We start from the raw sequence: 57,671 nt of genomic DNA, 5'->3' as shown, positions 1-57,671 counted from the left end.
CAGAGTCACAACCGATATCCGAATCCGATATTCAAGGAGACTGAGTAATGGCAGAACAATTAGTAGAAATGAACCAACAATTGGAAAATACTAACGAAGCAATCGCTCTTTTTGGAGTCAATGATGCTCATTTAAAAGTAATGGAACGAGAACTTAATGTATCTATCGTAACTAGAGGTGAAACAGTTCATGTGTCTGGGGCAGATGAAAATGTGACACTCGTAGAAAAAATCTTACAGCAATTACTTGTTGTTATTCGTAAAAGTGTATCCATTACAGAAAGAGATGTTGCGTATGCAATTCAGCTCGCACAACAAGGGAAAATTGCTCAATTTGAAGAGTTATATGAAGAAGAAATTTTTAAAACGGCAAAGGGTAAATCTATTCGTGTAAAAACAATGGGACAAAGACGATATATTCATGCGATGAAGAAGAATGATATTGTATTTGGGATAGGACCTGCTGGAACTGGAAAAACGTACTTAGCTGTAGTAATGGCTGTAAGAGCGTTAAAACAAGGGTATGTAAAGAAAATTATTCTAACAAGGCCTGCTGTAGAAGCTGGAGAGAGTTTAGGTTTTTTACCAGGGGATTTAAAAGAGAAGGTAGATCCATATTTACGTCCATTGTATGATGCACTGCACGATATTCTTGGACAAGAATATACGCAGCGTATGATGGAGCGAGGTGTAATTGAAATCGCGCCTCTTGCTTATATGAGAGGGCGTACGCTTGATGATTCATTTGTTATTTTAGATGAAGCGCAAAATACAACTGGTGTCCAAATAAAAATGTTTTTAACAAGATTAGGTTTTAGTTCTAAAATGGTTATAACAGGGGATCCTTCGCAGGTAGATTTGCCAAAAGGGGCAAAATCAGGTCTTTCTATTGCTACAAATGTTTTATCTGGTGTATCAGGACTTTCGTTCATTACATTAGAGCAAAGCGACGTTGTGAGACATCCGTTAGTGCAACGTATTATTGAGGCGTATGATAAAATGGAATGATCCTATTTGTCAGGATCATTTCTTTTTGTATGATAAGGTTGGCGAATAGCAATTTTTTTACTATCATGAAAGAAGAGTATAAGCGATAAATGACGTATGATTCTAAAAGTGTCGCTTGTTAGAAGAAACGAAAGCTATAAATAGTTTCACTTTATTTCTGGAGAGGAGAAGGTATTGAAATCATGTCAAGATCTCAAGAAATTTCTAAGTGGTTTCGTAATTTACAACATTCGAAAAAACTAAGTTGGATTTCTTACGTTTTATTAGGAGCAGTGCTGTTTTTTGCACTTATGAATAATGTAAAACCAGAGCAATTAGATGTTACAACATATTCTATTGCGAAAAAAACAATCCATTCTCCTATTAAAATTGAAGATAAAGTTACAACGGACAAAAAGAAAAAAGAAGCCGCTACAAAAGTTGAAGATCAATATACATATAAAAGTGAGTATAAACAAAATAAAGTGGATATTGTGAATGACGTCTTTGCTAAAGTAGATGAAGTGATACAAGAGATTAAAGCGGTTGGGCCGGATGAGCAAAAAAAGATTACTGATGCTGAAAAAGTGGACAAGTTGAAAAAAAAATTGCCTACTGATTTAACGAAAGAATTATCTGATTTAAACTTACTAAACTTAATTAATGCAGATTCGAACCAATTAGTATTAGCAAAAGATGCAGCAGTTACAGCTATTAATAGTATCATGACTGAGCATATTAAAATGGACGAATTGAAGGATGCGAAGGAACGATATGTAAGTGAGATGAATAGTGTTAATGTTGATAATGGTTTAAAGGAATCTATTAAGGCGTTAGGGAAATATGCGATTTCTGCAAACTATTTTTATGATCCGACCTTAACAAAAGAGAAGAGAAAAGCGGAAGAAGATTTAGTTCCACCTGTTTATATTCTTCAAGGGCAAGTCCTTGTTAGAGAAGGTGAAACGATTTCAAGTGATATGTACAATCAGTTGAAATTAGTTGGTCTGTTAGAAAAAGGGAACAGTTTTCAACCCTATGTTGGATTAGCGGTACTCATTGGTGTGCTATTGTACTTTATGCATAAGCAGTTTGAAGTATTTTTACAACGGAAAAGGGAAGATAGACCGTATATTTTAGCGTACATTACCATTTTGTCGATCACGATCGTTTTAATGAAAATCATTAGTTTGTTCCAAAAGCTTGAATATGCAGGGATCGCGTATGTCGTTCCAGTTGCAATGGGAACAATACTTGTAAAACTAATGATTGGTGATCGATTTGTTTTTTTAACAAGCATGATTTTTTCTGTATGCGGAAGCATTATGTTTAATGAAGGAGTAACGAGCACCCTGAATTATAGTGTGGGGATCTATGTGTTACTAAGTTCACTATCAGTTAGTATTTTCTTGAGAGAAAAAAATCGTCGTACGATGATTTTACAAGCGGGTATACTCGTTTCTGTGTTAAATGTGGTCGTATTGGCAGCGTTATTATTGTTGCGTAATGGGAATTTTTCGCCTCTTGAAATTGGTACACAATTATTGATGGCTTCTGTTTCAGGGATTATCTCTTCGGTGTTAGCTATGGGGATTTTACCATATTTAGAGAGTGGACTTGGCATTGTATCAAGTATGAAGCTTATGGAACTATCAAGTCCAAATCATCCGCTTTTGCGTAAGATTTTGCTAGAAGCGCCAGGGACATATCACCATAGTGTAATGGTAGCGAATCTTTCTGAAGCTGCTTGTGAAGCAGTCGGGGCAAATGGTGTATTAGCCCGTGTAGGGGCGTATTATCATGATGTAGGAAAAACGGTACAACCACAGTTCTTTATTGAAAATCAGATGGGGATTGAAAACCCACATGATAAACTCGCCCCTGTAACGAGTAAAGATATTATTATCGCTCATGTAACGGACGGGGTGAGGATGCTAGAAGAGTACCATATTCCGCAAGAAATTATTGATATTGCTGGACAACATCATGGTACAACGTTACTTAAATATTTTTACTATAAGGCGATTAAAGAAGATAAAGAAAAATATACAGAAGAGATGTTCCGTTATCCAGGATCCAAAGCAACTTCTAAAGAGTCGGCGATTGTTGGTATTGCTGATAGTGTAGAGGCCGCGGTGCGTTCTATGAATCATCCAACGCCAGATCAAATTAATAATTTAGTGCAAAGTATTATTAAAGATCGTTTGCAAGATGGACAATTTAGTGAATGTGATTTGACATTTAAAGAGCTACAAATCGTTGGAAAAACGTTATGCGAGACGTTAAATGGTATTTTCCATTCGCGTATTACATATCCGGAACTACCGGAAGAGAAGGAGAAAGAATGAGTTTATTAATTGATTTTATTGATGAAACAGAAGAAGTGAAAGACGATTATATAAGTTTGATTCGAGAGCTGGTAGAGAAAGCGGCTCAAATGGAAAACATAGAAGAAGGGGCAGAATTATCGGTTACGTTTGTAGATAATGAACGTATTCGTGAAATAAACCGTGATTACCGAGATAAGGATCAGCCTACGGATGTTATTTCTTTCGCTATGGAAGAAATGGGAGAAGGTGAAATGGAAATTGTCGGTGCGGAGATGCCGCGTATGTTAGGAGATCTTATTATTTCTATTCCAAGAGCGAAAGAGCAAGCTGAAGAATATGGACACTCTTTTGATAGGGAACTTGGGTTTTTAGCGTTACATGGCTTTTTACATTTGCTTGGTTATGATCACATGACAGAAGAAGATGAAAAAGAAATGTTTGGAAGACAAAAAGAAATTTTAGAAGCATTTGGATTAGGACGATGAAAAAAGGAAAACTTTTAGATAGTTTTGGATATGCTATAGCTGGTATATTCTTTTGTCTTCGTCATGAAAGAAATATGAGAATTCATTATTTAGCCGCAGTCATTGTTATATGCTGCGGCTTTTATTTCCATATTACGAAAATAGAGTGGGTGGTATTACTTATTGTGATAGGGATTGTAATGGGTTTAGAGATGGTAAATACGGCTGTGGAAAAAACAGTAGACTTAGTGACTGCTGATATACATCCATTTGCGAAAATTGCAAAGGATGTCGCAGCAGGAGCGGTTTTACTCTTTGCAGTTATAGCCGTTATAATTGGTGCTATTATCTTTGTACCGTATGTGGTATAGTTGCATTCCGAAGCTTTTATTAAGCCTTGGAAGTGCTATAAAGGCCTTTAGTGAGAGAGTGTATCTATTCACAGCTGTGAACAGGAAGGATGCGGGATATGAATAGTAAACAATTAATTCAAGAAGCAATCGAAGCGCGTAAACAAGCGTACGTACCATATTCAAAATTTCAAGTAGGTGCAGCATTATTAACGCACGATGGAAAAGTATATCGTGGCTGTAATGTTGAGAATGCATCATATGGCTTATGCAACTGTGCAGAAAGAACTGCTTTATTTAAGGCAGTTTCTGAAGGGGATAAAGAGTTTGTAGCTATTGCGGTTGTAGCAGATACAAAACGCCCAGTACCTCCTTGTGGAGCATGTCGACAAGTTATGGTAGAATTATGTAAACAGGATACGAAAGTATACCTATCAAATTTACATGGTGACGTTCAAGAGACGACAGTCGGAGAATTGTTACCAGGAGCATTTTTAGCGGAGGATTTACATGAATAGAAAAGGTTATAAATCAGGTTTTGTCTCTATTATTGGCAGACCGAATGTTGGGAAATCTACATTTTTAAATCGTATTATCGGCCAAAAAATTGCCATTATGAGTGACAAGCCACAAACGACTCGTAATAAAATTCAAGGCGTATATACAGAAAATGATTCACAAGTAATTTTCATTGATACACCAGGAATACATAAACCGAAACATAAACTAGGTGACTTCATGGTGAAGATGGCTCAAACGACATTGAAAGAAGTTGATATTGTGCTGTTTATGGTCAATGCAACTGAAGGATTTGGTCGTGGTGAGGAATTCATTATTGAGAAATTACAAGAAACGAAACAACCGGTATTTTTGGTAATTAATAAAATTGACCAAGTTCATCCAGAGCAATTATTAGAGTTAATTGATCAATATCGTAAACTACATGAGTTTGCAGAAATTGTACCAATTTCTGCATTAGACGGTAATAATGTAGAAGCGTTAATTGGAGCAATTAAAAAATATTTACCAGAAGGACCGCAATACTACCCAGATAATCAAGTAACGGATCATCCGGAGCGATTTATTATTGCAGAGCTTATTCGTGAAAAAGTACTACATTTAACACGTGAAGAAGTGCCACATTCTGTAGCGGTTGTTATTGATGCAATTCAGAAGCGTGAGGGCGGTGCAGTTTATATAAATGCAACGATTGTTGTTGAACGTGCGTCACAAAAAGGAATTATTATTGGGAAACAAGGGAAGATGTTAAAAGAAGTCGGGAAACGAGCTCGTTTTGATATTGAAGCACTTCTTGGTTCTAAAGTATTTTTAGAGGTATGGGTAAAAGTACAAAAAGATTGGCGCAATAAGATGTCTCAGCTTCGTGATCTTGGTTTCCGCGAAGACGAGTACTAAAATAAAGTAAGGCTGTAATCAGTGGATGTTTGCTCATCCGCTGATTATTGGTTTTTGTAAACTTTAATAAATTAGGAAAAATTTTTCTCACATGAAAATGGACAAAATGGGTCAATTTAATAACAAAGGAAATTGGTTTATAGGCTACGCTTATTGAGAAAGGTGGATTCTTATGCTAGATTTTACCTGGAAGTTTTTCTCCAAAACAGGAAGCATTGAAACGTATTTGCTTTTAAAAGAGATGGAAAAAGACGTAAACGATGAGATGGATCAACATGATGAGGAGCTAGCGCATCTAGACTCTCCAATTTCTTGACCCGTTTTGTTCAAACCTTGGATGGTGACGAACATGTTTCAAAAAGTTGAGGGCATCGTTATCCGTACGACAGATTACGGAGAAACGAATAAGATTGTTACAATATTCTCAAGAGAATTCGGTAAGATAAGTGCAATGGCAAGAGGAGCGAAAAAACCGAAAAGTCGGTTAGCATCTGTTTCGCAACTTATGACACATGGGCATTTTCTTATTCAAGTGGGATCTGGGCTTGGAACTTTGCAACAAGGCGAGATTATTTCAACTATGAAAGAAATTCGCGAGGATATATTTTTAACTGCTTATGCATCATTTGTTGTTGAGTTAACTGATAAAGCAACAGAAGATAAAAAACATAATCCGTACTTATTTGAAATGTTATATCAAACGTTGCATTATATGTGTGAGGGTGTTGATCCAGAAGTATTATCATTAATTTATCAAACGAAAATGCTTCCGGTATTAGGGATGCGCCCGTATTTTGATACATGTGCGATTTGTCATCAAGAAACAGATTTTGTCGCCTTCTCTGTCAGGGAAGGCGGTTTTCTGTGCTCACGTCATGCGGAGCAAGATCCGTATCGTATACCGGTGGGAGAAGCTGTACATAAATTGTTACGTCTTTTCTTCCATTTCGATTTACATAGGCTCGGCAATGTATCAGTGAAGGATAGCACAAAAAAACAAATGCGCTTAGTATTGAATACATATTATGATGAATATTGCGGAATTTATTTGAAATCAAGACGTTTCCTAGAGCAACTTGATAAGTTTCAAATATAATTTGGGGCCGTATACGGTCCTTTTTACATACTTTCTTTTTCGAATAGCATATTTAGTATATAATATTTAAAAGATAGTATAACTTTTTTCGTTGTGCATTAAAGGTGGTGATTATCATAGAGCTGAATAAACGGCAAGAACATATCATTCAGATTGTAAAAGATCACGGTCCTATTACAGGGGAGTCAATTGCTGCGCAATTGGGTTTAACACGTGCAACGCTAAGACCAGACTTAGCAATTTTAACGATGGCTGGTTATTTAGAAGCGCGTCCACGCGTAGGTTATTTTTATACGGGGAAAACTGGGGGGCAGCTATTATCTGAAGCTGTTAAGAAAATTAAAGTGCAAGATTATCAATCTAGACCGGCTGTAATTGATAAAAATGTATCAGTATACGATGCAATTTGTACGATGTTTTTAGAGGATGTTGGTACATTGTTTGTTGTAGATCAATCTACACTATTAGTTGGTGTTGTGTCTCGAAAAGATCTATTAAGAGCTAGCTTAGGGAAGCAGGATTTAACCTCTCTTCCGGTTAATATTATCATGACAAGGATGCCAAACATTGCCATGTGTCGTAGAGAAGATTCTTTATATGATATTGCGATGGAATTAATAGAAAGACAGATTGATGCGATGCCGGTTGTGAAAGATACGAAGCAAGGTTTAGAAGTAATTGGACGAATTACAAAAACAAATATTACACGTGCGTTTGTAAACCTAGTAAATAACGAATAAGTGTAATTTGTTTAAAGTGAGGTAATGTAATGGATAATAAAATCGTATATGTCGTATCTGACTCTGTAGGAGAAACGGCTGATTTAGTTGTTCGAGCAGCAATGGGGCAATTCCCATTTGCTCCTGATATTAGACGTGTACCGTATGTAGAAGATACAGGGACATTAAAAGAAGTGATTTCGATTGCTAAGAGTAATCAAGCGCTTATTTGTTTTACGTTAGTAAAGCCGGAAATGCGCCAGTATTTAGTGAAAGAGGCTGCAAAAGAAGGGGTAGAGGCATACGATATTATCGGACCTCTTATCGATCAAATTGAAGAAATTACAGGGCAAGTGCCGAGATATGAGCCGGGTGTTGTTCGTAGATTAGATGAAGAGTACTTTAAAAAGATTGAAGCAATTGAGTTTGCTGTAAAGTACGATGATGGTAGAGATGCACGAGGTATTTTAAAAGCGGATATCGTGTTAATTGGAATTTCACGTACATCAAAAACACCACTTTCTCAATACTTAGCTCATAACAAACGGTTGAAAGTTGCCAATGTGCCGCTTGTACCAGAAGTGGATCCACCTGAGGAATTATATCAAGTGGCAAAAGAGAAATGTTTCGGTTTGAAAATTACACCGGATAAGTTAAATCATATTCGAAAAGAACGATTAAAATCACTTGGATTAAGTGACGGCGCAACATATGCCAATATTAATCGTATTCAAGAAGAGATTGATCACTTTGAAGCAGTAATTAGTAAAATAAATTGTCAAGTAATTGATGTATCGAATAAAGCGATTGAAGAAACAGCAAATATTATTGTGAATGCAGTGCAAAACCAAAAAATGTTTTAGCACATTTACCGAAGGTGAATGTGCTTTTTTCGCTCATATGAAATACGATACTTGTTGGATTAGTAATAGATTATAGCGGAGTGGTTATACTTATATTCTTCTGTTTTTTTATTATGTGAAAAGCATGGTTTAGTTATCCTAAAGTAGAAGATGAAAAAATAAAGGGATATGTAGCGTAGTTGAAGAAAATATATTATAATAAAAAATTGTGATAAAAACCTATATTTTACGTTTAGACTTTAATTTTTCAGAATAAACTAGGGATAGGATTTACAAAAAAGACATGTAATTACATTAAATCGACAAAATCTATACAAGAAAACGCACATTATGGAAGGATTCACAGAAGGGATGTAGAATACAGAAATATGCAAAACATCAATAACGTATTAGTTGATGCAGATGCATATCCCGTGAAGGATGAGATTGTGCAAGTTGGAACTGAATTTCATGTCGAAATTGTGTTTGTCGCATCGTATACTCATCGTTCAAGAAAACAGCAAGGCAATTGGATTTATGTAGATTCTGGACAAGATGAAGTTGATTTATATCTATCAACTTGCAAAGGTAACAGATCTCATGATCATACAGTATATGAGGCTTGCTAGTCTTCTTGTAAAAAAGGTGTATATGTATTGTCTTCAAGAGGTGCATTTGTAATAGATGAGCATATGAATACAATTTTATATAGTAGTATGTATCTGCGAAGTTACGCAGACAAAGGGCCTATATAAGAGGTCCAAAGTCGTTTACACAATGTGATCGACAATACTTTCTAACAAGTTTAGAAAAAATATTGTCGAATTATAAAGGAATTTTTTAATTTATATCGAATACAAAATACGACACGGAGATGGAGTTATGGGCAACAGAATTCCCGAAGAAGTTGTTGAACAGATTCGGACGTCATCCGATATTGTAGAAGTGATTGGTGAATACGTTCAACTTAGAAAGCAGGGACGTAACTATTTCGGCCTTTGTCCATTTCATGGTGAGAATTCTCCTTCATTCTCTGTTTCATCTGATAAGCAAATTTTTCATTGCTTCGGATGTGGAGAAGGTGGAAATGTATTTTCCTTTCTAATGAAAATGGAAGGACTTGCTTTTACCGAGGCTGTTCAAAAGTTAGGTGAAAGAAATGGAATTGCGGTTGCAGAGTATACATCAGGGCAAGTACAACAAGAAGACATATCTGATGACACTGTCATCATGCAACAGGCTCACGAACTTTTGAAAAAGTATTATCATCATTTATTAGTAAATACGGAAGAGGGAAATGAAGCACTTTCATATTTATTAAACCGTGGTATTACGAAAGAGATGATTGAGAAGTTTGAAATTGGTTATGCATCACTTGCTTGGGATGCTGCAACGAAAATTTTACAAAAAAGAGGTTTATCGCTGTCTAGTATGGAACAAGCCGGTCTTCTAATAAGAAGTGAGAAGGATGGTAGTCATTATGATCGCTTCCGTGGAAGAGTTATGTTTCCAATCCATACGTTACAAGGTAAGGTGATAGCGTTTAGTGGAAGGGCTTTAGGAGATGACACTCCGAAATATTTAAATAGCCCTGAAACACCGATTTTTCACAAAAGTAAATTGTTGTATAACTTCCACCAAGCAAGGCCGTTTATTAGAAAGCGTGGGCAAGTAGTCCTTTTTGAAGGGTATGCCGATGTACTAGCTGCGGTAAAGAGTGGTGTGGAAGAAGCTGTTGCGACAATGGGAACAGCTTTAACTGAAGAACAAGCAAAACTTCTGCGACGTAACGTTGAAACTGTTGTTCTTTGCTATGATGGTGATAAAGCAGGACGAGAAGCGACGATGAAAGCAGGGCAATTACTGTTAAAAGTTGGTTGCCAAGTGAAAGTCACATCCTTGCCAGATAAGCTTGATCCTGATGAATATGTGCAACAATATGGGACAACCGCTTTTGAAAATCTTGTGAAATCAAGTATAAGTTTTGTTGGTTTTAAAATAAATTATTTGCGTTTAGGGAAAAATTTGCAAGATGAGTCTGGCAAAGAAGAATATGTGAAAAGTGTTTTAAAAGAGTTGTCGTTGTTACAAGACGCGATGCAGGCAGAATCATATTTGAAGTCGTTATCGCAAGAGTTTTCTTATTCAATGGAAACACTTTTGAATCAATTGCACCAATATCGCAAAGAACAAAAGGTACAGCAAAAACAAATAAAGCAGGTTTCTAAGCCGTCTCAAGTTGTTCAAACAAAACCGAAGTTAACAGGTTTTGAAAGGGCAGAAAGAGAAATTATTTATCATATGTTGCAAAGTGCAGAAGTAGCCGTTCGCATGGAATCCCATATAGAAGATTTTCATACAGAAGAACATAAAGGGATTTTATATGAACTATACGCATATTATGAAAAGGGAAATGAACCTTCAGTCGGAACATTTTTAAGTTGGCTCTCTGATGAAAAGTTGAAAAACATTATCACTGATATTTCGACGGATGAATTTATTAATCCAGAATACACAGAAGAAGTGTTACAAGGCCATTTAGAGACGCTTAGACGTCATAAGGAAAAACTTGTAAAGATGGAAATCATCTTTAAAGTAAAACAGATGGAAAAAACAGATCCTGTAGAGGCTGCTAAATATTATGTAGCATATTTACAAAATCAAAAAGCGAGAAAATAGCTTTTTTGGTAAAGATTTAGTATAATGAATGTTTGTATCTCGCGTAAGGAGGGGAACAGATGGCTGACAAACCAGCTCGTTCTAAACAAATTGAAACTGAAATGACCCTTGAGCAAGTGAAAGAACAACTCACTGAGGTCGGAAAAAAACGTGGCGTTCTTACATATGAAGAGATCGCAGAACGCATGAATGGATTTGAAATTGAATCCGATCAAATGGATGAATACTATGAATATTTAGGTGAACAAGGGATTGACTTAGTTGGCGATAACGACAACGAAGAAGGTCCTAATAATCGCCAAATTACAAAAACGGAAGAAGAATTCGACCTTAATGATTTAAGTGTGCCACCAGGTGTGAAAATCAATGATCCTGTTCGTATGTACTTAAAAGAAATTGGTCGCGTTGACTTACTATCCGCTGAAGAAGAAATTCGACTTGCGACGCGTATTGAAGAAGGCGATGAAGAAGCAAAACGCCGTCTTGCGGAAGCGAACTTACGTCTTGTAGTAAGTATTGCAAAGCGTTACGTGGGCCGTGGTATGCTTTTCTTAGACTTAATCCAAGAAGGAAATATGGGTCTAATTAAAGCGGTTGAAAAGTTCGATTATCGTAAAGGTTTCAAATTTAGTACGTATGCAACTTGGTGGATTCGCCAAGCAATTACACGTGCGATTGCAGACCAAGCGCGAACAATTCGTATTCCAGTTCATATGGTTGAAACGATTAATAAGTTAATTCGTGTACAACGTCAATTGTTACAAGATTTAGGACGCGAACCATCTCCTGAAGAGATTGGTGAAGAAATGGATCTTGCGCCAGAAAAAGTACGCGAAATCTTAAAAATTGCACAGGAGCCAGTTTCTCTTGAAACACCAATTGGTGAAGAAGACGACTCCCATTTAGGTGACTTTATTGAAGACCAAGAAGCAACATCGCCTGCGGACCATGCAGCGTATGAATTGCTAAAAGAACAATTAGAAGATGTGTTAGATACACTAACAGATCGTGAAGAAAATGTTCTACGTCTTCGTTTCGGTTTAGATGATGGACGAACTCGTACGCTTGAAGAAGTTGGGAAAGTATTCGGCGTAACGAGAGAACGTATCCGTCAAATTGAAGCGAAAGCACTTCGCAAATTAAGACATCCAAGTCGTAGTAAGCGTCTTAAGGATTTCTTAGAATAGGCTAACTTTAAGTTTACTTCACTTTTGTGAAGTAAACTTTTTTATTTTGTTAATTTTTGTTAAAATTTAGCTATCGGCAACGATTACAATTTCTTGTAATTTATTTTACAGAATTGTCTTTTGATTTGCAAATGCTCATTTTTCGATTTTTCGATTAATTTTGTTTATTCTATACAAAAAAATATGTAGAAAAGCGAAAAATATGATGAGAAACGTTAATAATTATCGAAATAATAAGCGATATAACAATAAAAAACAATAAACTGAATTTATGGAATATTTTCAACAAGTGATAGTTTACTCTTTTCGGATAGAGCGTTTTCAAGTACAATGGAAATGACTGAATCATCTAACTATTTAGGGGTATAGAGGGGGGAGAAGAGATATGAAACGTAATCCGCTGATTCCGTTCGCTCTTATTGCAGCATTAGGTATTATCGTTATGTTTGTATTTTCATTTCAGGGGCTAAATAAATCTAAAGAGTTAGCTGATACAAAAAATGGCGGGAAGCCAGCGCAAACAGCATCAAAGCCAGAGGATATTGTGAAGCAAAGCTGTACGAGCTGCCATGGCGATCAGTTACAAGGGGCGGTAGGGCCTAATTTACAAAAAATTGGTGGAAAACTTTCAAAGGATGAAATTAAAGAAATTCTTTCGAAAGGAAAAGGAAATATGCCGCCAAATTTAGTTCCAGCTGATCAAGCGGCTAAAGTAGCTGATTGGCTATCTAAGAAAAAATAAGGTTCCATAAAACAAGCCTTTTGCTTTTGCAAAAGGCTTGTTTTTCTATACTTTCTAAAATACGATGAGTAATAGAGAATGGATTTGTTGTTATGGGCTTGCAACAACTACTATAAATTCATTATCATGGAGACAGACTGACAAGAGAAGGAGTAATGGAAATACATGAATGAAGTAAAGCTTTCAAAACGATTAGAAGAAGTTGTGCGCGAGATTCCAGTAGGATCTACAGTAGCTGATATTGGATCGGATCATGCGTATTTACCGTGTTATACAATTATAAATAATATTGCTACAAAAGCAGTTGCAGGAGAAGTTGTAGATGGGCCGTTTCGTTCTGCGCAAGCAACTGTAGCTGAAAGTGGCTTACAAGATAAAGTAGATGTTCGTAAAGGGAATGGATTAGAAGTAATTACACCAGGGGAAGTAGATGTAATTACAGTTGCTGGTATGGGTGGAGCACTAATTCGTGACATTTTAGAAAGTGGTAAAGAAAAGTTAGAAGGTGTAACACGTTTAATTTTACAGCCGAACATTGCAGCACATCACATTCGTGAATGGTTTATTGAAAATGGCTGGGAGCTTATCCGTGAGAAAATCGTAAAAGAAGACGGGAAAATTTACGAAATTTTAGTTGGGGAACGAGGAAATATTGCAGCACCTTACTCGGATAATAAACAAGCTGAATTATTTATGGGTCCATTTTTAATAAAAGAAAAAGGTGAGGCTTTTGTTGAAAAGTGGGAAGGAGAATTGAAAAACTTCCAAAATATCTTAAAACAATTAGAACGTGCAGCAGATTCTGAAGAAACAAAAGCGAAACGTGTAGAAGTAGAAGCGAAAATGAAAATGATAGGGGAGATTTTATCATGAGTAAAATTCCAAATGGCCATGAGGTTATTTCTTTATTTGAAAGTATGTACCCGAAGCATTTAGCGATGGAAGGGGATAAGATTGGCCTGCAGATTGGGGCGCTTAATAAACCTGTGCAGCACGTATTGATCGCTTTAGATGTAACGGAGGAGGTTGTAGATGAAGCAATTCAATTAGGTGCGAATGTCATTATTGCGCATCACCCTTTAATTTTTAATCCGTTAAAAGCGATTCATACAGAGAAAGCGTATGGGAAAATTATTGAAAAGTGTATTAAGAATGATATTGCCATTTATGCCGCTCATACAAATGTAGACGTCGCTAAAGGTGGAGTAAACGATTTACTCGCTGATGCGTTAGGATTACAAAATACAGAAGTATTAGCTCCAACATACGCAGAAGAAATGAAAAAAATTGTTGTGTTTGTGCCAGTAACTCATGCAGAAGAGGTTCGTAAAGCATTAGGAGACGCAGGTGCGGGTCATATCGGCAATTATAGCCACTGTACGTTCAGTAGTGAGGGAGCAGGCACGTTTGTACCTCAGGAGGGAACAAATCCTTATATCGGGGAAACTGGGCGGTTAGAACGTGTGGAAGAGGTACGTATCGAAACGATAATTCCAGCTTCACTACAAAGAAAAGTTATGAAAGAGATGTTGGCAGCTCATCCATACGAAGAAGTGGCATATGATGTATATCCTCTTGATAATAAAGGTGAAACGTTAGGGCTTGGAAAAATAGGCTATTTACAAGAAGAAATGACACTTGGACAGTTTGCTGAACATGTGAAACAATCCTTAGACGTGAAGGGCGCAAGAGTTGTCGGCAAGTTAGGTGATAAAGTGCGTAAAGTTGCTGTACTTGGTGGGGACGGTAATAAATATATAAACCAAGCGAAATTTAAAGGGGCAGATGTATATGTAACAGGTGACATGTATTATCATGTCGCTCATGATGCGATGATGCTCGGTTTAAATATAGTTGATCCAGGACATAACGTTGAAAAGGTAATGAAGCAAGGTGTGCAAAAGCAACTGCAAGAAAAAGTAGATGCGAAAAAATTCAATGTACAAATTCATGCTTCGCAGTTACATACAGATCCATTCACATTTGTATAAGAAAAATAAAAACCGTTGCTCATGTAGGCAACGGTTTTTATTATTGTTCTTTTTTCACTTTTACACGAGGTAAGATTTTTTGAAGTGGTACTTTTCGAATTCTTTCCCACGTAGCCGGATTCATTGGGTCATATTGATCTAAGAAAGCGATAACCTCTTTTGTAATTGGTGTTGGAGTAGAAGCACCTGCTGTAACAGCTACGTTTTCTACACCTTGTAGCCATTCTAATTGAATTTCACTTACATCCGCAACACGGTAAGCTTTCGTACCAGCAATTTCTTGTGATACTTGCGCTAAGCGATTCGAATTGTTACTTTTTGGATCACCAACAACGATTGTTAAATCTGCAACATCCGCTTGTTTAGCTACAGCTTCTTGACGAACTTGAGTTGCTAAACAAATTTCCTTATGGAATTCTGCTGTTGGAAATTTTTTCTGAATGTCCTCCATTAAATGTTGAACATCCCATTGACTCATCGTTGTTTGATTCGTAACTAAAATTTTATCCGTTGGGATTTCTAATGTTTCTAAATCATCCGCTCTTTCGATAAGGTGAACGATATCAGGTGCAATACCAACCGCGCCTTCTGGTTCTGGATGGTTTTTTTTGCCGATATAAATGACATGATATCCTTCAGCTTTTTTTGCTTCAATAAGGTCATGTGTTTTTGTAACATCTGGACAAGTTGCATCGATTGTCGTTAAACCTTTTTCTTTTGCACGTTGTTTAACTTCAGGAGAAACACCGTGAGCAGTAAATATAACAGTACCAGAATCGATTTGATCTAAAATATCTAAGCGACTTGGTCCGTCTAACGTAATGATTCCATCTTCTTCAAAAGCGTCTGTAACATGTTTATTGTGAACAATCATACCTAAAATATAAATAGGTCTCGGTAATGATTTATCTAATGCAGCGTTACGTGCAATTACCATTGCATCGACAACACCGTAGCAATAACCACGAGGGGAAATTTTAACAATTTTCATATGAGTAATCCTCTCCTTCTAAACAAGGGATACTTTTGTGCATAGTCCTTTACATTATAAAGGAGGAGAGGATAGAAAACAAAGGATTGTTACACATATAGTTTGGGTTTTGTTGCTATTTTTTGAACAGGCTCCTCTCGTACTTCTGTTTCTATGGCTGGCTCAATCACTATTTTTTTTCTTTTTCTTTTTTTTTGTGGAGGAGGGGGAGTTGCTACCTCAACCTTTTCTGTTAGATCTTCTTCCGTACTTTTTCCAGAGGTGAGGATTTTAACAATGCTTGGTAGGTTACGCATAATGGGACCGTACTGTTCGACGACAGGGCTTACAGATTGAACGACTTGTGATACTTTTTCGATATTGTTTATCATATTAGTTGGATTCGAAATTAAATTCGAAAAAAAACTGCCGATGCCGCTGCTAGATGCTGCTGTAGTGGCTGCACCGCCGCGCGTTTCGTTTGATTCATACATTTGAGGGGGAATCATTTGCTCTGGATACTGCTGCATGTATGGTTGATATTGCTGTGAGTATTGATGCGGGTATTGTTGTTGGTATTGTTGTTGGTATTGTTGTTGGTATTGCTGTTGATATTGGGGTGGCTGTTGTTGGTGCATCATTGGCGGCTGTCCTTCTATTTGTCGATAAGGCGGAACCATTTGCATGAAAGGTTCGGTTGGATCGTGTTTTTTAAAGAGTTTAGCAAGGAACCCTTTCTTTTTTTGTGCCATCGGTGGTAGTTGTGGAATGGGGTATGGTGTATAAGGTTGTTGGCCTGGATTCGGATACATTTGCCTTACGGGAGATTTTGGAAACATGCGAGAAATCCTCCTTTCTTCAGTTAGGTATATACACATACAATATGCAATAAGAGTGAAGAAGGTTAGTTTTTGAAGTAAAAACCTAAACTAAAGATGGATTTTACTTGTAGATTTCGATATAATGTAGACTTGACTGATTTGTGCGCGCAGTAGAAATTTAGAAAGAAGGTGTAACTTATGACACAACAAACTTTTACACAGTATGATTTTAAACCATTTTTAATAGATGCAATTCGTGAACTACGCTTTACAGAGCCGACAGGAATTCAACAGAAAATTTTCCCGGTCGTGAAAAAAGGTGTAAGTGTAATTGGACAATCCCAAACAGGTTCTGGGAAAACACATGCATACTTACTTCCTACATTAAACAGAATTAATCCAAGTCGTGAAGAAGTACAGCTTGTTATTACAGCTCCTACTCGTGAGTTAGCACAACAAATTTACGAAGAAATCGTGAAATTAACAAAGTTCTGTGCAGAAGATCAAATGATTACAGCACGTTGTTTAATTGGTGGAACTGATAAACAACGATCGATTGAAAAGTTGAAAAAACAACCACATATTGTAGTTGGAACACCAGGACGTATTAAAGACTTAGTAGAAGAAAAGGCGCTATTTGTTTATAAAGCGGATACTATTATTGTCGATGAAGCGGATTTAATGCTTGATATGGGATTCATTCAAGATGTAGATAAAATTGCAGCACGTATGCCTAAAAACTTGCAAATGCTAGTTTTCTCTGCAACAATTCCTCAAAAATTAAAACCATTTTTGAAGAAATATATGGAGAATCCAGAACATATTCATATTAATCCGAAACAAGTTGCAGCAGGAAATATTGAGCATTACCTTGTGCCTTCAAGACACCGTAATAAAATTGAATTAGTGAAAAATATGCTACTTCAATTTAAACCGTACTTAGCAATTGTGTTTACAAACACGAAGAAGAAGGCTGATGAAGTAGCCGATGGATTAGCTGAACGTGGGTTAAAAGTAGGGCGTATACACGGTGATTTATCACCACGTGATCGTAAAAAAATGATGAAACAAGTTCGTGATTTAGAGTTCCAATACATTGTCGCAACAGATTTAGCGGCACGCGGTATTGATATTGAAGGAATTAGCCATGTTATTAACTATGAACTTCCATCAGATTTAGATTTCTTCGTTCACCGCGTTGGAAGAACTGCACGTGCGGGTCATTCAGGGATTGCAGTGACAATTTATGATCCAGCAAATGAAGAAGCGTTAGATAGTTTGGAAAAACAACGTCATATCGAATTTAAGCATGTAGATTTACGCGGAGATGAGTGGGCGGATTTAGGTGACCGTCGTCGTCGTAAGAGTCGTAAAAAACCAAATGATGGACTAGATGTTATGGCAACAAAAGTTGTTAAAAAGCCGAAAAAAGTAAAACCAAACTATAAGCGAAAACTTGCAACAGAACGTGACAAAGTGAAGAAAAAATATAGCAATAAAAAAAGATAAGGGATTTCCCTTATCTTTTTTTTATCCAGCTATTTGTGAGAGTCGTAATCAATATGGGTAGAAAAATATGGATTAAAGCTTCACTTAATCCAGTTCATTTAAATGAAGAGTATAGTCTGTTTAAATAGTCATATAAATTTGTGTAGTGCGTTTTTTGTGAACAAACAATTCACTACATATTTCTACAAATTATGCTATCATTATAACTATTGTATATTGAAGAGGTGATTGTATGTTAAAGATTGGATCTCATGTCTCAATGAGTGGTAAGAAAATGTTATTAGCAGCAAGTGAAGAGGCTGTTTCATACGGTGCAACGACGTTTATGATTTATACAGGTGCACCGCAAAATACACGAAGAAAACCAATTGAAGAATTGAACATAGAAGCAGGACGTAAACATATGGAACTGAATGGTATTGAGGAAATTATCGTCCATGCACCATATATTATTAACGTTGGTAATACGACGAAGCCAGAAACATTCCAATTAGGTGTAGACTTCCTGCGCATGGAAATTGAAAGAACAGCGGCATTAGGTGTTGCGAAACAAATTGTTCTTCACCCAGGAGCGCACGTTGGTGCTGGAGCAGATGCAGGTATTCAACAAATTATTAAAGGGCTTAATGAAGTAATAACGCCTGAACAGACGGTTAACATTGCGCTAGAGACGATGGCTGGAAAAGGAACAGAGTGTGGTCGTAGCTTTGAGGAAATTGCAAAGATTATTGATGGTGTAAAATATAATGAAAAGCTATCTGTATGTTTTGATACGTGTCATACGCATGATGCGGGTTATGATATTGTAAATGATTTTGACGGTGTATTGAACGAATTTGACAAGATTGTTGGTGTAGATCGATTACAAGTGCTTCATATTAATGATAGTAAAAATGTGCGTGGGGCCGGAAAGGACCGTCACGAAAATATCGGTTTTGGTCATATCGGTTATAAAGCATTGCATCATATTGTACATCATCCGCAGTTAATGAACGTGCCAAAAATTCTTGAAACACCATATGTAGGTGAAGATAAAAAAGATAAGAAGCCACCATATAAATTAGAAATCGAAATGCTGAAAAACGGTACTTTTGATGAGGGGATTCTTGAAAAAATTAAAGCGCAATAAGGAGGGGGGGTATCCCCTCCTTATTTTAGTAGTTGCTGAAATAAAGTGTTTACTTGTTGCGCAGTAGCAGGGGAAGTTACTTTTGCGATTTGTTTTAAGAGTTCTAGTCGCTCATTATTATCATAAATGTTAATATTCTTTCCTTTCATAAGTAAAACAATTTGATCAGCTTGTGCAGTTGTAATTGAAACTTCATATTCTTTACTATATTTCAATAACTCTTTTGTAGAAATATGATTTAATTTTTTATTCACAATTTGTTTAATGAGATTCATCGAGTTATCCTCCTTCATACGTTCTTCTATCGAAATATATGAGTGCGTAGCTTGTACATATTCTTATAGAGTTTCTTTTTTCATGAGGAAAAGAAGCGTATGTTATAATGTAAGGACAAAACTACAGAAAAAGAATATAAGGAGGACTTATGGAACAAAAGCAACATCGAAAAGAAAGTGTTATCCATCTCATTTATCGTTTAGTAATGATTATTTTTGGGGCAGCGTGCGCGGCGGTAGCGATTGAATTATTCTTAATGCCAAATAAAATTATTGATGGTGGAATTATTGGTATTTCTCTTATATTAGATTATCTTACTCCTAATATTTGGTGGTTAAGTTTTTCTACTTTAGTTGTTATCCTCAACATTCCGTTTATGTACTCTGGGTATAAGCAAATCGGAAAAACATTTATGTTATCCTCAGCATTTGGGATTGTAGCTTTAGCATTTATTGAATCGACATTACATGCTGTTCCACCATTTACAACTGAGCCCATTTTAGCAACAGTTTTTGGTGGCCTTATTTTGGGGCTTGGTGTAGGACTTGTTATTCGTCATGGCGGATCAATGGACGGAACAGAAATTATGGGGATTTTATTAACGAAGAAATTACCGTTTTCTGTTGGTGAATTCGTAATGTTTGTGAACTTATTTGTTTTTGCATGGGCAGCATTTGTATTTGGTGTCGAACAAGCTATGTATTCTGTTATGACGTACTATATTGCATTCAAAACAATTGATACGGTAATTCAAGGTTTAGATGAAACGAAAGCAGTTTTAATTGTATCAGATCAGTATGAGGAAGTATCAAATGCCATTTTGCATCGTCTCGGTCGTGGAACTACAAAGCTTGTAGCCAAAGGTGGTTACACGGATAAAGAAAAAGAAGTTATTTATGCAGTTGTAACGCGTTTGGAAGTGACGAAGTTAAAATCAATTGTGCATGAAATTGATGAAAATGCGTTTGTTACGATTATGAGTACACAAGAAACAAATGGTGGTAAGTTTAAATCAGCTATCCACTAAAAAGTTACTTGGAATATTTTTCGAAAGCAGAGAATTTTTCTCTGCTTTTTGTTATAATAGTAAGGTTTCTTGAAAAAATAGATATAATTTAGGCAGATTGGTTTACAACTATAATAAGCTGTACTATAATTCAAATAGATATAAATCGGAATCATTCTGAATTAAAATAGGTGAGATGCTATGAATAATATATTGGAAATAGAAGGATTAACGTTTCGATATGAAGATCGAAATGTGTTAGAAAATATTAATTTGCAAGTTCCGAAGGGAGCTTTTTTAGGTTTAGTTGGGCCAAATGGTTCTGGGAAATCCACTTTACTAAAATGTTTATTAGGCGTTTTAAAGCCTAAACAAGGGAGTATTCGCTTGTTTGGTGTTGATAGCAAGAAGTTTAAAGAATGGAACAAACTTGGCTATGTATCCCAAAAGGCAAATAGTTTCAACTCTGGTTTTCCAGCAACTGTTTTTGAAGTTGTGTCAATGGGGCTCGTTTCGAAAAAAGGTCTTTTTCGCTTTTTCACGAAAGACGACAAGGCGAAGGTAGAAAAGGCGATTGCTGATGTAGGGATGAGTGAATTTCAAGGTCGCAATATTGGAGAGCTTTCTGGTGGACAACAACAACGTGTATTTATTGCTCGTGCGCTCGTTAGTGATCCTGAATTACTTATTTTGGACGAGCCTACTGTTGGGATTGATGTGAAAAATGTGGAAAGTTTTTATGAGATATTAGAGGATTTAAACAAAAGGCTTGGGATTACATTGATTCTTGTTACTCATGATATGGGGGCTGTTACCGAGAAAGTAACACATGTTGCATGTCTAAACCAACATTTACATTTTCATGGGAATGTAAAGGAGTTCCGAGAGTTAGAAGATGCAGAAATGTCCGTCTTATATGGACATCATGTCCATCGTTTAAAACACGAGCATGAGCATCACGGGAGGATATAATGATACAAGATTTTTTACAATATGACTTTTTACGTAATTCTTTATATGCAGGTATTTTAATTGGACTTGTTGCACCGCTTATCGGTGTGTTTGTTGTTATTCGTCGTTTATCTCTTATTGCAGATGCATTAAGTCACGTGACGTTATCAGGTATTGCAGCAAGTTTACTACTTGAAAAAACAATTTTTACAGGTGGCTTTTTAAATCCCCTATATATGGGGATGATTTTCTCGATTGGGGGAGCGTTACTAATTGAAAAGTTACGAACTGTATATAAGCATTATCAAGAATTAGCAATTCCGATTATTCTTTCAGCAGGAATGGGAATTGGAGTTATTTTCATTTCACTTGCAAATGGATTTAACACAGACTTATTTAGTTATTTATTTGGTAGTGTAAGTGCTGTAACGAGTACGGATTTAATTATTATTGGGATTGTAGCAATTGTTGTTATTGCGACAATTATTTTATTATATAAAGAGCTGTTTTTATTATCATTTGATGAGGAATACGCAGTATCAACTGGTCTAAGGGCAAAGTGGATTCACTTTATCTTTATTATATTAGTTGCTCTTGTCATTGCAGTATCAATGCGTGTAGTAGGTGTTCTTCTCGTATCCTCATTAATGACGTTACCAGTTGCAGCAAGTATTCGTATTGCTAAAGGATTTAAACAAACAATTTTCTTTTCCATTTTATTTGGTGAAATTGCAGTAATTGGTGGAATGTTTGCTTCGTATCAACTTGATCTAGCACCAGGTGGTACAATTGTTATGATAGCAGTTCTTATTTTAATCGGTGCGATTTTATGGAAGAAGAAAAAAACTGCATAAAGTAGGGATAGGTATGAATCTAACAGAAGCTTTACGCCTAATGAAAGAAAAAGGATACAAACATACTGGGAAAAGGGAAGAGATGCTCAGATTATTTGCAGCTCACAATCGTTATTTAACAGCAAAAGATGTTTTAGAGCATATGAAGGATGATTATCCAGGTCTTAGTTTTGATACGATTTATCGTAACTTAACGGTTTTTGCTGAGATCGGCGTTTTAGAACAAACAGAATTAAATGGTGAAAAACATTTTCGTTTTACATGTTCCATTATGGAACATCATCATCATTTTATTTGTTTAGATTGCGGGGGAACGAAAGAGATTACTTCCTGTCCAATGGATTTTATGAATAAAGATTTTAACGGTTATGAAGTAACAGGGCATAAATTTGAAATATACGGCCGTTGTCCAAAATGTGCAAAATAAAAACTCGTCGGTTATATAACTGACGAGCTTTTTTGCATAAAAAAGAAGGTTGCTCACAAATATTGTGGGCAACCTTCTTTTTATTGTTCTTGTGTTTCTTTTTCTTTATCTCTTTCAGCAGCCATTTCAGCAGCAATTACATCGATTTCTTTTTTCAGTTCTTCTACCATTGTTTCTTCTGGTACTTTACGAACAACTTGCCCTTTACGGAATAATAATCCTTCTCCACGTGCACCGGCAATACCGATATCAGCTTCACGAGCTTCACCAGGGCCGTTTACAGCGCAACCAAGTACTGCAACTTTAATTGGTACTTGCAGTGTAGAAATATATTCTTCCACTTCGTTAGCGATGCTAATTAAATCAATTTCAATACGACCGCAAGTTGGACAAGAGATAAGTGTTGCTGCATTAGATGCAAGACCGAATGACTTTAATAGTTCACGTGCAACTTTTACTTCTTCAACTGGATCAGCACTTAATGAAATACGAAGTGTGTTTCCGATGCCTTTACTTAAAATTGCTCCAAGACCAGCGGCACTTTTTACAGTTCCAGCAAACAATGTGCCAGATTCTGTAATACCTAAATGTAATGGATAATCAAAAGCGCGAGCAGCTTTTTCATATGCTTCAATTGCTAAATTAACATCAGAGGCTTTCATAGATACGATAATATCGTGGAAATCTAAGTCCTCTAAAATTTTAATGTGATGTAGTGCGCTCTCAACCATGCCATCTGCAGTTGGGTATCCGTACTTTTCTAAAATGTGACGCTCTAATGAACCAGCGTTTACACCGATACGGATTGGAATGCCGCGCTCTTTTGCTGCATTTACAACAGCTTCTACTTTATGGCGACGACCAATGTTACCTGGATTGATACGTACTTTATCAATGCCACCTTCAATTGCTTTTAAAGCAAGGCGATAATCAAAATGAATATCAGCAACAAGTGGAATGTTGATTTGTTTTTTAATATCAGCAATAGCATTTGCTGCGCGTTCATCTGGAACGGCAACACGAACAACCTGACAACCAGCTTCTTCTAAACGTTTAATTTCAGCAACTGTTGCTTCAACATCATGTGTTTTTGTTGTTGTCATACTTTGTATAATTAATTCATTATTACCGCCAATTGTTAAATTACCGACTTTAACTGGACGTGTTTTTGTACGATGAGTCATTTCATTCACGAATAGATCGCTCTCCTTATAAAAGAAGTTTCTTATTTAGTCCCTCATATCAATGATAGTATACGTGATATAGGGCTATAGAAACCGAAGTGCTCGGTTTCACTTTTACTATTGTATCAGCGCCTTTATGTAATTGACAAGGATTAAGTGATCGCTTATTGATATAACGGGAATTTATAAGTCTTTCCAATTTGAATTTTTGTAGCAGATGTACTTTTATTTAATTGTTTAAAGTCATCAATTACCTTTTCAATAGAAGGGATTTTTTTCTTATTAATTTGTTCTGTAATCGAAAGAACGGTCTCACCAGTTTTTACTTCAATTGCTTTATAAGTAACATCTGTTTCTTCCTTTTTGCTTTGTTTTGTAGTTGTTTCTTCTTTTTTTATAGTTTGAGCAGCTGTTGTTTTTTTGTATGAACTTAACATCGGTAAAGTACCGATTTTTATATCGTAATAAAATATATAACCGAGAACAAGCACGAATAAGAATATACCTAATCTCTTCATATTCTTCACTCCTTTGCTAGGAATATATGCTTGTCCAAAAAAAAAATGCCTATTTAGGCATTTTTTATCGTTCTTATTTTTCTTTCGGTTGTGGAACTTCTTTAAGTGTTAAGTATAGAACAATTAAAACAACTGCGATATAAATGAATGTTGAACCAGGTACGACGATTTTAAATAAATCCATAATCATAAAGAAGATTGTTGGAATTGTGTAACTGTAAGCAGTTAATGTCCAAACTTGTTTGTAGGATAATTTACGTTGTCCGCTCATAGCAGAACCGATGAACGCAAGTAAAGTCACGCCTACAAAAGTAATGAATAATTGGAATAGGTACACTAAAAATCCGATAACAAATAATAAAATTGGATAGATACTATCGAATAGAGAAATAAAGTCTTGTAAATCTTTTTTCTCAAGAGATGCACCTAATAAGTCGTTATAGGAATACGTTTGTGTTTGACCATTTCCCATGGAGACTACTTTATCTTTTAAAACAAATAAACCCGTTTTATTTTGATATTTTTCTAAGTCTGTTGAATTTGGATCAAATACGAAAAGGGCATTGCCATCTTCTTTTTCGATAGGTTGATCAATATCTGCTGTTAGTTCGCCATTTTCAATTTTAAAATCAGGTAAATCTTTTTCGATTACTTTATTTACCATATTAACACCGTCTTGAATAACGCTACCGTACAAGAAAGTTCTTGGAATAGTAGTGATTAAGCAAAGAAGCATAATATACAAAATGGTTTTACCGATTTTTTGAAAACGGAAAAGCGCAATATCTTTAGGCGAATATACGCTTTTTGCTAGCTGTTTAAAAATGGACATAGATTCACTTCCTTTATGTATGTATAAAGTCATTGTAACGTAGGAATCTAGAGAATCTCAAGATATATTATATTTACATATAGTGGAGATAACTAAATTTCTTTTTAATAATTTTCTTCTTTTAAATGAGAAAAATACAATTGACACTTTTCTTTTTTATATGGTAAATTTATCTTACATTTCTTAAAGGATATATCCGATAGGAATTCAATTGTTTAATATGTTATTACATACATAATTATGGACCCTTAGCTCAGCTGGTTAGAGCAGACGGCTCATAACCGTCCGGTCGTAGGTTCGAGTCCTACAGGGTCCATACCCATTTCACATGTTTATTATGTCAGCAGGAAGCTTCCTTGTAGAAGGAAGCTTTTTTTACGGAATATATGAGCATTTTAATTGAAAAGAAGTGGGAATTTTGCTACTTTAATGATAGCAAGACAATGTGATTTATTTGTTTGCACCCTATGGCAATTAGGGTAGAATGAAGTTGTATGTCACACATATGGTGGCAATACATAAACTGGGAGGAATATAACAATGGCAAAACACGAATTACCAAACTTACCTTATGCGTATGATGCTTTAGAGCCTCACTTTGACAAAGAAACAATGAACATCCATCATACAAAACATCACAACACGTACATTACAAACTTAAACGCTGCTTTAGAAGGTCATGCAGAACTAGCTGACAAAAGCGTTGAAGAATTAGTTGCAAACTTAAACGAAGTACCAGAAGCAATCCGTACAGCAGTACGTAACAATGGTGGTGGACATGCTAACCATACATTCTTCTGGACAATTCTTTCTCCAAACGGCGGGGGACAACCAGTAGGCGAACTTGCAACTGCGATTGAAGCGAAATTCGGTAGCTTCGATGCATTCAAAGAAGAATTCGCAAAAGCTGGCGCAACTCGCTTCGGTTCTGGTTGGGCTTGGTTAGTAGTAAACAATGGTGAGTTAGAAGTAACAAGCACGCCAAACCAAGATTCTCCTCTAACTGAAGGTAAAACTCCAGTTATCGGTTTAGATGTTTGGGAGCATGCTTACTACTTAAATTACCAAAACCGTCGTCCAGACTACATCGGTGCATTCTGGAACGTTGTAGATTGGAACGCTGCTGAAAAACGTTACCAAGAAGCAAAATAATTATAATAATTATAGAAAAAAGCTAGGAGAATGCTCCTAGCTTTTTTCTATGCTTTCCTTTTACATAATTGGGCTTGTCTTTGGAAGACTAGAACATGAAGTAAAGGAGAGTTGTGTATGAAGTGGAAACATATAATTGGTGACGTTGAAGTGAATCGGGATTTAGTGTTATTGCTCCTTATTGGAGGTTTATACACGCTCGCAATTTCTTTATCGAATACGTTTGTTAATATTTATTTATGGAAACAAACACAAAATTATGTGAATCTTGGCTTGTATAATTTGGCCAGCGTTGTATTGCAGCCTCTCACATTTCTTATAGGTGGGAAATTAGCGAAACGTATTGACCGCTCAATCTTGTTACGAATAGGCGTAGGCACGTTAGCAATTTTTTTTATCGTTGTTTTAGTAGCGGGAAAAAGCGCTTCTCACTATATTTTATTAATGGGGGCTCTTTTAGGAGTCGGATATGGTTTTTATTGGCTCGCGTTTAACTTATTGACATTTGAGATTACAGAACCAGAAACAAGAGATTTCTTTAATGGGTTTCTTGGACTTCTTACATCCTTCTCTGGAATGATTGGACCGATAGCGGCAGGATACACAATTTCACGTATGGCAAAATGGAGTGGTTATACTGTCATATTCTTTCTTTCATTAGTGCTATTTGCAATTGCTGTCGTTTTAAGCTTTTTTTTATCTAAGAGAGAATGTGAAGGGCGTTATGAAATTACAAAAGTATTGAAAGAGCGACGGATTGATAAAAATTGGGGGAGAATTACACGTGCTCATTTTTTCCAAGGGTTGAGAGAGGGAACATTTATTTTTGTTATTTCAGTATATGTGTACTTAGCAACCGATAGTGAGCTCGCATTAGGGAAATATAGCTTAGTCAACTCCGCTGTATCATTTGTATGTTACTACTTAGTTGCTCGTATGTTAAAGAAAGAGTGGCGAAAAAAAGCGATTTTGCTTGGAGGCATTATTTTATATGCGGTCGTATTTTTAGTTATATTCAATGTTACATACACAAAATTACTTATTTATGCAGCATGTATCGCGATCGCATACCCTATTTTACTCGTTCCGTACGGGTCAATGACATATGACGTAATTGGTAGAGCGAAAAATGCGAGAGAGTGGCGTGTAGAGTATGTAGTTGTCCGGGAATTATGGTTAAATGCTGGAAGGATTTGTTCGGTTTTAAGTTTTTTATGTGCTGTGTTATTCTTTCCGCCTGAAAAAAGTTTACCTTTCTTACTATGTATTTTAGGTGCTGGACATTTTCTTATTTATTTTGCAGTTAAAAATGTCAAATATGATGAGGGAAATGTGGGGAAAACCAGCGTTGTAGCGCAAGAAACTACTCAGAATCAAACTGAACCAGAAGGTTAACTTATCGTTTGTTTTATGCTAAAATAGAAAAAGATGTAAGACAGCAGTGAGGACACCTGTATGAAGGTGTCCCTTTCACATTACATAGCTGTTGGTAGAGGGGGTTTGTATGAGCAAGAAGCAGAAACAACAAAAGAAAAAAACTCACGTTCCTTTTCGATTAAACGTGCTGTTTTTTTGCGTATTTTTAATGTTCTCCGCGGTTATTGTAAGGCTCGGATATGTACAAATTGTTCGTGGTGAGGAATATAAGAATGAAGTAGAGAAGAAAGAGAATTCAACGATAAGTAATCCTGTACCGCGCGGGAAAATCTTTGACCGCTATGGGCGACCTGTAGTAGATAATACAGCTGTTCGTACTATTACATTTACAAAAATGAAAGGATCAACTGCAGAAGATCGCTTAGAAACAGCGAAAAAATTAGCAGAGTTGATTGAAGTACCGACAGATAAATTAACAGATCGAGATAAAAAAGATTATTGGATTGCGATGCATAAAGAGGAAGCGAAAACAAAAATTACGAGTAAAGATCGTCAAGAATTGAAAGATAACAAAATTGACGATAAAGAATTAGACGAGCGTCAACGAAGTCGTGTGACAGAAGAAGAGATTAATCAATTATCCGCAAAAGATTTAGAAATACTAGCGATTAAAAGTAAGATGGACGGCGGATATGCAATGACACCTCAAGTTATTAAAAAAGATGCTACAGAAAAAGAATATGCGATTATTAGCGAGAGCCTAGCAACATTACCAGGTGTAGATACGAATGTTGATTGGGATCGAAAATATACGTATGATGATTTATTCCGAAGTGTTCTTGGTGGGGTGTCGACGGCGGATGAAGGTTTACCGAGAGAAAGACTAGATTACTATCTTGTTCGTGATTATAATCGAAATGACCGAGTAGGGAAAAGTTATCTTGAACAGCAATATGAAGATAGCCTGCACGGTACGAAAGCAGAAGTGAAAAATATTACAGATAAAAATGGTAATATTTTAGAAACGATTAATGTATCGCAAGGACAAAGCGGTAATGACCTGAACTTAACAATTGATATGGAATTACAAAAGCGTGTGGAAGATATTCTTGCGAAAAACTTAATGAGATTTAAAGGAGCGGAACCTCTTTTAGATCGTGCTTTCGTTGTTATGACGAATCCGAAAAACGGTGAAGTGTTATCTATGGCTGGAAAACAGCTTGTTACGAATGATGAAGGAAAAACTGATGTGAAAGATTTCGCTTTAGGTACGATGACAAGCTCGTATCCTGTAGGTTCAACAGTAAAAGGTGCAACGATTCTGACAGGGTATCAAACAGGTGCAATTCAACCAGGATCGGTACAGTTAGATGAACCAATCAAATTAAAAGGTACACCGACGAAATCATCTTGGAAAACAATGGGATATATTAATGATCTTACAGCGTTAAAAATGTCTTCTAACGTATATATGTTTAAAACAGCGATGAATATTGCTAATGTTCCATATGTGAGAGGTGGTACGTTAGATATAAAACAAAAATCATTTGATACGATGCGTTACTATTTCGGGCAGTTTGGATTAGGTGTAAAAACAGGAATTGATTTACCGAATGAATCTGCTGGTCAGATGGGTAGAACAGACAATATCCCAGGGTTTTTACTTGATTATGCAATCGGTCAATATGATACGTATACACCACTTCAATTAGCTCAGTATATTTCAACAATTGCCAATGGTGGATATCGTATGCAGCCGCAAGTTGTGAAAGAGATTCGTCAACCGGCAGTGAAACCGGAGGAAGTTGGAAAAGTTGTTCATTCGATGGAACCGAAAGTGCTAAATCGTATTGATATGCCTGAATCACAAATTAAACGTGTTCAAGAAGGATTTAGACAAGTATTTAACGATTCGGGTGGTACAGCTACAAAATACTTTACAGGTGCAAAATATAAAGCTGCAGGGAAAACCGGTACAGCCCAAACTGTGTATGGCGGAGATAAAGAGATTGGTAGAAATGCAAAAGGTGAGCGTGTTCAAGTTTATAACTTAACATTAGTAGGTTATGCGCCACTTGAAGACCCTGAAGTAGCATTTTCTGTTGTTGTTCCGTGGGTACATGATGATAAGACTGGTATTAATGGATATATTAGTCGTGAAATTATGGATGCTTACTTTGATTTGAAAAACCAAGAAATAAATGGTGAAGCTCCAAAAGATGCAAAAGATAATAAAAATGAAAAAGAAGATCAAGATGAGGAATAAAAAAGTTGTAAAAAAAGCACACTATCTGAAAAGATAGTGTGCTTTTTTTTATGGTTTATGCATATCGTGTAATAAATGTGGACAAGTATAAAATATTGGAAAAAGCACGCGGTCTCACAAATGATAATTTTATATTGTGTATAGGGGGATAACTGTCTTATGGACTAATTAATTATCAGTGGAAATGAATAGCGGCTACTGATTAAAGTTTTATCTTATGTTGATTCCTGTGGAACTTTACAAAACTTTTACAAACAATTAAAACCGAATTAATAGTTTAGCAGTATTCTTATATCTGTAATCCTGTTATTTCCGGTTACTTCTAGGAGGAAGAACACGTGAAATGGATGAGTGCATCGATTAAAGTTTTTATATTATCGACATGGTTCCTTTGTTTTGGCATATCTACTGCATTTGCTGTGAACGAAATGGGAGAAGTGAGAGTTGATGGATCCTCAACGGTTTTTCCTATTATAGAAGCAGTAGCGGAGGAATATACAAAGGAGCATCCAAACGTGAAAATTTCTATTAGTGTTTCTGGAACTGGAGGAGGATTTAATCGTTTCAGTAAAGGAGAAGTGGATATAAATAATGCTTCGAGAGTAATGAAACAAATGGAAGAAAATGAAATGAAGAATAACTCCATTCAGTTTACACCCTTTGAGGTTGCTTATGATGGTCTTACGATTGTTGTAAATCGTCACAATACTTGGGTAGACAATATGACAGTAGACGAGTTACGTCTCTTATGGAGTGAAGATGGAAGAGAGAAGCGATGGTCGCAAGTTCATTCAACATGGCCACGTGCACAAGTGAAGTTTTATGCACCAGGTGTAGACTCTGGTACTTATGATTATTTTCAAAATGTCATCTTACAAAATCGTCGCATTGTAAAAAAAGTCTCTTTGTCTGAAGATGATCAAGTTATTATGCAAGGAGTAATGCATGATAAAAATGCCATTGCTTTTGTAGGATATGCTTATTATATGGCCAATCGAGATAGGGTGAAAGCGATAAAAGTGAACGGTGTATTTCCGACGAAAGAGACTATTCAATCAGGTGATTATAAGCCGTTATCTAGATCGTTATTTACTTATGTGAATGATGCATCTATCCGACAAAAAATAAATGTAGCAAATTATGTTGAGTTTATGATCAAACATGTTGGTAACCTCGCTGAAGAGGTTGGATATGTAAAATTACGAAAAGAAAAATATAATGAACAGCTGCGAATGTTAACAGAAATCAAAAGGTAATGTCAGGGTGGAAAGGGGTTTTCATCTTTGGCTCATAATGACAAAAGTCAAATTACATTTTCTGTACAACATTTGATTGAAAGAAATACAAAACAAAGAAAAAAAACGCAGCGAATCAATCAAATAGTTCCATTATTATTAAAAATAATTGCTAGTGTGTCTATTGTGACGACAATTGGAATTATTTTTACGTTGGCAAATGAAACAATGATGTTTTTTCAAAAAATATCATTATACTCCTTTTTGACGGAGAAAGAATGGTTACCGTTTTTTGAAGATCCTAAATTCGGTATATTACCACTTATATGTGGAACAGTCCTTGTAACAGCAATCGCCATGTTTGTAGCAATTCCTATCGGTTTAGCGTGTGCTGTATTTTTGAGCGAATACGCTTCAAATGGTGCGCGAAAAATATTAAAGCCGATGTTAGAACTATTAGCAGGTATCCCGACAATTGTATATGGTTTTTTTGCATTAACAGTTGTCACGCCACTTTTACAACGAATGATACCGGATTTACAGTTTTTTAATGCAATTAGTCCAGGAATCGTGATTGGATTTATGATGATACCTACAGTTGCATCTTTATCTGAAGACTCGATGAGAGCTGTGGCGAAAGGAACGAAAGAAGCCTCGTTAGCGCTCGGTGCGACTCGGTTTGAGATGGTAAAACAAGTAGTGTTTCCCGCAGCTTTTACAGGAATTATGGCAGCGATTATATTAGCGGCTTCTAGGGCAATCGGTGAAACAATGATAGTTGTAATTGCAGCGGGATCCACACCGAATGTATCGCTGGATCCGACGCACTCTATTCAAACGTTAACAGCCTATATTGTGCAAGTGAGTTTAGGCGATGCTCCGCATGGAACGATTGCTTATTACAGTATGTATGCCGTAGGCGCAACGTTATTCTTGTTTACTTTTATAATGAACATCATTTCGCAGTATATTGTGCGCCGTTTTAGGAGGGTGACATAATATGCGAATGTTGAATCATAAAAAAATACAAGAAAATATGGCATCACGTTTTTTTAAAGATCGAATTTACAAATTGTTATTTTATATAGCAATTTTGTTTTCAATCGTAATTTTGCTTATTTTGCTTTTTCAAATTTTTGAAAAAGGGTTAAGCTATCTTTCAATAGATTTCTTTACAAACTTCGCTTCACGTAATCCGAAAGAAGCCGGGATTGCTGCAGCTTTGTCGGGGACAATATTATTTATGAGTATTGTTATACCGGTCTCGTTTATATTTGGAGTCGGGACTGCCCTTTATTTAGAGCAATATGCGAAGGAATCTATATTTAAAAAGGTAATAGAAATTAATAATCAAACGTTAGCAGGAGTACCTTCCGTTGTATTTGGATTACTTGGCTTAACTATTTTTGTATATGCTCTTCATTTAGGCGAGAGTATTGTTGCAGCGGCGCTGACGATGAGTTTGCTCGTCTTACCGACAGTTGTTGTAGCTAGTCAAGAAGCGATACGATCTGTACCAAGTTCATTATTAGAGGCTTCTTACGGATTAGGTGCTACGAAGTGGCAAACGATGTATCAAATTGTATTGCCAGTAGCTTTCCCAGGAATTATAACGGGTTGTACGTTAGCGGTATCAAGAGCAATTGGAGAAGCGGCACCGTTGTTAGTAATCGGAGCATTAGCGTTTGCAAATTATGTTCCATTTAGTATGTTTGATAGATTTACAGTTTTACCAATTCAAATTTTTAATTGGATGAGTAGACCACAAGAAGAATTTCAGTATGTAGCAGCAGCTGGGATGATTGTTTTGCTAGGTCTGTTACTCTTTATCAATATATTTGTCTTATGGTTACGGAATCGAAAATAAGTTGGAAGTGGATGAAAGGGGAATTCAAATGGTAGCAACAGTAGTAAATGTACAGGTGAAAAACGAAGAGAAAATCCAGACTGCTCCAAAAAAAGTAGTATTTGATACGAAAAACCTAAATTTATGGTATGGAGAAGACCATGCTTTAAAGGATATTAACTTAAGTATTCATGAGAATGAAGTTACAGCAATTATTGGACCAAGTGGTTGCGGTAAATCAACGTACTTAAAAACATTAAATCGTATGGTAGAGTTAGTACCGATCGTTCGAACTACAGGCGTGATTGAATATAGAGAACGTAATATATTTGATAAATCGTATCCAGTTGAAGAATTACGCACACATGTAGGAATGGTGTTCCAAAAGCCAAATCCATTTCCAAAATCTATTTATGAAAATGTAGCATATGGACCGAAAATCCACGGTGTTCGTGATAAAAAAACGTTGGACGAAATTGTTGAAAAAAGTTTACGCGGGGCAGCAATTTGGGATGAATTAAAAGATCGTTTGCATGATAACGCATACGGTTTATCTGGTGGACAGCAACAACGCTTATGTATTGCACGTTGCTTAGCGATTGAACCAGACGTTATTTTAATGGATGAACCAACATCGGCGTTAGATCCAATTTCGACGTTAAAAGTAGAAGAATTAATTCAAGAGTTAAAGAAAGACTTTAGTATTGTAATTGTAACGCATAACATGCAACAAGCAGCGCGTATTTCAGATAAAACAGCTTTCTTCTTAAGTGGGGAAGTTGTGGAGTATACAGAGACAAATAAATTATTCACAACCCCTTCAGATAAGCGTACAGAAGACTATATCACAGGACGATTCGGTTGATATCGCTAGCAAGGCTAAGAGAAAATGCCCTCTTAACAGAGGGCATTTCTTATTTTTACCTCATTTTAATAGAGAATTAAAACTTCTCCTATCTTACTGCTTATGGCAAGTATAAGAGGTTAAATAGGAGATTTATATAAAATGGCACATAATATTGAGGGGGAAGAAACGATGGTAAGAGAACAGTTTCAGTGTGATTTAAAAACGTTACAGCAAAAGGTAATTGAGCTTGGTGAATTAGCAAAGGAAGCTTTATTAATTGCTATGGAAGGTCTGCATACAAGAGATGTAGAGAAAGCGTTAGAGGTCATTGATGGTGATTACCGCATGGATAATTTAGAAGAGGAAATAAACGATCTTGCTCTTATGCTTATTACGAAGCAACAGCCTGTAGCAAGTGATTTAAGAAGAATTTTTATTTCAATTAAAACAGCGACAGATTTAGAGCGTATTGCAGACCATGCTGTTAATATTGCGAAATCCACAATTCGTCTTGGAGAAAAAGAAGTAACAGTTAGTTTGCAAAATCTTGATGAAATGTTTGCGATTGCTCATAAGATGCTAAATTTAGCATTGGAAGCATACGAACAAGAAAATTTAACTTTTGCTAAACAAATTGCTGAGATGGATGATTCAGTTGATGAAATATATGGGAAGGCAATTCGTGAATTTATATCCTCGATCCCTGAACAACCAGAGGCTATTACACAAATTACACAATTATCCTTTGTTGCAAGATATATTGAGCGTGTAGCAGATCATGTTACAAATATTGCTGAGAATGTATTTTATTTAGTAAAAGGAAAGCATTATTTATTGAATGAATAGGAAGGAAAGTAGGTGATGAGAAATCACCTGCTTTTTTTAGTCAAAACATGACAAAAAAAGCTCATTGTTTCCTTTAGTTTATGATGATAAGATGTATCATAATATAATGGGAAAATTAGTATTATTGGTTTTTATTCAGTGCTTTTTTACTAAGTTAATAGTAAGCGCTTTCTTTGTTGTTTGAGGGTGATAAAAATAACCCTTCTTATTAAAGTTTCATTTTATATGGAAGAAGATTATAAGAAGAGATTTTCCATAGCACAATGATTTGTTGAAACAATCAAGCTTATATTGCTAGTTCATGTGGGATAGAGAATATACATATGGTGTATGGATTTATTGAACATTATATAAGTGGAGGCTGAAGTATATGAAGGGGGTTATTTTAGCTGGAGGAAAAGGAAGACGCCTTAGACCATTAACATGTAATACTCCAAAGCCGATGTTGCCATTATTAGAAAAACCAGTTTTGGAATACAATATTGAATTGTTACGTCAGCATGGTATTCGTGAAATTGCAATTACAGTTCAATATATGAGTGCGGCCATTAAGCAATATTTTGGCGATGGTAGTAAATGGGGAGTTAACTTGTACTATTTTGAAGACTCCCCTCCACTTGGAACGGCAGGAAGTATTAAACAAGCGGAAAACTTTTTAGATGAAACATTTGTTGTTATAAGTGGAGATGCATTAACTGATTTTCAATTATCAGAAGGAATTGCGTTTCATGAACAAAAGAAAAGAATGGTAACTATGTTTGTAAAGGAAGTAGAAAACCCACTCTCATTCGGTTTGGTTGTAATGAACAAAGAGCAAGAGGTTACACGATATATAGAAAAACCGAGCTGGAATGAGGTAATCTCCAATATTGTGAATACAGGGATTTATATTATGGAGCCAGAAATCTTTTCTTACATACCACCCCGAGAATTTTTTGATTTCAGTCAAGATGTGTTTCCATTATTAGCAAATAAGAACGCGTTATTTGCATATTTGTCAGAAGGTTATTGGTTAGATATCGGTACATTTGATCAATATCGACAAGCACAATTTGATTTGTTAACGAAAAAATTGCAAGTACCTATTCCTTATACGGAAGTGTTACCGATGGTATGGATGGGAGAAGGTGTGACGATTGGAAAAGGGACGAAAATTCATGGCCCATCTTTTATTGGAGAAGGAGCAAAGATTGGTGCGGGGGCTGTAATTGAGCCGTACTCTATTATCGGGAAAAATAGTATTGTTTCAAGTTACTCTCATCTTCAAAAAAGTATTGTTTTTGCAAATGCTCACATTGGGGAGTATTGTGAGCTATTAGAAACGACAATAGGAGAGCATACAATGGTTGAAGATGACGTTACGTTGTTTCAAAAAAGTATTGTAGCGGATCATTGTCATATAGGGAAGAGTACGGTCATTAAGCAAAAAGGAAAATTATGGCCTTATAAGGCCATTGATAGTCATTCGATAGTAGGATCGGCTGGTGTTCAAGAAAGTGAAAAAAGCGCTGGCTGGTTACAAAAAAGCCGTATTGTAGGGAGAGGGAATGTTGAGATTACTCCGCAATTTATTGTAAAAGTGGCGATGGCGTATGGATCTCTTTTCGGAAAAGGGGAAAGCATACTAATTGGGAGTCAAGAACATATAGAAACAACTTCTTATAAAAATTTATTTTTACATGCTATTCATGGTATCGGGATTCATACGATGGAATGTAAAGAGATGAACGAGTCACTTTTTCAGTATAGCATTCATAATTTGCAATGTGCAGGTGGGGTTTTCGTTCAAGTGGAAAATGAAAAAGAAGTTGTTATAAAGCTGTATGGTAAGGATGGGATGCTGTTAACGTATAAGCAGCAAAAAGCAATAGAACAAGTATATATGTCCGAGTCGTTTTATTACGTATGTGAGAAAGAAATGGGACAAAATACGCCAGTCCACGTTTCTTTAAATGACTATATAGAAGCTGTATTAGAATGCATTGATATTGAACAAATACAAAAACAAAAGTTTCATCTTCTTATTAATAAGAGAAATGATATGTTACAACATTTACTTATGCTCTTTCTTCAAAGGCTTGGGTGCACAGTTACATGGATTTATGCGGGCGAACAAAAAGATCATGTGAAAGCTTTGATGAAATCAAGTAAAGCGAATATGGCGCTTATGTTTTCTGAGCAAGGAAATTATTTCGAGTTATATGATAATCATAGTAATATTTACCAAGGTACAGATTTTGAAGAAATAGATCTTCCTGACTTATTACTGGAATCAAAAGGGAATATTTACCCAATGTCTTTGAAATTAGGAGAATGTTACCTTCTATTTTATATACATGATGAAAAAAAGGCGTTTCAAGTAAAGTGGAAACGAGATATTTTATATCGAATTGGAAAGTTATTCGAGTTAATAGCACTGCAAGAAAAGGCGTTTCTTAGCATAGTAGAGCAATCACCGCCGCTTTATTTACTTTATGATGAAGTTGTGTGTTCATGGAACGAAAAAGGGAAAGTGATGAGGAAATTATTGGCCGATATGGAAAGAAAGGAAGAAGGTATATTTGAAGGAGTGCAGTTCAAATATACCGAAAAAGAGTGGTCTTATATCGTTTCTGATACAAAACAACCAAAATTTTTGGTGTATTCACATGCTAGAAATCCAGTGATAGCAAGGGAAAATATGAAAAATCTTATAGAAAAAATTAGACAATATCAAAAGGTGTAGAATTTTTATTTTAAAAGTGGTATTATGGTATAGTCTGATTTAAGTTATTAGTACTGGAGGGAAATAAGAATGCGTGTGAATATTACTCTAGCATGTACAGAATGCGGAGATCGTAACTATATCTCAAAGAAAAATAAACGTAACAACGCTGAGCGTATCGAGCTTAAAAAGTATTGCAAGCGTGACAAGAAGTCTACGTTACACCGTGAAACAAAGTAAGCAGTAGGAATATTTTCCTACTGTTTCTTTTTTTATTCGATTCCTATATTAAAAGTGATACACTATCATCATAGAGTAAAGTGTCACTGTAGGGGGGAAGATGTGTGAAAGAAGAGAAAATACGTTTACGTAAAAAAATAATAGAACACATGAATTCTTTATCGGAAGAACAGTATACAACTTTATCAGAGCAAATCGCAGTTTCGTTGTATGCGCAAAAAGAGTGGGTTGAAGCTGAAACAATTGGAATCACTCTTTCAATGGAAAATGAAGTGAATACATATCCTATTATCGAAAAAGCTTGGGAAGAAGGAAAGAAAGTTGTAGTTCCGAAGTGTAATAAAGGAACAAGAACAATGTCCTTCCGGCAAATTAGTAATTTTGATCAATTAGAAACAGTGTATATGCATTTGCGTGAACCGATTCCATCGCTTACTGAAGAAGTGAATGCGGATGAAATTAACCTTCAAATCGTACCAGGCGTAGCTTATACAGAGCGAGGAGAACGGATTGGATACGGCGGGGGCTATTATGATCGTTATCTCGTGCATTATAAAGGGAAAACGCTATCATTAGCTTATGATTTTCAAATGGTAAAACAAATTCCAGTGGAACCATTTGATAAAAATGTAGAAAAAATTATTACAGAAAAAGGAACAATGGTTATAAATGGGCTTGTATAGACAAATAAAAATTGACGAGACTTTTTCTTCTTGATTATAATAAAATATGTGAACGTTTTCTTATTATAATTTTTTATAGTAAGTGAGCATAGAGGGTGATGAAATGGTATCTATTTATGATATTCAGCAATTGCTAAAGAAATTTGGTACGATTATTTATACGGGTGATCGAATTGCAGATTTGCAATTAATGCAAGATGAGCTACGTGAATTAAATCAGTCACAGCTAATCGATCCACAAGACTATCAAACAGCTTTATTTTTATTGAAGCAAGAAATTCAAAAAGAGCTAAATAAGAATTAGATAAAGGTAGGTAAGCAACATGGAAGAGAAATGGTTAGTTGGTGTTGACCTTGGTGGTACAACGATTAAATTAGCATTTATTAATGTATACGGTGAAATTTTACATAAGTGGGAAATCCCTACGAATACAAATGAGCAAGGAAAACATATTACACTTGACGTAGCGAAGGCAATTGATAAAAAATTAGAAGAGTTAGGCGAATTAAAAAGCAAGTTAATTGGTATTGGTATGGGAGCTCCTGGTCCTGTGCATGTAGCATCTGGAATGATTTATGAAGCGGTTAATTTAGGGTGGAAAAACTATCCATTAAAAGATTTACTAGAAGTAGAAACAGGGTTACCTGTTGTAATTGATAACGATGCAAACTTAGCAGCGCTTGGCGAAATGTGGAAAGGTGCTGGCGAAGGAGCAAAAGATTTAATTTGTATGACGCTTGGCACTGGTGTCGGTGGTGGTGTAATCGCCAATGGTGAGATTGTACACGGTGTAAGTGGTGCTGCTGGTGAGATTGGACATATTACAGTCGTTACAGAAAATGCTTTCCCATGTAATTGCGGAAAATCTGGTTGTTTAGAAACAGTAGCTTCTGCAACGGGTATTGTGCGTGTTGCTATGCAGAAAATACAAGAGACTGATAAAGAAAGCATGTTACGTTCTATGTTAGCAGAAGAAGGACGTATTACATCAAAAGATGTTTTTGAAGCGCACGGACAAGGTGATGAACTAGCAAATGAAGTAGTAGAAAAAGTAGCTTCTTATTTAGGATTAGCTGTAGCGAATCTTTCTAGTACGTTGAACCCAGAGAAAATTGTTATTGGTGGAGGCGTGTCTAAAGCTGGAGATGCACTATTAGAACCAATTCAAAGTTATTTCGAGCAATATGCTTTCTCACGTGCTGTAAAGAGTACGAAGTTAGCCATTGCAACACTTGGTAATGATGCAGGTGTTATTGGAGGAGCTTGGCTTGTAAAAAAGCACAAATACGAAGCGAAGATGATATAAGTTGTGAAATGTGAAAAGAGGAAGGGGGAAACCCTTCCTCTTTTTGCGTAAAATCTTGATGAAGAATAACATGTAAGTGAATTAAGCTGCTGGCGGATACCCGTTATATAGAACAGTCATGATCGTAAACCATCCGAAAACGAGTACAGTCGCAATTGCAAAGCCGCCTGCGAAAAAGTTCTTTTCGCGAAGTGTTCTAAGCGTAGCAAAAACAGCTAACAGAGTGACAAGCGTAAAAATAATAACAAGGCCCATACAATATCCTCCTCTGTCTACCTATTCTTAAATATGAGTTTTTAGAATATTTACTCTTTTACATTGTACATGTTTTAAAAATGATTGTCGAGATAGCATCCTTTCTTTTCCTAAGAGAAAGAAATGTTGTATCATTAAAAGTAAGTTTAATAACTGGAGGAGATTTTCATATGAAATGGACACAAATGCCGTTAGGACCATTACAAACAAATGCTTATATTTTAACGAATGATCAAAATGAGTGTATTATCTTTGATCCTGGTCATGAAGGAGAGAAGCTCGTTACATATTTACAAGAAGAACAATTAAAACCACTGGCGGTTTTATTAACGCATGCCCACTTTGATCATATTGGTGCTGTTGATGCGGTAAGAGACGCTTTCCATATTCCTGTATACGTACATAAAGAAGAAGCAGATTGGTTAGGAGATGGAACTGTAAATGGCTCTCAAATTTTTATGATGAACCGTAGTATTACAGCTAAGCCAGCGGATCATATTATTGATGCAGAAGGTACATTAACAGTCGGTTCATTTAATTTTGAAATTTTTGAGACGCCAGGACACTCTCCAGGAAGTATTTCTTATTATAGTAAAGAGGCGAATGCAGTGTTCTCAGGAGATGTATTATTCCAAATGAGTATTGGAAGAACTGATTTACCTGGTGGAAGTTTTGCTGAATTAATTGGAAGTATTGAAGAGAAATTATTCGTATTGCCAGATGAAACAGCGGTGCTATGTGGACATGGTCCAGAAACAAGTATCGGTTTTGAAAAAGAAAATAATCCATTTTTACAATAAGGAGTCATTATGGGGATGGAGCTCATTTTAAGAGAATGGATGGGGAAAGAGAAAGATTATTCGATTTCATATAGTACGTATATGAACCTCGTATTGTATGCAGAAGGGCATGGCTATTATATGAAGGACCGTGAAAAGATTGGAAGACAAGGCGATTTTTTTACAAGTAGCAATGTATCCTCTGCTTTTGCAAAAACATTTGCTAAGTTTTTTATTCGTCTTGTTGAGAATGATGAAGTCGCTCCAAATATTTGTGAGATTGGCGGGGGAACAGGAAAGTTTGCCTATGATGTTTTACAAGAATGGAAGCAATTATCTCCGGAAACCTTTATTGATTTAAACTATTCAATGATTGAAGTGAGCCCTTTTCATAGAAAATTACAACAAGAGAATCTGTGCTCATTTTCTAATGTATCGTATTATGCATCTTATAGTAAAATGGGAGAGTCATTCGAAGGAATTCTTTTTTCGAATGAGTTATTTGATGCATTTCCTGTTGAAGTAATTGAGAAGAGAAATGGAATGTTGTATGAAGTACGTATTACGTATACAGAGGAAGGGAACCTTGCTGAAGTATGTAGACCGTTAGATAAAAGAATCGGTCGCTACTTACTGAAATATAACATTCATATTGCAGAAGGGCAGCGTTTTGAGGTGCCAATTGCGATGGAAGATTATATAAAAGGAATTGCAAAATGGTTTCAAAAAGGTATATGTATTACAGTTGACTATGGATACACAAAAGCAGAATGGACGTACCCTGCGCATCGAGAAGGAAGTTTACGTGGGTATTATAAGCATAAGTTAATACGTAATCCTTTAGCGTATCCAGGGGAAATGGATCTTACTACTCATATTCATTGGGATGAGTTAAAGGAGATTTTTAACCTTCAGGGAATGAGTGCAGTATGGCATAAGAAGCAATCTGAGTTTTTGTTAGCTGCAGGAATATTAGAACAGCTTACGAGTCATCAAGATACGAATCCTTTTTCTGAAACTCAAAAACAAAATCGAGCAATTCGTTCTATGATTTTGAACGGAGGATTAGGGAATGCCTTTGATGTTGTTATACATACGAAAGACATACAGAATTTACATCTGAATCGGTATTTAACAATATAAAAAACAAGACACAGCATATTTCTGTGTCTTGTTTTTTAATACGACGTATGTAGTATTATATATTTCCTCTCATGATATATATTTATATTAAAGATATGAGATGAAAAATATAGAATACGTTCTTTTTCTCTGTTTATTAGTCCCTAACCTAATAATACGCGAACGAGTTGAATAATTGTTTCGTTTTCTACTTTGTAGTAAATTTCTAATCCTTTTCTTTCACTAGAAACGATTTTAGCACTTTTTAATTTTGCTAAATGCTGTGAAATTGTAGACTGTGGCATGTTTAAGCCAGTGTACATTGTAGAAACGTTGCTTGGACCACGCTCGATTAATCCTTTTACGATACATAAACGAACTGGGTGAGCAAGTACTTTCAATAATTCTGCATTGCTTTCATAAAGTTCTATTTCTTTTTGAAAGGTTTCTAACATGTTCTTTTCCACCTCCGTGTGAGCTGTTATACCATACTATACATACCAAAAAATTAAAGAAAAGAAAACAGTTGTTGCAGAAAAAATTTCCTAAAGTAAAGAAATTGTAAGAAAAGAGACCCTGATGTAAATAAAATGGATAAATTAGCACAGTTTTGTAAAATGACGCTTTTGGGCGAAAATTTTGATGCGTTTTAAAAATTGAAAGATATAGATATATTTGTAACACAATTTTATCATGATTTTCTTATTCTTTCAAATGAATATACAAAATTTTTAAAATAATATGACAAAGGAATTATAATGCTATATATAGAATATAAAACAGGTTAAAAGAAGCCCGATGTAATCAGCTTTTTTATGAGGATAATGAGACACTTGAGTGTAGCTGATTAATCTTAGAATGATCAAGTCATTCGTCATTTATGCTAGAGCTCATCTTTTAGCAACTTTAAAAATCTGTGATTCCATATATTCTCATAAAAGTCAATTGTCTCTTTTGCGGACATAAATGGATTGTTTAATGTAGAAGTTATTTTAGGTGCCATAAAGTTTTCGTACCCTAGTCCGTGAGCAAATTTAATCGTAGCATCCATACAGTACTCTGTTTGGGCGCCACAAAATTCAATACGATGTACAGATAATTGATCTAAAATTTCTTTTAAGTTTGTTTTATAAAATGAATTTGCATGTGTTTTTCTCACAAAGAAATCTTGGTCTTGAACATCTAAATCAGTATGAATAGCCCAAAGTTCTTTTTCGGGTACTAAATCATCATCACAATGTTGAACAAAAATGATTGGTTTATTTGATTTTCTGTATGAAGAAATTCTTTTATTTACTTTTGTAAGCAAGTTTTGTAAATCAAATAAATGCTCTCCGCTATAACATACCCCATTTTGTAAATCGATAACGATTAAAATATCAGAACAAGTATCCATTATTTTTACCCCCTTTTATTTCTTAATATATCGATAAAACCATTATTTGTAAATAAGTGATGTGCTTTTATCCCACTATTTGTGGGAGGCGGGCTGCCCGTAAACGCCCGATTGGTGAAGGCTAATAATGAGTGGGAATGAACAAAACCCCCAATGATTAAATTTTTGTACAGAGATAATAAAGTAGTTTCATTTACAATAAAATTCTTTAAAAAACAATAAAGTTGTTTTATTATAATTGGGGTAGAGTCAAGAAAATACACATTTACAACGATAAGTATTTTGATACAAGTCTTATGAGACATTATGAGGTCTAATTGAAAGGTGATTGGATTATGTACCGATAGGTTTTACTCTATTGAGATTGTGAAGTTTCCTACTTAAACTAACGGGGCAGGTTAGTTAGATAAAGGGATATTTGGATTAAGATAGATGTAAGTAGAAAAACTACTAAAGTAATAAAATTTGCTTCAGTAAAATAAGGTATATTATATTTGTTGAATAGATTCTCTGTAAAGACAAGAAAAGTAGGTGAACAAAGTGGGCAAATATCAATTAGATTACAAAAGTCAGGTAGCTGTGGCAAAGTTTCATGAAAAACAGACGCCTGCCAAATTTGATAAAAAGCAGCAACTTGAAAAATTGCGTGCGGAGTATTTGAAAAAGAAGCAAAAACAAACAGATAAATAATATGTTTTGTTTGTCTGATTGTTTTGTATTCGGTGTAAACAAAAGGAAATAGGTAAGTTATTCATCGTTCAAATATATACAGGCTATTTTTTCAAACATCTTTCTTAATGAACTAACGCATGCGTTAGTTCATTAAGAATAAATAAAAAAGTCGATTCCTTGAGAGGGGAATCGGCTTTTTTTAATAAGTGATATTTCCTTAGCGTTGTAAATCCGCATTTTCCTGACGCTACCCCTCATTAGACTAACGAGGAGGATGGTTGAAGAAGACAAAAAAATTTGAGTACAAAAAGAAAAAACACTAAAAAGAAGATATGAAAACTTAATCTCATATCTTCTTTTCTCTCTACGCATTTACAGGTTCTTCTACATAAGAGAGGGCATTTTCAAAATCGGATATTAAATCGTTAACATTTTCAAGACCGACTGATAAGCGAAGTAATGAATTAGAGATACCTCTTTCATCACGAGCTTTTTGCGACAGTGCGGCGTGGGACATTTTAGCTGGGTAGGAAAGAATCGATTCGACAGCTCCTAAACTCACTGCAAAAACAGGTAATTTTACTTTTGATAAAAATTGGCGGAGTGCATCTTCTGACTGCAAAGTAAACGATAAGACCGCTCCAGCTGACGTTGCTTGAGATTGTTGAATATTAAATCCAAGATGTGTTTGTAATCCCGGATAATAGACATTTTGTACTTTAGCATGCTCTTGTAAATAGTGTGCAATTTTATTGGCATTTGCAGCTGAGTGCTCAAGACGTACATGTAATGTTTTTAGACCGCGAAGTACGAGAGAACAATCTTGAGGTCCTAAAATAGCGCCAAATGCATTTTGTAAAAATCCAAGCTTTTGAGCGAGTTCGGCATCTTTTACGACCGCTAATCCGGCAGTAACATCACTGTGACCAGCAATAAATTTTGTAGCACTATGAAGAACGACATCGGCGCCAAGATCAAGTGGCTTCTGGAATAATGGTGTCAAAAAAGTATTATCAACAAATGTAAGAGCACCAATAGATTTTGCGAGTTTAGAAACCTCGCGAATATCTGTTACTTTTAAAAGTGGGTTAGATGGTGTTTCTACATAAAAGAGTTTCGTATTCGATTTAATATTTTGCTTTATTTCTTCTAAATTGGTCATATCAACAAATGTATGTGAAACACCGTAACGGGAGAGTACTTCAGTTATAATTCGATAAGTGCCTCCGTATACGTCTTCTGAAATGAGAACGTGATCGCCTTGTGAAAGAAGGAGAAAAGCAGTAGAAATCGCTGCAATGCCTGAGGCAAAGGCGAATCCTTTTGTTCCGCCTTCTAATAAAGCAATGATATCTTCCAGAGCTTCACGAGTTGGATTTCCAGATCGGCTATAGTCGTATTTGCCAAAAGTATCTACATCAAACTGGTGAAATGTTGATGTGTTATAAATGGGAACGTTAACAGCTCCTGTTTGTGCATCGTGTTTATATTGGTTGTGTAGTAAGAGTGTATCTATAGAATAACTCATATTCTCACACCTTCTTTTACAAGTTTAATGGCTTGATTTAAGTCTTGAATTAAATCATTACTGTTTTCAATGCCGACGGAGAATCGAAGAAGACGATTACATACACCGTTCGCCGTTCTGATTTCTTCTGGAATATCAGCATGTGTTTGCGTTGCTGGATAAGTCATTAAACTTTCTACACCACCAAGACTTTCGGCAAATGTGATTAAGGATAAAGATTGTAAGAATGGATTAATCCAAGCTTCATCTTTAAGTCGGAATGAAATCATACCGCCTCTCCCTGGATAAAAGACATCTGTCACACCATCCTCATCATTTAAATAAGCAACAACTGCTTTCGCATTTTCTTCATGTTGTTTCATGCGAAGCGCTAAAGTTTTCATACCACGAATTAATAGCCATGAGTCAAATGGGCTTAAGACAGCACCGGAGGCATTATGATAATGAGCGATTTCCTCACAAAGTTCCTTTCCTTTTGCAACGACAAGTCCACTTAATACATCATTATGCCCACCTAAATATTTCGTTGCACTATGAAGTACGATGTCAGCACCTTCTGTTAATGGCTGCTGTATATAAGGCGTGTAGAATGTATTGTCTACGATAAGAAGTAGTCTGTGTCTTTTCGCTACAGTTGCGACAGCGGCAATATCAGTAACTTGCATTAATGGATTAGTCGGAGTTTCTATGAAAATAGCCTTCGTTTCAGTTGTGATAGCTTGCTCAATTTGTTTAATAGATTGTGTATTTACGTATCTACATCGAACATTCCACTTTTTTTCGTGTTCGGAAAATAAGCGATACGTTCCCCCGTATAAATCTTCGGATACAATAAGTTCATCTCCAGAACGGAATAATGAAAGGACGAGGAGAACAGCTGCCATACCTGAACTACAGGCATAACCTTGTTGGCCATATTCTAAGTCTGCGATTGCCTGTTCTAAAAGACCACGAGTTGGATTTCCAGTTCGTGAATAGTCAAAGCCGGTAGATTTACCAAGTCCTTCGTGACGATAAGCGGTTGAGAAATAAACGGGTGGATTAACAGTTCCTGTTGTAGTTTCGCTACGATTTCCGATTTGTGCTAGTTTTGTTTCGATAGTTGACATGTAAAAATTCCTCCTTTTTAAATTGAACCAGTAGTTGAATATAAAATAAAAAAAGCCTTCTAAGAAGAAGGCTTTCGGATTGAATAGAGTCTTCTTCTCATCTGTCAAATCTTTCACAATTTGCTGGAATTAGCACCTTATTAACAAATGTTAATGGTTGCTGAGGCGTCATAGGGCCAGTCCCTCTACCTCTCTAGATAAGAATGTTCGTATGAAATTTTTATTATGTTTTTAACTTTACAACAAAAGTTAATTGAATTGCAACTTTATTTTAAATAATTTTTATTTTTCCGCAAGTGTCATTGACTTTTATATTTGTGCATGCTAAATTTATAAAAAATTAACAAACATTGTTAAAAGGGGAACGCATTTCCTTTTAGCTACATAAATAAAATAATAAAGACAACTCTTATTGAGAGCGGTGGAGGGAAAGGCCCTGTGAAACCCGGCAACCTTCAAACGAAATGTTTGAAACGGTGCTAATACCTGCAAAACGCATGTTTTGCATAATAAGAGGCGGAACAATTATGTCCCCCTCTTCAAAGTGAAGAGGGGGTTTTTATATTGATAGAAATGAGGGAGATTCGTGAAATTACTAGATTTATTATCAAAAGGAATTGTAATAGGTGATGGTGCGGTTGGAACGTTATTACATTCACATGGTTTGCAAAGTAGTTTTGAAGAATTGAATGTATCTGATCCAGACCTAATTATATCGATTCATAAACAATATGTAGCTGCTGGTGCAGATGTGATTCAAACAAATACGTATGGAGCAAATGAGGCGAAATTACGTATGTATGGCTTAGAAAATCAAGTTGTTCAAATTAATAAAGCGGCAGTGAAGCTTGCGAAAGCATCTGTTACAAACAGAAATGCAATTTTAGGAACAATCGGTGGTATGAAACATATCGGAGCTGTCACAACGACTGATATGGAGCGAGAATTTATGCTACTTGAACAGGCAGGTGCTTTACTAGAAGAACAGGTTGATGGATTACTATTAGAAACTTTTTACGATGAATTTGAATTACTTCATGCCGTTAAAGTATTGCGTAAGCAAACGAATATTCCGATTGTTGCTCAAGTAGCGTTACATGAAGCAGGTACGACTCAAAATGGAAATGATGTCAATGAAATATTAAAGCAGCTTATAGATTACGGTGCAAATGTTGTTGGATTGAACTGTCAACTAGGACCACTTCATATGACGGAAGCTTTCAAAATGATATCGATTCCGCAGAATGGCTATTTATCAGCATACCCAAATGCAGGTCTCCCAAATTATGTGGAGGGACGTTACGTATATGAGGGAAGCCCAGCTTATTTCGAAGCGATGACACCGAAATTTATTGAGCAAGGTATTCGGTTATTGGGTGGTTGTTGTGGTACGACTCCAGAACATATTCAAAGTATGAAGCGCACTGTTGCGAATGTTACACCTGTAATAGAAAAAGACACGATTCAAAGACCGAAAGTAGTTCATACACACGAGAAGCGTTCGAAGGCACAGGTTACTCTTGCGGAAAAGGCAAAAAAACAAACGACAGTTGTAGTGGAATTAGATCCGCCGAAAACGTTAGATACACAGCGGTTTTTTGAAGGAGCAAGAGCGTTAAAAAGAGCGGGAGCAGACGCTATTACTCTAGCAGATAATTCATTAGCATCGCCTCGTGTTTCGAATATGGCAATGGGCGCATTATTAACGAAGCACGATATTCCAGTATTGACACATTTAACGTGTAGAGACCATAACGTCATTGGACTACAATCTCATTTACTAGGTTTATCAGCGTTAGGTATGGAGGAAGTATTAGCTTTAACTGGTGATCCAGCGCGCGTTGGTGATTTTCCGGGAGCAACTTCTGTATATGATCTGTCCTCTATAGAGTTAATTAAAATGATTAAAGAAATGAACGATGGACGTTCCATTTTAGGGAAATCCATTGGACCGGCAACAAGGTTTTCAGTCGGAGGTGCTTTTAATCCTCACGTAAGGCATTTAAAAGCAGCGGTAAAGCGAATGGAACGAAAAATAGATGCTGGGGCTGAATATTTCTTAACACAGCCGATATATGATGTTGCTTTAATAGAAGAAGTATATGAAGCAACAAAACATTTGGAACAACCTATTTTTATTGGAATTATGCCATTAGTAAGTAAGCGGAATGCAGACTTTCTCCATTTTGAGGTGCCGGGTATTACTCTTCCTGAAGAAATAAGAGAGAGAATGGATGGACACGAAACGAAAGAGGCCGCTATCGAGGAAGGGATTCGTATTTCACAAGAGTTGATCGATGCAGCGATGAAATATTTTAACGGTATCTATTTAATTACACCATTTCTAAAATATGAAATTACAGAACATCTTGTTAAATATGTGAGAGAAAAGCAAGAAGTGAAAGAAGGTATTAATTGATGAAGTGTATAGAAGAAAAATTACAAAATAACATTTTAATATTAGACGGTGCAATGGGGACAATGATACAACAAGAGGACTTAACTGCGGAAGATTTCGGAGGAGAAGAGTACGAGGGCTGTAATGAATATTTAGTAGAAACAAGGCCGGATGTTATTTTAAAGATTCATAAAGCTTATATTGAAGCTGGAGCTGACATTATTGAAACAAATACATTTGGGGCGACAAATATCGTATTAAGTGATTATGAGCTGTCTCATTTAGATGAAGAACTAAATGAAAAGGCAGCACGATTAGCGAAACAAGCTGTTAAAGAAAGCGGGAATGAAGTATATGTTGCAGGTGCGATGGGACCGACAACGAAAGCAATTAGTGTTACAGGAGGAGTTACATTTGAAGAACTAATAGAAGCTTATACTAGGCAGGCGAGGGGATTATTAAATGGCGAAGTTGATGTGTTACTCGTTGAGACGAGTCAAGATATGCGTAATGTGAAAGCAGCTTATATTGGAATTCAAGCTGCTTTTGAAGAACTAAATAAAATTGTTCCTATTATGATCTCTGGGACGATTGAGCCGATGGGGACGACTCTGGCTGGGCAAACAATTGAGGCTTTTTACTTATCCGTAGAACATATGAAGCCATTATCTGTTGGATTAAACTGTGCGACTGGTCCGGAGTTTATGAGAGACCATATTCGTTCTTTATCTGATTTATCGGAGTGTTACATTTCTTGTTATCCAAATGCAGGTCTTCCTGATGAAGATGGACATTATCATGAATCTCCATCTTCTCTCGCTGAAAAAGTGAAGCGATTTGCTGAAGAAGGATGGATTAATATTATTGGTGGTTGTTGCGGCACAACACCAGAACATATAAGAGCAATGAAAGAAGCGCTAGCATCTCTTACACCGCGTGAGCAAAATGAACGAGCCGGACATGGAATTAGTGGATTAGAGGCGCTGCAATATGATGAGTCTATGAGACCGTTATTTGTGGGTGAAAGAACGAATGTTATAGGGTCACGTAAATTTAAACGATTAGTGGCAGAAGGTAAATTTGAAGAGGCTGCTGAAGTGGCAAGAGCACAAGTGAAGAAAAATGCTCATATTATTGATATTTGTATGGCAGACCCTGACCGTGATGAAATAGAAGATATGGAAAAATTCTTATCAGAAGTTACAAAAGTGTTAAAAGTACCGATTATGATTGATTCAACAGATGAAAATGTAATGGCGAGAGCACTTACTTATATTCAAGGGAAAGCTGTTATTAACTCTATTAACTTAGAAGATGGAGAAGAGCGTTTTGAAAAGGTAACGCCACTGCTTCGCAAGTATGGTGCCGCAATTGTAGTTGGGACAATTGACGAAGATGGTATGGCAGTAAGTGCTGAAAGAAAACTAGAAATTGCGAAAAGAAGTTATGAATTATTGACGACGAAATATGGTATACGCCCGTCAGATATTATTTTTGATGCACTTGTATTTCCAGTAGGGACAGGTGATGAAGAATACATCGGTTCAGCGGCAGCGACGATAGAAGGAATTCGACTTATTAAAGAAGTGTTACCAGAATGTTTAACGATTTTAGGTGTGAGTAATATATCATTTGGTTTACCACCAGCTGGACGTGAAGTGTTAAATTCTGTCTTTTTATATCATGCAACGAAAGCAGGATTAGATTATGCGATTGTTAATACTGAGAAATTAGAGCGCTATGCGTCAATTCCAGAGGAAGAAAAACGTCTTGCAGATGCATTATTATTTGAAACGACGAAAGAGACGTTAGAAGAATTTACGAATTTTTATCGTGTTGCTAAAAAGAAAGAGGTTGTTGTTCAAGAAACATTAACGCTTGATGAGCGACTAGCCAACTATATTGTAGAAGGTACAAAGCAAGGATTACATGAAGATTTAAGTCTCGCGCTGACAGAGGGAAGAAAACCTTTGGATATTATTAATGGTCCACTTATGGCAGGAATGGATGAGGTGGGACGATTATTTAATAATAATGAACTTATAGTTGCTGAAGTATTGCAAAGTGCTGAAAGTATGAAAGCTGCTGTAAGTTATTTGGAGCCGCATATGGAATCTAGCGATAGTGCGAAAAAAGGAAAAGTATTATTAGCGACCGTTAAAGGGGACGTACATGATATTGGGAAAAATCTTGTTGAAATTATTTTATCAAATAACGGATATGAGATTATTAATTTAGGAATTAATGTTCGTTCGGATCGAATCGTTCAAGAAGTGCAAGAAAAAAAACCTGATATTATAGGTCTTTCTGGCTTGCTAGTAAAATCAGCACAACAAATGGTAACAACTGCTGAGGATTTAAAAGCGGCGAATATTGATATTCCAATTGTTGTTGGTGGTGCAGCGTTAACGAGAAAGTTTACAGATAATCGTATTTCTCCATCGTATAAAGGGCTCGTATGTTATGCGAGCGATGCGATGACAGGTCTTGATATTATTAATAAGCTTCAAAAAGAAGAAGAGCGTGAGAAGATGAAACAGGATAAAAAAGAACGTCATCTTCATATCGTAAAAAAAGAAGAGAAGAAAGTGGAAATTCCAGCAGTAATTGAGCCGTTACCAAAATCAGAGGTTATGGTGCCTGATTCAACAAAACGAATTGTATTACGAGATGTTCCTGTCTCACATCTTGCCCCATTTTTAAATAGACAAATGTTACTTGGACATCACCTTGGATTAAAAGGAAATGTGAAGAAGCTTTTGAAAGAGGGGGATAAAAGAGCGCACGAATTAAATGATTTAATAGACGAATTATTGGTGGAAGGACAATCTTGGTTAAAACCGAAAGCAGTGTATCAATTTTTCCCAGCGCAAAGCGATGGACAAAACATCGTAATATATGATCCAGAAGATCATACGCGCGTAATAGAGCGTTTCACATTTCCTAGACAAGGAAAAGCACCATACCGTACTTTAGGTGATTATTTGCGCCCTATTGGAGATGAGATGGACTATGTCGCTTTCTTATCTGTTACTGTTGGGGAAGGAGTTCGGGATATTGCTGAGGAGTGGAAGGCGAAGGGAGATTATTTACGCAGTCATGCAATTCAATCGTTAGCGCTTGAATTAGCAGAGGGGCTTGCTGAAAAAACACATATGCTCATTCGTGACCGCTGGGGCATTCCAGATTCACCTGAATTGACGATGGAAGAGCGTTTCCGTACGAAATATAGAGGAATACGTGTGTCATTTGGTTATCCAGCATGCCCAGAACTTGCGGATCAAGAAAAATTGTTCCGTCTAATTCATCCAGAGGAAATAGGTATTTCATTAACGGAAGGATTCATGATGGAACCAGAAGCATCAGTAACGGCTATGGTATTTTCTCACCCTGAGGCAAGGTATTTTAGTGTACTATAGTGTAGAAGGGGGAGACGTATGAAGAAAATAGTCTTTACAGGTGGCGGTTCGGCAGGGCATGTAACACCTAATTTAGCCATCATTCCATATTTACAAGAACAGCATTGGGATATCTCTTATATTGGTTCTCATCAAGGGATTGAGAAAGCGATTATAGAAAAAGAGGGCATTCCGTACTATAGTATTGCGAGTGGAAAGCTACGTCGTTATTTTGATTTGAAAAATATAAAAGATCCTTTTCTTGTAATGAAGGGGGTTATGGATGCGTATGTAAGGATTCGAAAACTAAAACCGGATGTAATTTTTTCAAAAGGTGGTTTCGTATCTGTACCAGTCGTAATTGGAGGATGGTTAAATAGAGTGCCAGTTTTATTGCATGAATCCGATATGACACCAGGACTAGCAAACAAAATTGCGCTCCGTTTTGCTTCGAAAATATTTGTTACATTTGAGGAAGCAGCGAAACATTTACCGAAAGAAAAAGTAATATATACGGGAGCTCCTGTACGTGAAGAAGTGCTAAAGGGAAATCGTGAAAAAGGTTTAGCGTTTTTAAGTTTTTCACGTAAAAAGCCGGTTATTACAATTATGGGTGGAAGTTTGGGTGCGAAGAAAATCAATGAAACAGTTCGAGAAGCGTTACCAAAACTTCTTAAAAAGTATCAAATTGTTCACCTTTGCGGAAAAGGTAATCTTGATGAAAGCTTACAAAATAAAGAAGGATATAAACAATTTGAATATATTCATGAGGAGTTACCAGACATATTAGCGGCAACAGATTTTGTTATTTCACGTGCGGGATCCAATGCAATCTTTGAGTTTTTAACATTAGAAAAGCCAATGGTTTTAATTCCCTTATCAAAATTTGCTAGTCGTGGAGATCAAATTTTAAATGCAGAATCCTTCGAAAAACAAGGTTATGCCTCAGTATTGTACGAAGAAGATGTTACTATGAATTCTCTTATAAAGTATGTCGAAGAGTTAGATCAAAATAATGAGGTGTATAAAAGGGCATTAAAGAAATACAATGGAGAAGAAGCGATTAAAACTATTATTAAACATATTTCAGAGGCATGATTATACAATCATGTCTTTTTTAATAGGATGAAAGATTCCAAGAATTGATATTTTTATGTTACAATAACAAATGGTTAGTAGGGAAATTCCAATTGATTAAGCGTGAAAATACGAATGGATTAGGAGTGACTGTGTTGGAGCTAAGTCTCTATGAAAATACTGCACTTATTATATGCTTTGTGTTGTACGTTGGTAGTGTGATTGTTTATATTTCAAGGAAATTTTCGCAAGAACGAGAGCTTGAAAAATCAGAAATAACAGCAGAACTAGAAATGTTAGCTGATGAAAGTTATAAAAAACAAAAAATAAAAGAAGACCATGAAGCAACCCATCATTTAAACGCAAATAAGTTCTAAAGATGGGGATTTTTTTTGATGTCGTTCTTTATTATATCTATAGCAAGTAACGCTAAAAGGAGTTTCCCCATACATATTTAAAGGATGAACATAAATGAAATTTTATATAGCATCGGGATTTCAAAATAAACACATTGTTCGTTTTGTATCAGGCCAGTTAAAAGAAGCAGGATGGCACCATACATATGATTGGACAAAAAACGAAAGAGCAGTTAATCAAGAACAATTAAGAGAAATTGGTGAGGCGGAAAAGAATGCTATAAAGGAAGCCGATGTCTTTTTACTTATATTAGATGGTGGAAATGGAAGTCATACAGAGTTTGGAATGGCCATTGCACTAGAGAAAAAAATATATATGTATCATGAAGGAAATTCGCTGCAAACAACATTTTACCATTTGCCAGAAGTACATATTTTTGAAGGGGATGCAGAAAAGTTTGTAGCTCACGTTATGAATAATGTGGATGTTTAAAAGGTTATAAAGATAATCTTTTGGGTACAGTGATGATAAGGAAAGTATATAAAGGAGCTATATAATATGAAATTAGAAAATAGTTGGGAAACAAGTTTTTTAGAAGTGGTACAAAAGAGTGAATTTAAGAAAGATGCGCTTCTTAGTCAATTGCTTTTTGCAGATAGTGAAGAAGTAGAAGAGCTTACTGATGATTACGGATATGAAGAGATTATTGAACGCGAACATGATGATGAATTAGCAGAAGTTTTAGGCGAAGAACTATTCAGTGAGATGGAGCGATACGTATTCTTATCTTCACAACCAGAAGAGAAACTGATTTTATTCGTAAATGGATTAGGTTTTCATGTGTTAGATTGGATCGTGCTTCTTGAAACAGAATTTGGTGTTGATAGTGCAAACTTTACATCAGATGCTGTGAAGATGTTAGAAAAGCGTTTCAGACAGTTTCCATACATAGAGGATAAGACGATTTTTGATATGACGTTTGGAGAAGCGATGGATGTATTAGAATCCATTACAGGATTACAACTGAAGGAAAAGATGAACGTATAATGAAAAAAGAACGTGAGGATATCACGTTCTTTTTTTTACATAATAATAATTTTATCATCTAGTTTTGTCTGCCCAGTAAGAAGTGCGTTTAAATATTCCACTTTTCTTATACAAGCTTGTATATGTCTTTCAACCTCTTGTAACTCTGCTTGATGATGTGTTTCAATTGGATGAATTTGTACGTTAAATTTTTCAAATTGACTACTATATGTTATTTCTGCATAGCCGCTCATAATATCCGTTTCGTTATGAAATAAAAATTGTTTCGTTTTGTCACAGAATGATACATCCTGAAAGCCATATACTTTTAATGCGTCAATTACTTTTTTTATTATTTTTGTATTCATTTTTTAACCCTCTTTACGAAGTTCTACTTTTATATTATAACATAAAAAATTACATAGAAAGCGCTTCCAAATGTATTTTATTATAAACTTTACGTTTCAATCATAAAAATGAAACAAAGAAAAAATAATTGTAAAGAAGGAAGGACTCTTTTATTGTTTCGTCATATATATAGAGAAATAGTGCAATGAAAGGAAATTTTCCGAGGTGGAGATTGTATTTCCAATTTGAGCGCAGTAAAAGAGGTGAGAATCTTGAACTTTGATATTGTAGGGCAAAAAGCATATATAAAAGATGGACCGCATCGGAACCGAATTGGAATTGTAAAGAAAAACGAAGAACAATTAAAACCACACTTCGCTATTATAATTGGAGAACAAAGTATTGATGTCGAGCTAAAGGATATCGTGTTAGTTGGAGTGGACGTAGGACAATTTCATAAATGGTGCGAGCAGAATGGTTATTTGTGAAAAGGACGGGCTGTGAGATAATGAAATATATTTGAGAAAAGAGAATATGTTATTGTATTCTCTTTTTCTATGTGTAAGGAGACGGAAATGAAGTATAAAGAACGAGATTTTACATTGGAATTGAAAGAGAAAATTCAATGTATGGAAAAGGAGATAGAGCGAATATCACTTAAACTTTTTAGAGAGTATGCGCATTTATATATTGAGAAAAGTATGGAATTAGACATTGGATTCGAAAGAGAAAAAAAAGATCCCTTTGAAACGGGGTATTATTCATCAGTTTCTATGGCGATAGTAGATGAAGAAGGTGAGATGATTGACTTTTATATCATTCCAATTTGGAAATGCGAAAATATCTTTTTAGGAATGCTAACTCAATCAAGAATTTGGGGGAGTAAGAAAGTAGGAGAACTTGTTGATTATTCTTATTATGAGATTGAGGAGGAGTTAAAAGAGCAACTAGAAGAATGCTTGGAGTGATACTTTTCAAGATGGGATGTAAAAAAAGACGCTAACAGTTTTATGTTAGCGTCTTTTTCTTATTATGAAGCAATTTCACCAGTTTTTGTATCATCTTGATTGTACGTATCTTGATCTAATTCACCAAGCCATTTACTAGAAATAAGACCTGCTGTCATAGAACCACTTACGTTAAGGGCTGTACGGCCCATATCGATTAATGGTTCAACCGAGATAACAAGAGCGACAATGCCAATTGGTAAGTTCATTGTAGATAGTACGATTAACGCTGCGAATGTTGCACCGCCACCAACACCGGCAACACCGAATGAGCTAATAGCAACGACAGCGATTAAAGTTAAAATAAATTGTGGTTGTAACGGATCAATTCCTACAGTTGGAGCGACCATCATTGCAAGCATTGCTGGATAAATACCTGCGCAACCGTTTTGACCGATAGATACCCCGAATGAAGCTGCGAAGTTTGCAATCCCTTCGGAAATACCAAGCTTTTCTTTTTGCGCTTCAATATTTAATGGCATTGCACCAGCACTAGAGCGAGATGTGAATGCAAATGTTAATACAGGGAATACCTTTTTCAAATATTGAATTGGATTTAAACCAGATAGAGCAATTAATAATAAGTGAATAACGAACATTACGATAAGTGCTACGTAAGACGCTAACACGAAGTTACCAAGTTTTAAAATAGCATTTATATCGCTACCAGCAACTGTTTTTGCCATAAGAGCTAATACGCCGTATGGAGTAAGGCGTAAAATTAATGTTACCATACGCATTACGATTGCATATACAGCATCAAGCATCTTCTTAAATAACTCTGCTTGTTCTGGATATTTTCGTTTTACACCTATAAAGGCAATGCCGATAAAGGCTGCAAATATTACGACAGAAATTGTTGATGTTGGACGAGCACCTGTTAAATCAAGAAATGGATTTGTAGGTAATAGCTCTAATAATTTGTCTGGAATTGTTGTCTTTTCAATAGAAGTAAATCTTTCTTCAACTAGTTTCAGACGAGCAGATTCTGCATCACCTTGTTGTAGGCCTGTTGCTGATACATCAAATCCTGCACTTGCAGCGATTCCGACAGCTGCAGCAATTCCTGTAGTAAGAATTAAAATTCCGATAATAAGGCCACTGATTTTACCAAGATTTTTCGTTAATTGTAATTTTGTAAAGGCTGAAATAATAGATACTAAAATAAGTGGCATAACGATCATTTGAAGCAATTTCACATAACCGTTACCGATTAAGCCAAACCAAGTATTTGATTCAATAATTACTTTAGAAGTAGGCTCATAAATAAATTGTAATATAAGACCAAATAAAATTCCGACTCCTAAAGCAGTAAATACACGTTTATTAAAAGATACATGCTTACGTTGCATATAATATAATACGCCGACTAAAATGAGCATGACTGCAACGTTAATTCCGACAAGCAGTGTATTCA

Annotated in this window: 60 protein-coding genes, 1 tRNA gene and 2 riboswitches (1 of these 63 running past the window's edge); of the genes, 48 read left to right on the top strand and 13 right to left on the bottom strand. The window is 35.8% G+C overall.

Annotated features, from left to right (window positions below; translation table 11 throughout):
* The 17 genes from yqfD to JDS92_RS11920 all read left to right on the top strand — a co-directional run.
* Nucleotides 1–44, top strand: partial view of a sporulation protein YqfD gene (gene yqfD / locus JDS92_RS12000; RefSeq protein WP_097958092.1) — the final stretch only. The gene continues 1,156 nt to the left of window position 1, outside the view; only the last 44 of its 1,200 coding nucleotides appear in the window; the start codon falls outside the window, past its left edge; it ends in the stop codon at nucleotides 42–44.
* Between the two features lie 3 nt (nucleotides 45–47).
* The gene (locus tag JDS92_RS11995; protein ID WP_000840526.1) at nucleotides 48–1,007 is read left to right on the top strand and encodes a PhoH family protein; all 960 of its coding nucleotides are present in this window, start codon (nucleotides 48–50) and stop codon (nucleotides 1,005–1,007) included.
* Nucleotides 1,008–1,189: 182 nt separating this feature from the next.
* On the top strand, nucleotides 1,190–3,334 hold the full coding sequence (locus JDS92_RS11990; RefSeq protein WP_000091505.1) for an HD family phosphohydrolase: 2,145 nt from the start codon (nucleotides 1,190–1,192) through the stop codon (nucleotides 3,332–3,334).
* Entirely contained in the window at nucleotides 3,331–3,801 is a 471-nt protein-coding gene (gene ybeY, locus JDS92_RS11985) for an rRNA maturation RNase YbeY (protein WP_000054674.1), read from the top strand. Before JDS92_RS11990 ends, ybeY begins: the two co-directional genes overlap by 4 nt.
* Nucleotides 3,798–4,151, top strand: a complete 354-nt coding sequence (locus JDS92_RS11980; RefSeq protein WP_000715513.1) for a diacylglycerol kinase family protein — start codon at nucleotides 3,798–3,800, stop codon at nucleotides 4,149–4,151. The genes ybeY and JDS92_RS11980 overlap by 4 nt, the downstream gene beginning before the upstream one ends.
* A 98-nt stretch (nucleotides 4,152–4,249) precedes the next feature.
* The gene (locus tag JDS92_RS11975) at nucleotides 4,250–4,648 is read left to right on the top strand and encodes a cytidine deaminase (RefSeq protein ID WP_001086291.1); all 399 of its coding nucleotides are present in this window, start codon (nucleotides 4,250–4,252) and stop codon (nucleotides 4,646–4,648) included.
* Nucleotides 4,641–5,546, top strand: coding sequence for a GTPase Era (gene era, locus JDS92_RS11970; RefSeq protein ID WP_001080234.1), 906 nt, complete (start codon nucleotides 4,641–4,643; stop codon nucleotides 5,544–5,546). Before JDS92_RS11975 ends, era begins: the two co-directional genes overlap by 8 nt.
* Before the next feature lie 172 nt (nucleotides 5,547–5,718).
* Nucleotides 5,719–5,862 (top strand): YqzL family protein, encoded by a 144-nt coding sequence (locus JDS92_RS11965; RefSeq protein ID WP_000883923.1) that lies wholly within the window; start codon nucleotides 5,719–5,721, stop codon nucleotides 5,860–5,862.
* 33 nt (nucleotides 5,863–5,895) lie between these two features.
* Nucleotides 5,896–6,642, top strand: coding sequence for a DNA repair protein RecO (recO, locus tag JDS92_RS11960; protein WP_000487005.1), 747 nt, complete (start codon nucleotides 5,896–5,898; stop codon nucleotides 6,640–6,642).
* Between the two features lie 107 nt (nucleotides 6,643–6,749).
* A complete protein-coding gene (locus JDS92_RS11955; protein WP_000583755.1) occupies nucleotides 6,750–7,382 on the top strand; it encodes a transcriptional regulator CcpN in 633 nt (210 codons plus the stop codon).
* A 29-nt stretch (nucleotides 7,383–7,411) separates the two neighbouring features.
* The gene (locus JDS92_RS11950; protein WP_000368950.1) at nucleotides 7,412–8,224 is read left to right on the top strand and encodes a pyruvate, water dikinase regulatory protein; all 813 of its coding nucleotides are present in this window, start codon (nucleotides 7,412–7,414) and stop codon (nucleotides 8,222–8,224) included.
* Between the two features lie 368 nt (nucleotides 8,225–8,592).
* Nucleotides 8,593–8,832, top strand: coding sequence for a DUF188 domain-containing protein (locus JDS92_RS11945; protein ID WP_002039621.1), 240 nt, complete (start codon nucleotides 8,593–8,595; stop codon nucleotides 8,830–8,832).
* Between the two features lie 253 nt (nucleotides 8,833–9,085).
* Nucleotides 9,086–10,882, top strand: a complete 1,797-nt coding sequence (dnaG, locus tag JDS92_RS11940; protein ID WP_000528230.1) for a DNA primase — start codon at nucleotides 9,086–9,088, stop codon at nucleotides 10,880–10,882.
* Nucleotides 10,883–10,941: 59 nt separating this feature from the next.
* Nucleotides 10,942–12,069, top strand: a complete 1,128-nt coding sequence (gene rpoD / locus JDS92_RS11935) for an RNA polymerase sigma factor RpoD (RefSeq protein WP_000764067.1) — start codon at nucleotides 10,942–10,944, stop codon at nucleotides 12,067–12,069.
* Between the two features lie 385 nt (nucleotides 12,070–12,454).
* Nucleotides 12,455–12,811 (top strand): cytochrome c550, encoded by a 357-nt coding sequence (gene cccA / locus JDS92_RS11930; RefSeq protein WP_000828151.1) that lies wholly within the window; start codon nucleotides 12,455–12,457, stop codon nucleotides 12,809–12,811.
* A 165-nt stretch (nucleotides 12,812–12,976) separates the two neighbouring features.
* Nucleotides 12,977–13,684 carry a tRNA (adenine(22)-N(1))-methyltransferase gene (locus JDS92_RS11925; RefSeq protein WP_085450590.1) on the top strand — a complete coding sequence of 236 codons (708 nt, stop codon included), beginning with the start codon at nucleotides 12,977–12,979 and terminating at the stop codon, nucleotides 13,682–13,684.
* On the top strand, nucleotides 13,681–14,802 hold the full coding sequence (locus tag JDS92_RS11920) for a Nif3-like dinuclear metal center hexameric protein (RefSeq protein ID WP_087970628.1): 1,122 nt from the start codon (nucleotides 13,681–13,683) through the stop codon (nucleotides 14,800–14,802). Before JDS92_RS11925 ends, JDS92_RS11920 begins: the two co-directional genes overlap by 4 nt.
* A gap of 40 nt (nucleotides 14,803–14,842) precedes the next feature.
* On the opposite strand, the gene JDS92_RS11915 is transcribed toward JDS92_RS11920, so the two are convergent.
* Nucleotides 14,843–15,793 (bottom strand): 4-hydroxy-3-methylbut-2-enyl diphosphate reductase, encoded by a 951-nt coding sequence (locus JDS92_RS11915; RefSeq protein WP_000706652.1) that lies wholly within the window; start codon nucleotides 15,791–15,793, stop codon nucleotides 14,843–14,845.
* An 89-nt stretch (nucleotides 15,794–15,882) separates the two neighbouring features.
* Nucleotides 15,883–16,611, bottom strand: coding sequence for a VrrA/YqfQ family protein (vrrA, locus tag JDS92_RS11910; protein ID WP_199631971.1), 729 nt, complete (start codon nucleotides 16,609–16,611; stop codon nucleotides 15,883–15,885).
* Between the two features lie 180 nt (nucleotides 16,612–16,791).
* On the opposite strand from vrrA, the gene JDS92_RS11905 reads away from it, so the two are divergent.
* Both JDS92_RS11905 and JDS92_RS11900 read left to right on the top strand, forming a co-directional pair.
* Nucleotides 16,792–18,102, top strand: a complete 1,311-nt coding sequence (locus JDS92_RS11905) for a DEAD/DEAH box helicase (RefSeq protein WP_000194009.1) — start codon at nucleotides 16,792–16,794, stop codon at nucleotides 18,100–18,102.
* Between the two features lie 232 nt (nucleotides 18,103–18,334).
* Nucleotides 18,335–19,231: a deoxyribonuclease IV gene (locus tag JDS92_RS11900; RefSeq protein WP_000912447.1), complete on the top strand. Its 897-nt coding sequence runs from the start codon at nucleotides 18,335–18,337 to the stop codon at nucleotides 19,229–19,231.
* 20 nt (nucleotides 19,232–19,251) lie between these two features.
* Here JDS92_RS11900 and JDS92_RS11895 read toward each other — a convergent pair whose 3' ends face one another.
* Nucleotides 19,252–19,506 carry a DUF2624 domain-containing protein gene (locus JDS92_RS11895; protein WP_001048958.1) on the bottom strand — a complete coding sequence of 85 codons (255 nt, stop codon included), beginning with the start codon at nucleotides 19,504–19,506 and terminating at the stop codon, nucleotides 19,252–19,254.
* A gap of 149 nt (nucleotides 19,507–19,655) precedes the next feature.
* On the opposite strand from JDS92_RS11895, the gene JDS92_RS11890 reads away from it, so the two are divergent.
* The 4 genes from JDS92_RS11890 to JDS92_RS11875 all read left to right on the top strand — a co-directional run bounded on the left by JDS92_RS11890 (nucleotide 19,656) and on the right by JDS92_RS11875 (nucleotide 22,745).
* Nucleotides 19,656–20,534, top strand: coding sequence for a YitT family protein (locus JDS92_RS11890; protein ID WP_000435959.1), 879 nt, complete (start codon nucleotides 19,656–19,658; stop codon nucleotides 20,532–20,534).
* Between the two features lie 180 nt (nucleotides 20,535–20,714).
* Nucleotides 20,715–21,485 carry a metal ABC transporter ATP-binding protein gene (locus JDS92_RS11885; protein WP_001059665.1) on the top strand — a complete coding sequence of 257 codons (771 nt, stop codon included), beginning with the start codon at nucleotides 20,715–20,717 and terminating at the stop codon, nucleotides 21,483–21,485.
* Nucleotides 21,485–22,318 (top strand): metal ABC transporter permease, encoded by an 834-nt coding sequence (locus JDS92_RS11880; RefSeq protein WP_000613814.1) that lies wholly within the window; start codon nucleotides 21,485–21,487, stop codon nucleotides 22,316–22,318. The genes JDS92_RS11885 and JDS92_RS11880 overlap by 1 nt, the downstream gene beginning before the upstream one ends.
* A gap of 13 nt (nucleotides 22,319–22,331) precedes the next feature.
* The gene (locus JDS92_RS11875; RefSeq protein WP_001054515.1) at nucleotides 22,332–22,745 is read left to right on the top strand and encodes a Fur family transcriptional regulator; all 414 of its coding nucleotides are present in this window, start codon (nucleotides 22,332–22,334) and stop codon (nucleotides 22,743–22,745) included.
* An 80-nt stretch (nucleotides 22,746–22,825) separates the two neighbouring features.
* On the opposite strand, the gene ispG is transcribed toward JDS92_RS11875, so the two are convergent.
* The 3 genes from ispG to yqgB form a co-directional block, all read right to left on the bottom strand.
* Complete coding sequence (gene ispG, locus JDS92_RS11870; RefSeq protein ID WP_162861751.1) at nucleotides 22,826–23,929, bottom strand: flavodoxin-dependent (E)-4-hydroxy-3-methylbut-2-enyl-diphosphate synthase; 1,104 nt, start codon at nucleotides 23,927–23,929, stop codon at nucleotides 22,826–22,828.
* A 164-nt stretch (nucleotides 23,930–24,093) separates the two neighbouring features.
* The gene (locus tag JDS92_RS11865; protein ID WP_000825413.1) at nucleotides 24,094–24,447 is read right to left on the bottom strand and encodes a hypothetical protein; all 354 of its coding nucleotides are present in this window, start codon (nucleotides 24,445–24,447) and stop codon (nucleotides 24,094–24,096) included.
* Nucleotides 24,448–24,520: 73 nt separating this feature from the next.
* Nucleotides 24,521–25,279, bottom strand: coding sequence for a protein YqgB (yqgB, locus tag JDS92_RS11860; RefSeq protein ID WP_000021677.1), 759 nt, complete (start codon nucleotides 25,277–25,279; stop codon nucleotides 24,521–24,523).
* A gap of 242 nt (nucleotides 25,280–25,521) precedes the next feature.
* Here yqgB and JDS92_RS11855 point away from each other — a divergent pair.
* The 14 genes from JDS92_RS11855 (at nucleotide 25,522) to glcK (ending at nucleotide 39,782) form a co-directional block, all read left to right on the top strand.
* Nucleotides 25,522–25,595, top strand: a tRNA-Ile gene (locus tag JDS92_RS11855).
* A 224-nt stretch (nucleotides 25,596–25,819) separates the two neighbouring features.
* Nucleotides 25,820–26,431 carry a superoxide dismutase [Mn] gene (gene sodA, locus JDS92_RS11850; protein WP_001052031.1) on the top strand — a complete coding sequence of 204 codons (612 nt, stop codon included), beginning with the start codon at nucleotides 25,820–25,822 and terminating at the stop codon, nucleotides 26,429–26,431.
* A 117-nt stretch (nucleotides 26,432–26,548) separates the two neighbouring features.
* A complete protein-coding gene (locus tag JDS92_RS11845; protein ID WP_097958085.1) occupies nucleotides 26,549–27,826 on the top strand; it encodes an MFS transporter in 1,278 nt (425 codons plus the stop codon).
* Nucleotides 27,827–27,935: 109 nt separating this feature from the next.
* Nucleotides 27,936–30,074, top strand: a complete 2,139-nt coding sequence (locus JDS92_RS11840; protein ID WP_000038999.1) for a peptidoglycan D,D-transpeptidase FtsI family protein — start codon at nucleotides 27,936–27,938, stop codon at nucleotides 30,072–30,074.
* Nucleotides 30,075–30,412: 338 nt separating this feature from the next.
* Nucleotides 30,413–31,330, top strand: coding sequence for a PstS family phosphate ABC transporter substrate-binding protein (locus tag JDS92_RS11835; protein WP_087969694.1), 918 nt, complete (start codon nucleotides 30,413–30,415; stop codon nucleotides 31,328–31,330).
* A gap of 27 nt (nucleotides 31,331–31,357) precedes the next feature.
* Nucleotides 31,358–32,308: a phosphate ABC transporter permease subunit PstC gene (gene pstC, locus JDS92_RS11830; RefSeq protein WP_000940899.1), complete on the top strand. Its 951-nt coding sequence runs from the start codon at nucleotides 31,358–31,360 to the stop codon at nucleotides 32,306–32,308.
* Between the two features lies 1 nt (nucleotide 32,309).
* Nucleotides 32,310–33,176 (top strand): phosphate ABC transporter permease PstA, encoded by an 867-nt coding sequence (gene pstA / locus JDS92_RS11825; protein ID WP_001242538.1) that lies wholly within the window; start codon nucleotides 32,310–32,312, stop codon nucleotides 33,174–33,176.
* 28 nt (nucleotides 33,177–33,204) lie between these two features.
* Nucleotides 33,205–34,020, top strand: coding sequence for a phosphate ABC transporter ATP-binding protein (pstB, locus tag JDS92_RS11820; RefSeq protein WP_199631970.1), 816 nt, complete (start codon nucleotides 33,205–33,207; stop codon nucleotides 34,018–34,020).
* Nucleotides 34,021–34,191: 171 nt separating this feature from the next.
* Nucleotides 34,192–34,848 (top strand): phosphate signaling complex protein PhoU, encoded by a 657-nt coding sequence (phoU, locus tag JDS92_RS11815; protein ID WP_033657342.1) that lies wholly within the window; start codon nucleotides 34,192–34,194, stop codon nucleotides 34,846–34,848.
* 370 nt (nucleotides 34,849–35,218) lie between these two features.
* The gene (locus JDS92_RS11810; RefSeq protein WP_199631969.1) at nucleotides 35,219–37,573 is read left to right on the top strand and encodes a sugar phosphate nucleotidyltransferase; all 2,355 of its coding nucleotides are present in this window, start codon (nucleotides 35,219–35,221) and stop codon (nucleotides 37,571–37,573) included.
* Nucleotides 37,574–37,642: 69 nt separating this feature from the next.
* Nucleotides 37,643–37,792 carry a 50S ribosomal protein L33 gene (gene rpmG / locus JDS92_RS11805; protein ID WP_001265616.1) on the top strand — a complete coding sequence of 50 codons (150 nt, stop codon included), beginning with the start codon at nucleotides 37,643–37,645 and terminating at the stop codon, nucleotides 37,790–37,792.
* Nucleotides 37,793–37,896: 104 nt separating this feature from the next.
* Nucleotides 37,897–38,475 carry a 5-formyltetrahydrofolate cyclo-ligase gene (locus tag JDS92_RS11800; protein ID WP_000656839.1) on the top strand — a complete coding sequence of 193 codons (579 nt, stop codon included), beginning with the start codon at nucleotides 37,897–37,899 and terminating at the stop codon, nucleotides 38,473–38,475.
* Between the two features lie 103 nt (nucleotides 38,476–38,578).
* Nucleotides 38,579–38,779 (top strand): YqgQ family protein, encoded by a 201-nt coding sequence (locus tag JDS92_RS11795; RefSeq protein WP_000253699.1) that lies wholly within the window; start codon nucleotides 38,579–38,581, stop codon nucleotides 38,777–38,779.
* Nucleotides 38,780–38,798: 19 nt separating this feature from the next.
* On the top strand, nucleotides 38,799–39,782 hold the full coding sequence (gene glcK, locus JDS92_RS11790) for a glucokinase (protein WP_000391710.1): 984 nt from the start codon (nucleotides 38,799–38,801) through the stop codon (nucleotides 39,780–39,782).
* 81 nt (nucleotides 39,783–39,863) lie between these two features.
* Here glcK and JDS92_RS11785 read toward each other — a convergent pair whose 3' ends face one another.
* Complete coding sequence (locus JDS92_RS11785; protein ID WP_000524850.1) at nucleotides 39,864–40,037, bottom strand: DUF2759 domain-containing protein; 174 nt, start codon at nucleotides 40,035–40,037, stop codon at nucleotides 39,864–39,866.
* Nucleotides 40,038–40,207: 170 nt separating this feature from the next.
* Between JDS92_RS11785 and JDS92_RS11780 the strand changes: the two genes are divergently transcribed.
* Together JDS92_RS11780 and JDS92_RS11775 are read left to right on the top strand one after the other, a co-directional pair.
* On the top strand, nucleotides 40,208–40,837 hold the full coding sequence (locus JDS92_RS11780) for an MBL fold metallo-hydrolase (protein ID WP_000872319.1): 630 nt from the start codon (nucleotides 40,208–40,210) through the stop codon (nucleotides 40,835–40,837).
* A 9-nt stretch (nucleotides 40,838–40,846) separates the two neighbouring features.
* The gene (locus JDS92_RS11775; RefSeq protein WP_199631968.1) at nucleotides 40,847–41,959 is read left to right on the top strand and encodes a class I SAM-dependent methyltransferase; all 1,113 of its coding nucleotides are present in this window, start codon (nucleotides 40,847–40,849) and stop codon (nucleotides 41,957–41,959) included.
* Between the two features lie 143 nt (nucleotides 41,960–42,102).
* On the opposite strand, the gene JDS92_RS11770 is transcribed toward JDS92_RS11775, so the two are convergent.
* Both JDS92_RS11770 and JDS92_RS11765 read right to left on the bottom strand, forming a co-directional pair.
* Complete coding sequence (locus tag JDS92_RS11770; RefSeq protein WP_000894375.1) at nucleotides 42,103–42,393, bottom strand: ArsR/SmtB family transcription factor; 291 nt, start codon at nucleotides 42,391–42,393, stop codon at nucleotides 42,103–42,105.
* A gap of 428 nt (nucleotides 42,394–42,821) precedes the next feature.
* Nucleotides 42,822–43,334, bottom strand: a complete 513-nt coding sequence (locus JDS92_RS11765; RefSeq protein ID WP_000379181.1) for a cysteine hydrolase family protein — start codon at nucleotides 43,332–43,334, stop codon at nucleotides 42,822–42,824.
* A gap of 540 nt (nucleotides 43,335–43,874) precedes the next feature.
* Here JDS92_RS11765 and JDS92_RS11760 point away from each other — a divergent pair.
* A complete protein-coding gene (locus tag JDS92_RS11760; RefSeq protein ID WP_000521653.1) occupies nucleotides 43,875–44,024 on the top strand; it encodes a hypothetical protein in 150 nt (49 codons plus the stop codon).
* A gap of 346 nt (nucleotides 44,025–44,370) precedes the next feature.
* Here JDS92_RS11760 and metC read toward each other — a convergent pair whose 3' ends face one another.
* Both metC and metI read right to left on the bottom strand, forming a co-directional pair.
* A complete protein-coding gene (gene metC, locus JDS92_RS11755; RefSeq protein WP_000122267.1) occupies nucleotides 44,371–45,534 on the bottom strand; it encodes a cystathionine beta-lyase in 1,164 nt (387 codons plus the stop codon).
* Nucleotides 45,531–46,643 (bottom strand): cystathionine gamma-synthase/O-acetylhomoserine thiolyase, encoded by a 1,113-nt coding sequence (gene metI, locus JDS92_RS11750; protein WP_000103906.1) that lies wholly within the window; start codon nucleotides 46,641–46,643, stop codon nucleotides 45,531–45,533. Before metI ends, metC begins: the two co-directional genes overlap by 4 nt.
* 94 nt (nucleotides 46,644–46,737) lie before the next feature.
* Nucleotides 46,738–46,847: riboswitch (SAM riboswitch) on the bottom strand.
* Between the two features lie 202 nt (nucleotides 46,848–47,049).
* Nucleotides 47,050–47,159, top strand: a riboswitch (SAM riboswitch).
* 70 nt (nucleotides 47,160–47,229) lie between these two features.
* On the opposite strand from metI, the gene JDS92_RS11745 reads away from it, so the two are divergent.
* The 6 genes from JDS92_RS11745 (at nucleotide 47,230) to JDS92_RS11720 (ending at nucleotide 54,920) form a co-directional block, all read left to right on the top strand.
* Complete coding sequence (locus JDS92_RS11745) at nucleotides 47,230–49,062, top strand: bifunctional homocysteine S-methyltransferase/methylenetetrahydrofolate reductase (protein WP_199631967.1); 1,833 nt, start codon at nucleotides 47,230–47,232, stop codon at nucleotides 49,060–49,062.
* Nucleotides 49,062–52,460, top strand: coding sequence for a methionine synthase (metH, locus tag JDS92_RS11740; RefSeq protein WP_199631966.1), 3,399 nt, complete (start codon nucleotides 49,062–49,064; stop codon nucleotides 52,458–52,460). The genes JDS92_RS11745 and metH overlap by 1 nt, the downstream gene beginning before the upstream one ends.
* Before the next feature lie 18 nt (nucleotides 52,461–52,478).
* Nucleotides 52,479–53,537 (top strand): undecaprenyldiphospho-muramoylpentapeptide beta-N-acetylglucosaminyltransferase, encoded by a 1,059-nt coding sequence (locus JDS92_RS11735; protein WP_098137349.1) that lies wholly within the window; start codon nucleotides 52,479–52,481, stop codon nucleotides 53,535–53,537.
* A 95-nt stretch (nucleotides 53,538–53,632) separates the two neighbouring features.
* A complete protein-coding gene (locus JDS92_RS11730; RefSeq protein ID WP_079519680.1) occupies nucleotides 53,633–53,893 on the top strand; it encodes a DUF3966 domain-containing protein in 261 nt (86 codons plus the stop codon).
* A gap of 94 nt (nucleotides 53,894–53,987) precedes the next feature.
* On the top strand, nucleotides 53,988–54,365 hold the full coding sequence (locus tag JDS92_RS11725) for a nucleoside 2-deoxyribosyltransferase (protein ID WP_098227148.1): 378 nt from the start codon (nucleotides 53,988–53,990) through the stop codon (nucleotides 54,363–54,365).
* 66 nt (nucleotides 54,366–54,431) lie between these two features.
* On the top strand, nucleotides 54,432–54,920 hold the full coding sequence (locus tag JDS92_RS11720) for a hypothetical protein (protein WP_098710842.1): 489 nt from the start codon (nucleotides 54,432–54,434) through the stop codon (nucleotides 54,918–54,920).
* 35 nt (nucleotides 54,921–54,955) lie between these two features.
* On the opposite strand, the gene JDS92_RS11715 is transcribed toward JDS92_RS11720, so the two are convergent.
* Nucleotides 54,956–55,267 (bottom strand): hypothetical protein, encoded by a 312-nt coding sequence (locus tag JDS92_RS11715; RefSeq protein WP_001092833.1) that lies wholly within the window; start codon nucleotides 55,265–55,267, stop codon nucleotides 54,956–54,958.
* A 252-nt stretch (nucleotides 55,268–55,519) separates the two neighbouring features.
* Here JDS92_RS11715 and JDS92_RS11710 point away from each other — a divergent pair, with 252 nt between their 5' ends.
* Nucleotides 55,520–55,735 (top strand): DUF3912 family protein, encoded by a 216-nt coding sequence (locus JDS92_RS11710; protein WP_001008324.1) that lies wholly within the window; start codon nucleotides 55,520–55,522, stop codon nucleotides 55,733–55,735.
* 87 nt (nucleotides 55,736–55,822) lie between these two features.
* Nucleotides 55,823–56,215, top strand: a complete 393-nt coding sequence (locus JDS92_RS11705) for a hypothetical protein (RefSeq protein WP_199631965.1) — start codon at nucleotides 55,823–55,825, stop codon at nucleotides 56,213–56,215.
* Nucleotides 56,216–56,277: 62 nt separating this feature from the next.
* Here JDS92_RS11705 and JDS92_RS11700 read toward each other — a convergent pair.
* A partial coding sequence (locus tag JDS92_RS11700; RefSeq protein WP_199631964.1) for an L-cystine transporter occupies nucleotides 56,278–57,671 on the bottom strand: 1,394 nt, incomplete at its 5' end.

It is taken from the genome of Bacillus cereus group sp. N12, assembly GCF_016483575.1.
GTDB lineage: Bacteria > Bacillota > Bacilli > Bacillales > Bacillaceae_G > Bacillus_A > Bacillus_A toyonensis.
This window is presented reverse-complemented; position numbering and strand designations above follow the sequence as displayed.

Excerpts from the sequence above, each read along its gene's own strand:
- ybeY (WP_000054674.1), top strand. The coding sequence starts at position 3,331 with ATGAGTTTATTAATTGATTTTATTGATGAAACAGAAGAAGTGAAAGAC.
- JDS92_RS11890 (WP_000435959.1), top strand. The coding sequence starts at position 19,656 with ATGGAACAAAAGCAACATCGAAAAGAAAGTGTTATCCATCTCATTTAT.
- JDS92_RS11705 (WP_199631965.1), top strand. The coding sequence starts at position 55,823 with ATGAAGTATAAAGAACGAGATTTTACATTGGAATTGAAAGAGAAAATT.
- JDS92_RS11975 (WP_001086291.1), top strand. The coding sequence starts at position 4,250 with ATGAATAGTAAACAATTAATTCAAGAAGCAATCGAAGCGCGTAAACAA.
- JDS92_RS11885 (WP_001059665.1), top strand. The coding sequence starts at position 20,715 with ATGAATAATATATTGGAAATAGAAGGATTAACGTTTCGATATGAAGAT.
- JDS92_RS11715 (WP_001092833.1), bottom strand. The coding sequence starts at position 55,267 with ATGAATACAAAAATAATAAAAAAAGTAATTGACGCATTAAAAGTATAT.
- yqgB (WP_000021677.1), bottom strand. The coding sequence starts at position 25,279 with ATGTCCATTTTTAAACAGCTAGCAAAAAGCGTATATTCGCCTAAAGAT.
- metH (WP_199631966.1), top strand. The coding sequence starts at position 49,062 with ATGAAGTGTATAGAAGAAAAATTACAAAATAACATTTTAATATTAGAC.
- rpmG (WP_001265616.1), top strand. The coding sequence starts at position 37,643 with ATGCGTGTGAATATTACTCTAGCATGTACAGAATGCGGAGATCGTAAC.
- vrrA (WP_199631971.1), bottom strand. The coding sequence starts at position 16,611 with ATGTTTCCAAAATCTCCCGTAAGGCAAATGTATCCGAATCCAGGCCAA.
- pstB (WP_199631970.1), top strand. The coding sequence starts at position 33,205 with ATGGTAGCAACAGTAGTAAATGTACAGGTGAAAAACGAAGAGAAAATC.
- JDS92_RS11865 (WP_000825413.1), bottom strand. The coding sequence starts at position 24,447 with ATGAAGAGATTAGGTATATTCTTATTCGTGCTTGTTCTCGGTTATATA.
- JDS92_RS11995 (WP_000840526.1), top strand. The coding sequence starts at position 48 with ATGGCAGAACAATTAGTAGAAATGAACCAACAATTGGAAAATACTAAC.
- era (WP_001080234.1), top strand. The coding sequence starts at position 4,641 with ATGAATAGAAAAGGTTATAAATCAGGTTTTGTCTCTATTATTGGCAGA.
- JDS92_RS11780 (WP_000872319.1), top strand. The coding sequence starts at position 40,208 with ATGAAATGGACACAAATGCCGTTAGGACCATTACAAACAAATGCTTAT.
- recO (WP_000487005.1), top strand. The coding sequence starts at position 5,896 with ATGTTTCAAAAAGTTGAGGGCATCGTTATCCGTACGACAGATTACGGA.
- JDS92_RS11875 (WP_001054515.1), top strand. The coding sequence starts at position 22,332 with ATGAATCTAACAGAAGCTTTACGCCTAATGAAAGAAAAAGGATACAAA.
- JDS92_RS11880 (WP_000613814.1), top strand. The coding sequence starts at position 21,485 with ATGATACAAGATTTTTTACAATATGACTTTTTACGTAATTCTTTATAT.
- JDS92_RS11840 (WP_000038999.1), top strand. The coding sequence starts at position 27,936 with ATGAGCAAGAAGCAGAAACAACAAAAGAAAAAAACTCACGTTCCTTTT.
- JDS92_RS11900 (WP_000912447.1), top strand. The coding sequence starts at position 18,335 with ATGTTAAAGATTGGATCTCATGTCTCAATGAGTGGTAAGAAAATGTTA.
- JDS92_RS11725 (WP_098227148.1), top strand. The coding sequence starts at position 53,988 with ATGAAATTTTATATAGCATCGGGATTTCAAAATAAACACATTGTTCGT.
- metI (WP_000103906.1), bottom strand. The coding sequence starts at position 46,643 with ATGTCAACTATCGAAACAAAACTAGCACAAATCGGAAATCGTAGCGAA.
- JDS92_RS11895 (WP_001048958.1), bottom strand. The coding sequence starts at position 19,506 with ATGAATCTCATTAAACAAATTGTGAATAAAAAATTAAATCATATTTCT.
- JDS92_RS11795 (WP_000253699.1), top strand. The coding sequence starts at position 38,579 with ATGGTATCTATTTATGATATTCAGCAATTGCTAAAGAAATTTGGTACG.
- JDS92_RS11765 (WP_000379181.1), bottom strand. The coding sequence starts at position 43,334 with ATGGATACTTGTTCTGATATTTTAATCGTTATCGATTTACAAAATGGG.
- JDS92_RS11980 (WP_000715513.1), top strand. The coding sequence starts at position 3,798 with ATGAAAAAAGGAAAACTTTTAGATAGTTTTGGATATGCTATAGCTGGT.
- dnaG (WP_000528230.1), top strand. The coding sequence starts at position 9,086 with ATGGGCAACAGAATTCCCGAAGAAGTTGTTGAACAGATTCGGACGTCA.
- rpoD (WP_000764067.1), top strand. The coding sequence starts at position 10,942 with ATGGCTGACAAACCAGCTCGTTCTAAACAAATTGAAACTGAAATGACC.
- JDS92_RS11925 (WP_085450590.1), top strand. The coding sequence starts at position 12,977 with ATGAATGAAGTAAAGCTTTCAAAACGATTAGAAGAAGTTGTGCGCGAG.
- JDS92_RS11720 (WP_098710842.1), top strand. The coding sequence starts at position 54,432 with ATGAAATTAGAAAATAGTTGGGAAACAAGTTTTTTAGAAGTGGTACAA.
- pstA (WP_001242538.1), top strand. The coding sequence starts at position 32,310 with ATGCGAATGTTGAATCATAAAAAAATACAAGAAAATATGGCATCACGT.
- glcK (WP_000391710.1), top strand. The coding sequence starts at position 38,799 with ATGGAAGAGAAATGGTTAGTTGGTGTTGACCTTGGTGGTACAACGATT.
- JDS92_RS11920 (WP_087970628.1), top strand. The coding sequence starts at position 13,681 with ATGAGTAAAATTCCAAATGGCCATGAGGTTATTTCTTTATTTGAAAGT.
- JDS92_RS11810 (WP_199631969.1), top strand. The coding sequence starts at position 35,219 with ATGAAGGGGGTTATTTTAGCTGGAGGAAAAGGAAGACGCCTTAGACCA.
- JDS92_RS11845 (WP_097958085.1), top strand. The coding sequence starts at position 26,549 with ATGAAGTGGAAACATATAATTGGTGACGTTGAAGTGAATCGGGATTTA.
- JDS92_RS11735 (WP_098137349.1), top strand. The coding sequence starts at position 52,479 with ATGAAGAAAATAGTCTTTACAGGTGGCGGTTCGGCAGGGCATGTAACA.
- JDS92_RS11965 (WP_000883923.1), top strand. The coding sequence starts at position 5,719 with ATGCTAGATTTTACCTGGAAGTTTTTCTCCAAAACAGGAAGCATTGAA.
- ispG (WP_162861751.1), bottom strand. The coding sequence starts at position 23,929 with ATGACTCATCGTACAAAAACACGTCCAGTTAAAGTCGGTAATTTAACA.
- JDS92_RS11905 (WP_000194009.1), top strand. The coding sequence starts at position 16,792 with ATGACACAACAAACTTTTACACAGTATGATTTTAAACCATTTTTAATA.
- metC (WP_000122267.1), bottom strand. The coding sequence starts at position 45,534 with ATGAGTTATTCTATAGATACACTCTTACTACACAACCAATATAAACAC.
- JDS92_RS11770 (WP_000894375.1), bottom strand. The coding sequence starts at position 42,393 with ATGTTAGAAACCTTTCAAAAAGAAATAGAACTTTATGAAAGCAATGCA.
- JDS92_RS11915 (WP_000706652.1), bottom strand. The coding sequence starts at position 15,793 with ATGAAAATTGTTAAAATTTCCCCTCGTGGTTATTGCTACGGTGTTGTC.
- JDS92_RS11785 (WP_000524850.1), bottom strand. The coding sequence starts at position 40,037 with ATGGGCCTTGTTATTATTTTTACGCTTGTCACTCTGTTAGCTGTTTTT.
- JDS92_RS11775 (WP_199631968.1), top strand. The coding sequence starts at position 40,847 with ATGGGGATGGAGCTCATTTTAAGAGAATGGATGGGGAAAGAGAAAGAT.
- phoU (WP_033657342.1), top strand. The coding sequence starts at position 34,192 with ATGGTAAGAGAACAGTTTCAGTGTGATTTAAAAACGTTACAGCAAAAG.
- JDS92_RS11945 (WP_002039621.1), top strand. The coding sequence starts at position 8,593 with ATGCAAAACATCAATAACGTATTAGTTGATGCAGATGCATATCCCGTG.
- JDS92_RS11950 (WP_000368950.1), top strand. The coding sequence starts at position 7,412 with ATGGATAATAAAATCGTATATGTCGTATCTGACTCTGTAGGAGAAACG.
- JDS92_RS11990 (WP_000091505.1), top strand. The coding sequence starts at position 1,190 with ATGTCAAGATCTCAAGAAATTTCTAAGTGGTTTCGTAATTTACAACAT.
- cccA (WP_000828151.1), top strand. The coding sequence starts at position 12,455 with ATGAAACGTAATCCGCTGATTCCGTTCGCTCTTATTGCAGCATTAGGT.
- sodA (WP_001052031.1), top strand. The coding sequence starts at position 25,820 with ATGGCAAAACACGAATTACCAAACTTACCTTATGCGTATGATGCTTTA.